This is a genomic window from Coriobacteriaceae bacterium (assembly GCA_025993015.1).
Classification (GTDB): domain Bacteria; phylum Actinomycetota; class Coriobacteriia; order Coriobacteriales; family Coriobacteriaceae; genus Collinsella.
The window spans coordinates 634,385-692,055 of the sequence record DAJPFV010000001.1; the positions used below are offsets into that span (position 1 = coordinate 634,385).

General features: G+C 60.2%; 47 protein-coding genes (2 of these 47 running past the window's edge). 11 read left to right on the plus strand and 36 right to left on the minus strand.

Features of this window, described 5'->3' with window-relative positions; all coding sequences use genetic code 11:
* A protein-coding gene (locus OIL77_02770; protein ID HJI44345.1) for an ABC transporter ATP-binding protein/permease crosses the window boundary here: on the minus strand, positions 1–988 show its 5' portion. Its footprint begins 776 nt before the window's first position; the window shows 988 of its 1,764 coding nt (coding positions 1–988); its start codon is at positions 986–988; its stop codon lies beyond the left edge, outside the window.
* Between the two features lie 324 nt (positions 989–1,312).
* On the opposite strand from OIL77_02770, the gene OIL77_02775 reads away from it, so the two are divergent.
* Complete coding sequence (locus OIL77_02775; protein HJI44346.1) at positions 1,313–2,659, plus strand: MATE family efflux transporter; 1,347 nt, start codon at positions 1,313–1,315, stop codon at positions 2,657–2,659.
* Between the two features lie 63 nt (positions 2,660–2,722).
* On the plus strand, positions 2,723–3,559 hold the full coding sequence (locus OIL77_02780; GenBank protein HJI44347.1) for a MerR family transcriptional regulator: 837 nt from the start codon (positions 2,723–2,725) through the stop codon (positions 3,557–3,559).
* Here the strand turns inward: OIL77_02780 and OIL77_02785 are convergent.
* The 6 genes from OIL77_02785 to OIL77_02810 form a co-directional block, all read right to left on the minus strand.
* Positions 3,551–3,730, minus strand: a complete 180-nt coding sequence (locus OIL77_02785; protein ID HJI44348.1) for a hypothetical protein — start codon at positions 3,728–3,730, stop codon at positions 3,551–3,553. The genes OIL77_02780 and OIL77_02785 overlap by 9 nt on opposite strands.
* Positions 3,730–5,958, minus strand: coding sequence for an NAD-dependent DNA ligase LigA (gene ligA, locus OIL77_02790; GenBank protein ID HJI44349.1), 2,229 nt, complete (start codon positions 5,956–5,958; stop codon positions 3,730–3,732). Before ligA ends, OIL77_02785 begins: the two co-directional genes overlap by 1 nt.
* 246 nt (positions 5,959–6,204) lie before the next feature.
* Positions 6,205–7,665 (minus strand): trypsin-like peptidase domain-containing protein, encoded by a 1,461-nt coding sequence (locus tag OIL77_02795; protein HJI44350.1) that lies wholly within the window; start codon positions 7,663–7,665, stop codon positions 6,205–6,207.
* Positions 7,666–7,873: 208 nt separating this feature from the next.
* Positions 7,874–8,536, minus strand: a complete 663-nt coding sequence (locus tag OIL77_02800; protein HJI44351.1) for a response regulator transcription factor — start codon at positions 8,534–8,536, stop codon at positions 7,874–7,876.
* 50 nt (positions 8,537–8,586) lie between these two features.
* Positions 8,587–9,924, minus strand: a complete 1,338-nt coding sequence (locus tag OIL77_02805; protein ID HJI44352.1) for a glutamine synthetase family protein — start codon at positions 9,922–9,924, stop codon at positions 8,587–8,589.
* A gap of 135 nt (positions 9,925–10,059) precedes the next feature.
* Positions 10,060–11,082: a LacI family DNA-binding transcriptional regulator gene (locus OIL77_02810; protein HJI44353.1), complete on the minus strand. Its 1,023-nt coding sequence runs from the start codon at positions 11,080–11,082 to the stop codon at positions 10,060–10,062.
* A 232-nt stretch (positions 11,083–11,314) separates the two neighbouring features.
* Here OIL77_02810 and OIL77_02815 point away from each other — a divergent pair, with 232 nt between their 5' ends.
* Both OIL77_02815 and eda read left to right on the plus strand, forming a co-directional pair.
* Complete coding sequence (locus OIL77_02815; protein HJI44354.1) at positions 11,315–12,349, plus strand: sugar kinase; 1,035 nt, start codon at positions 11,315–11,317, stop codon at positions 12,347–12,349.
* A gap of 256 nt (positions 12,350–12,605) precedes the next feature.
* Complete coding sequence (gene eda / locus OIL77_02820; GenBank protein HJI44355.1) at positions 12,606–13,247, plus strand: bifunctional 4-hydroxy-2-oxoglutarate aldolase/2-dehydro-3-deoxy-phosphogluconate aldolase; 642 nt, start codon at positions 12,606–12,608, stop codon at positions 13,245–13,247.
* Positions 13,248–13,618: 371 nt separating this feature from the next.
* On the opposite strand, the gene OIL77_02825 is transcribed toward eda, so the two are convergent.
* Entirely contained in the window at positions 13,619–14,311 is a 693-nt protein-coding gene (locus OIL77_02825; GenBank protein HJI44356.1) for a GntR family transcriptional regulator, read from the minus strand.
* 153 nt (positions 14,312–14,464) lie between these two features.
* Positions 14,465–14,899, minus strand: coding sequence for an HIT family protein (locus tag OIL77_02830; GenBank protein HJI44357.1), 435 nt, complete (start codon positions 14,897–14,899; stop codon positions 14,465–14,467).
* A gap of 490 nt (positions 14,900–15,389) precedes the next feature.
* Here OIL77_02830 and OIL77_02835 point away from each other — a divergent pair, with 490 nt between their 5' ends.
* Both OIL77_02835 and OIL77_02840 read left to right on the plus strand, forming a co-directional pair.
* Entirely contained in the window at positions 15,390–16,070 is a 681-nt protein-coding gene (locus OIL77_02835) for a DUF6198 family protein (GenBank protein HJI44358.1), read from the plus strand.
* 113 nt (positions 16,071–16,183) lie between these two features.
* Positions 16,184–17,275, plus strand: a complete 1,092-nt coding sequence (locus OIL77_02840) for an ATP-binding protein (GenBank protein ID HJI44359.1) — start codon at positions 16,184–16,186, stop codon at positions 17,273–17,275.
* 79 nt (positions 17,276–17,354) lie between these two features.
* Here the strand turns inward: OIL77_02840 and OIL77_02845 are convergent, their stop codons facing one another.
* A complete protein-coding gene (locus OIL77_02845) occupies positions 17,355–18,608 on the minus strand; it encodes a putative DNA binding domain-containing protein (GenBank protein HJI44360.1) in 1,254 nt (417 codons plus the stop codon).
* A 243-nt stretch (positions 18,609–18,851) separates the two neighbouring features.
* Between OIL77_02845 and OIL77_02850 the strand changes: the two genes are divergently transcribed.
* The 3 genes from OIL77_02850 to OIL77_02860 all read left to right on the plus strand — a co-directional run bounded on the left by OIL77_02850 (position 18,852) and on the right by OIL77_02860 (position 20,948).
* Complete coding sequence (locus OIL77_02850) at positions 18,852–19,133, plus strand: FCD domain-containing protein (protein HJI44361.1); 282 nt, start codon at positions 18,852–18,854, stop codon at positions 19,131–19,133.
* 158 nt (positions 19,134–19,291) lie between these two features.
* Positions 19,292–20,101 (plus strand): gluconate 5-dehydrogenase, encoded by an 810-nt coding sequence (locus OIL77_02855; GenBank protein HJI44362.1) that lies wholly within the window; start codon positions 19,292–19,294, stop codon positions 20,099–20,101.
* A 205-nt stretch (positions 20,102–20,306) separates the two neighbouring features.
* The gene (locus OIL77_02860; protein ID HJI44363.1) at positions 20,307–20,948 is read left to right on the plus strand and encodes an RpiB/LacA/LacB family sugar-phosphate isomerase; all 642 of its coding nucleotides are present in this window, start codon (positions 20,307–20,309) and stop codon (positions 20,946–20,948) included.
* A 127-nt stretch (positions 20,949–21,075) separates the two neighbouring features.
* Here the strand turns inward: OIL77_02860 and OIL77_02865 are convergent, their stop codons facing one another.
* The 6 genes from OIL77_02865 to kdpA form a co-directional block, all read right to left on the minus strand.
* Complete coding sequence (locus OIL77_02865; GenBank protein HJI44364.1) at positions 21,076–21,441, minus strand: DUF86 domain-containing protein; 366 nt, start codon at positions 21,439–21,441, stop codon at positions 21,076–21,078.
* Positions 21,428–21,916, minus strand: coding sequence for a type II toxin-antitoxin system RelB/DinJ family antitoxin (locus OIL77_02870; protein HJI44365.1), 489 nt, complete (start codon positions 21,914–21,916; stop codon positions 21,428–21,430). The genes OIL77_02865 and OIL77_02870 overlap by 14 nt, the downstream gene beginning before the upstream one ends.
* A 129-nt stretch (positions 21,917–22,045) precedes the next feature.
* Positions 22,046–23,995 (minus strand): NAD(P)/FAD-dependent oxidoreductase, encoded by a 1,950-nt coding sequence (locus OIL77_02875; GenBank protein HJI44366.1) that lies wholly within the window; start codon positions 23,993–23,995, stop codon positions 22,046–22,048.
* 248 nt (positions 23,996–24,243) lie between these two features.
* Entirely contained in the window at positions 24,244–24,834 is a 591-nt protein-coding gene (gene kdpC, locus OIL77_02880; GenBank protein HJI44367.1) for a potassium-transporting ATPase subunit KdpC, read from the minus strand.
* Between the two features lie 12 nt (positions 24,835–24,846).
* A complete protein-coding gene (gene kdpB, locus OIL77_02885) occupies positions 24,847–26,901 on the minus strand; it encodes a potassium-transporting ATPase subunit KdpB (protein HJI44368.1) in 2,055 nt (684 codons plus the stop codon).
* A 16-nt stretch (positions 26,902–26,917) separates the two neighbouring features.
* The gene (gene kdpA / locus OIL77_02890) at positions 26,918–28,741 is read right to left on the minus strand and encodes a potassium-transporting ATPase subunit KdpA (GenBank protein HJI44369.1); all 1,824 of its coding nucleotides are present in this window, start codon (positions 28,739–28,741) and stop codon (positions 26,918–26,920) included.
* 334 nt (positions 28,742–29,075) lie between these two features.
* On the opposite strand from kdpA, the gene OIL77_02895 reads away from it, so the two are divergent.
* Positions 29,076–31,811: a sensor histidine kinase KdpD gene (locus OIL77_02895; protein HJI44370.1), complete on the plus strand. Its 2,736-nt coding sequence runs from the start codon at positions 29,076–29,078 to the stop codon at positions 31,809–31,811.
* Positions 31,804–32,508, plus strand: coding sequence for a response regulator transcription factor (locus OIL77_02900; protein HJI44371.1), 705 nt, complete (start codon positions 31,804–31,806; stop codon positions 32,506–32,508). The genes OIL77_02895 and OIL77_02900 overlap by 8 nt, the downstream gene beginning before the upstream one ends.
* 98 nt (positions 32,509–32,606) lie before the next feature.
* Here OIL77_02900 and OIL77_02905 read toward each other — a convergent pair whose 3' ends face one another.
* The 20 genes from OIL77_02905 to OIL77_03000 form a co-directional block, all read right to left on the minus strand.
* Entirely contained in the window at positions 32,607–33,824 is a 1,218-nt protein-coding gene (locus tag OIL77_02905; protein ID HJI44372.1) for an FAD-dependent oxidoreductase, read from the minus strand.
* Positions 33,825–33,928: 104 nt separating this feature from the next.
* Positions 33,929–34,834, minus strand: a complete 906-nt coding sequence (locus OIL77_02910) for a sugar phosphate isomerase/epimerase (protein ID HJI44373.1) — start codon at positions 34,832–34,834, stop codon at positions 33,929–33,931.
* 1 nt (position 34,835) lies between these two features.
* Positions 34,836–36,074, minus strand: a complete 1,239-nt coding sequence (locus tag OIL77_02915; protein ID HJI44374.1) for a glycoside hydrolase family 88 protein — start codon at positions 36,072–36,074, stop codon at positions 34,836–34,838.
* Positions 36,075–36,181: 107 nt separating this feature from the next.
* On the minus strand, positions 36,182–36,850 hold the full coding sequence (locus tag OIL77_02920; GenBank protein ID HJI44375.1) for an SGNH/GDSL hydrolase family protein: 669 nt from the start codon (positions 36,848–36,850) through the stop codon (positions 36,182–36,184).
* A 69-nt stretch (positions 36,851–36,919) separates the two neighbouring features.
* Complete coding sequence (locus OIL77_02925) at positions 36,920–39,085, minus strand: pectinesterase family protein (GenBank protein HJI44376.1); 2,166 nt, start codon at positions 39,083–39,085, stop codon at positions 36,920–36,922.
* Positions 39,082–39,942, minus strand: a complete 861-nt coding sequence (locus tag OIL77_02930) for an alpha/beta hydrolase (protein HJI44377.1) — start codon at positions 39,940–39,942, stop codon at positions 39,082–39,084. The genes OIL77_02925 and OIL77_02930 overlap by 4 nt, the downstream gene beginning before the upstream one ends.
* A gap of 53 nt (positions 39,943–39,995) precedes the next feature.
* Positions 39,996–41,591 carry a glycoside hydrolase family 28 protein gene (locus tag OIL77_02935; protein ID HJI44378.1) on the minus strand — a complete coding sequence of 532 codons (1,596 nt, stop codon included), beginning with the start codon at positions 41,589–41,591 and terminating at the stop codon, positions 39,996–39,998.
* A gap of 117 nt (positions 41,592–41,708) precedes the next feature.
* Positions 41,709–43,268, minus strand: a complete 1,560-nt coding sequence (locus tag OIL77_02940) for an MFS transporter (GenBank protein ID HJI44379.1) — start codon at positions 43,266–43,268, stop codon at positions 41,709–41,711.
* A gap of 355 nt (positions 43,269–43,623) precedes the next feature.
* Positions 43,624–45,108 carry an altronate dehydratase family protein gene (locus tag OIL77_02945; protein ID HJI44380.1) on the minus strand — a complete coding sequence of 495 codons (1,485 nt, stop codon included), beginning with the start codon at positions 45,106–45,108 and terminating at the stop codon, positions 43,624–43,626.
* Between the two features lie 81 nt (positions 45,109–45,189).
* Positions 45,190–46,704, minus strand: coding sequence for a tagaturonate reductase (locus OIL77_02950; protein ID HJI44381.1), 1,515 nt, complete (start codon positions 46,702–46,704; stop codon positions 45,190–45,192).
* Positions 46,705–46,800: 96 nt separating this feature from the next.
* Positions 46,801–48,228: a glucuronate isomerase gene (uxaC, locus tag OIL77_02955; GenBank protein HJI44382.1), complete on the minus strand. Its 1,428-nt coding sequence runs from the start codon at positions 48,226–48,228 to the stop codon at positions 46,801–46,803.
* A gap of 459 nt (positions 48,229–48,687) precedes the next feature.
* Positions 48,688–49,767 (minus strand): substrate-binding domain-containing protein, encoded by a 1,080-nt coding sequence (locus OIL77_02960; GenBank protein ID HJI44383.1) that lies wholly within the window; start codon positions 49,765–49,767, stop codon positions 48,688–48,690.
* 143 nt (positions 49,768–49,910) lie between these two features.
* Positions 49,911–50,111, minus strand: coding sequence for a hypothetical protein (locus tag OIL77_02965; GenBank protein HJI44384.1), 201 nt, complete (start codon positions 50,109–50,111; stop codon positions 49,911–49,913).
* 175 nt (positions 50,112–50,286) lie between these two features.
* Positions 50,287–52,614 (minus strand): ferrous iron transporter B, encoded by a 2,328-nt coding sequence (locus OIL77_02970; GenBank protein ID HJI44385.1) that lies wholly within the window; start codon positions 52,612–52,614, stop codon positions 50,287–50,289.
* Positions 52,615–52,737: 123 nt separating this feature from the next.
* Positions 52,738–52,959 (minus strand): ferrous iron transport protein A, encoded by a 222-nt coding sequence (locus tag OIL77_02975; GenBank protein ID HJI44386.1) that lies wholly within the window; start codon positions 52,957–52,959, stop codon positions 52,738–52,740.
* Between the two features lie 39 nt (positions 52,960–52,998).
* Positions 52,999–53,241: a ferrous iron transport protein A gene (locus OIL77_02980; protein ID HJI44387.1), complete on the minus strand. Its 243-nt coding sequence runs from the start codon at positions 53,239–53,241 to the stop codon at positions 52,999–53,001.
* 188 nt (positions 53,242–53,429) lie between these two features.
* A complete protein-coding gene (locus OIL77_02985; protein ID HJI44388.1) occupies positions 53,430–53,678 on the minus strand; it encodes an HPr family phosphocarrier protein in 249 nt (82 codons plus the stop codon).
* 420 nt (positions 53,679–54,098) lie between these two features.
* Positions 54,099–55,562 (minus strand): amino acid permease, encoded by a 1,464-nt coding sequence (locus tag OIL77_02990; protein ID HJI44389.1) that lies wholly within the window; start codon positions 55,560–55,562, stop codon positions 54,099–54,101.
* A 153-nt stretch (positions 55,563–55,715) separates the two neighbouring features.
* Positions 55,716–56,171, minus strand: coding sequence for a hypothetical protein (locus OIL77_02995; GenBank protein HJI44390.1), 456 nt, complete (start codon positions 56,169–56,171; stop codon positions 55,716–55,718).
* 3 nt (positions 56,172–56,174) lie between these two features.
* A protein-coding gene (locus OIL77_03000; GenBank protein HJI44391.1) for a DUF4981 domain-containing protein crosses the window boundary here: on the minus strand, positions 56,175–57,671 show its final stretch. It continues 1,512 nt past the right edge of the window; only the last 1,497 of its 3,009 coding nucleotides appear in the window; its start codon lies off the right edge, out of view — the gene reads right to left on this strand; the stop codon is at positions 56,175–56,177.

Below are 57,671 nucleotides of genomic sequence, written 5' to 3' on the forward strand. Positions count from 1 at the left end.
CCTCGGCAGCATCCGCGCGGTACTTAAACGACACGTCGCGGAACTCGACGCTTCCGTCGGCCACTTCGCGCACGGCCGCGTCTGCCGCGGGCGCTTGGATGAGCGATTGTTCGTCGATCACGCGCGAAATGCGCTCCACGCTGGCGAGCGCGCGCGTGAGCAGCAAAAACACGTTGGAGATCATCATAAGCGAGTTCATGATCAGCAGCACATAGCTCATAAAGCCCGTAAGCGAGCCCACGCCCAGCTCACCGGCGATAATCATGCGCCCGCCGATCCACAGGATGGAGATGGCGGCCACGTACATCGACAACTGAAACACCGGCAGGTTGAGCACGGCGTTGCCGAAAGTCTTCGTCGCCGTGTGCGCGAGCTCGGTATTGACGGTATCGAACTTGGCTTCCTCGTGCTCGGCGCGTACATACGCCTTGACGGCGCGCACGGCAGTGAGGTCCTCCTGCACCACGCCGTTGAGGTGGTCCATCGAGGTCTGCAGCTGACGGTAGAGCGGGCTCACGCAGTAGGTGATGACGCCCAGCACGATCGCCAGCACGGGCAGAATAATTGCGAAGACCGTGGCAAGCGGACGCGACAGCACCAAGGCGTAGACCAGGCCGACGATGAGCGTCACCGGTCCGCGCACCATGGGGCGAAAGCCGTTACCGATGGCGTTTTGGATGACGGTGATGTCGGTGGTCATGCGGGTGACGAGCGAGCTGGCGTCGTAGTTGTCCAGGTTGCCAAAGGCGAGCGTCTGGATCTTGCGATACTCGGCCTCGCGCAGGTTAGCACCCAGGCCCGATGCGACACGGGCGGACGTGCGCGCGTAGCCCAAGCCCAGTACCAGCGAAAACGCGGCGCACACGAGCATGAACGCGCCCTGCAGCAGCATGTAATTGACGTCGCCCGTGGGCACGCCCACGTCGATGATGTTGGCCATGATGACCGGGATAAACAGCTCAAGCGCGGTCTCGACCGAGACGAACATCACGCCGAGAATGGCATCGCGACGGTATGCCCCCAAATAGGAAAACAAGATTTTGAGATTGCGCACGCAGGTTCATCCCCCATCAAACGTTGTTCGCAAACGCACGTATTATTGCGCGCCGAGCGATGGTGTCAAGTGTTCCGAAATCGATTTCTATAAGGCCGGCGCAGGCGCTAAGCCCGCGCGGCGCGCGACCGTATTCAAATGGAAATGATTGTGGGCGAGAAATTTTCTCCCTACTGGCACATGAACCTTGACTCTACAATCGTTGTAGGGTTTTCACTACACTGGTACGTATAGAAACCCAGCCAGAAAGCCCCGCCCATGGAACACGACCTCACACGCGGCAATGTCCTCAAGACCATCGCGGTCTTTGCCCTGCCCTATATGCTCTCGTACTTTTTGCAGATGCTCTACGGCATGGCCGATCTGTACATGATGGGGCAGTTTAGCGGCGCCGCCGGCATCACCGCCGTGGGCAATGGTGCGCAGACGCTCTATATCATTACCGTGACGCTCGTGGGCCTGGCCATGGGCACGACGGTCATCGTCGGCCACGCCGTGGGCTCGCGCCGGTTTGACCGCGCCGAGACCGCCATCGGCAACACCATCACGCTCTTTATGGGTGTCTCGGTGGTGCTGGCCGCTATCCTGCTCGCACTGTGCCCGCAGATCGTGGCACTCATTGGCACGCCGCCCGAGGCAGTCGAAGGCACCGCCGCCTACCTGCGTATATGCTTTATGGGCATTCCCTTTATCGCCGCATACAACATTCTTTCGGCCATCTTTCGCGGGCTGGGCGATTCGCGCTCGCCTATGTACGTGATTGGCGTGGCGTGCATCATCAACATCGCACTCGACTTTCTATTTATCGGCCACATGGGGCTCGGCCCCGTGGGTGCGGCGCTCGGCACGGTAACCGCCCAGACGGCCAGCGTTGCCCTCGCGCTCGTGTGGCTCAAGAGCCGCCGTACGAACATCCACGTTAAGCGCAGCGACCTGCGCCCCCAGCCCGAGGTGCTCGGCAGCATTCTTAAGATCGGCGTGCCCGTGGCCGTGCAGGACGGCTGCATCCAGGTGGCGTTTATGTTTATCACCGTCATCGCCAACCATCGAGGGCTCGTCGACGCCGCCGCCGTGGGCCTGGTCGAGAAGATGATCAGCTTTTTGTTCATCGTCCCGAGCTCCATGGGTGCCACCGTCAGCGCACTCACGGCGCAAAATGCCGGCGCGGGCAAGGGCGATCGCGCGCGTCAGGTGCTCAAGGACGCCATGACGATCTCGGTGGTGTACGGCTGCCTGATCACGATACTGATGTGGCTGGTGGCACCGGCGTTTATCGGCTTTTTTGCCAAGGACGCCGCGGTGGTCGCGGCCGGTACCGGCTATATGCGCAGCTATATTTTCGACGCGATTTTTGCCGGCATCCACATTTGCTTTAGCGGCTTTTTCGCTGCATACGGCAAGAGCTACATCGGCTTTGCGCACAACGTGCTGGCCGTGGCGCTCATTCGCGTGCCGGGCGCGTGGCTACTGTCGAACGCCTATTCCGATACGTTGTTTCCCATGGGCATCGCTTCGCCGTGCGGATCGATTTTGTCGGCAGTCATCTGCGTGATTGCATTTACTGTGCTCAACCGGCGCGGAACTTTTGACAAGCTGGTGGCGTAGCGAGGCGACGCAGGCCTAGCGCCTCTCCCCTGTTTTACCGAAAGGAGCGGTCCTGTGACCGACATGCCAAGCGAACACACCGAGGGCCTGCTCCGCATTGGCGAGGTGGCGCGCCTGCTCAATTTGAGCGTGGGCACACTGCGCCATTACGAACAGATGGGGCTATTGGAGCCGGCATATGTCGATCCGGCGAGTGGGTACCGCTACTACGGATCGCGGCAGCTCTCCACGCTCAATACCATCGGCAACCTGCGCGTTCTCGACTTGCCGTTGGCGCAAATTCGCGAGTTTGTCACTACGCGCGATATGGATTTGATGCAACGGCAACTGACCAAGCAACAGGAGTTAATTGAGCACAAGCGGCGTGAGTTGGAGCGCATGTCGCGCAAGATTGACCAGCGGCTTGCCTTGCTTCGTGGCGCTTTGAATGCTGATCTCGACACCATTAGCGAAATCGAGGAACCCGAACTTCGCTGCGCCACGCTGCACGAGCGCGTCAATCCCACCGACGCCTATTCGCTGGGATGGCATATCCGCCAGCTTCAGCAGGGGCAGCACGAAACCTTTGCCTATCTGGGCAATCTGGGTGTGGGCATCGCGCCCGAACGCCTGGCAGCCGGCGACTTTGATGGCTACGACGAGGTCTTTCTGCTGCTCGATGACACCGATAATTACTTGGGCGACGTTGAGACGCGACCCGCCGCGCGCTGCCTGACCATAAGTTTCCGCGGCACGCACGGGCAAGCAGCCCCACGCTATGAGCAGCTGCTCAGCTATATGCGCGAACACAACCTGACGCCCGCCGGTCCATCGCGCGAGATCGCCCTGATCGACGACATCATCAGCGATGATCCGGCAACCTACGTGACGCAGATCACGGTGCCGGTCTCTCTAGGCTAGACCGAGCCTCGCCTCTAACTCGGTCAACGCCTCAAAGGCATCGCGAGATGCACCCGCCGCGCGCTCGCGCTCGGCAACGCAAATTCGCATCATTAAGCGCTCTTTTACCTGCACTTGGGAATGCCTCGCGCGCCCTTCCACCTGCGAGCAATTGCGATTCTCGATATCCATTACGCCTCCGGCACCTCACCAGTAGCTAAGATCTGCTCGAGCGCGTCCTCGTCCAGCACGGGCACACCCAGCTGCTCGGCCTTGGTGAGCTTGGAGCCCGCTTTGGGGCCGGCGACCAGATAGTTCGTCTTCTTCGACACGCTGCCCGAAACCTTGGCGCCGAGCACCTTGAGCGCCGCGCCCGCCTCGTCGCGCGTGCGGTTGACGAGCGTGCCGGTGAGCACGAAGGTCAGACCCGCAAGCGGCTGTGCGTCGGCGAGCTCGCCCGCCACGCCAGCTTCGGCCGCGGCTTGCGCATGAGCGGCGCCCAAGTCGACCTCGAGCGAAAGGCCCGCTTGGCGCAGACGTTCCAGCACGGCAAGGTTCTCGGGCACGGCCAGGAACTGCTTGACGCTCGCCGCAATCTTGGGACCGATGCCCTCGCACTCGGCGATATCCTCTTCGCTCGCCAAGATGAGCTTGTCAATCGACAGGAATCGCTCGGCGATAACCTCGCCCACACTCTTGCCCACATGGCGGATGCCCAGGGCAAACAGCACGCGACCGAGCGGCTGGCTCTTGGACTTGTTGAGCTCGGCGATGATTTTCTCGGCCGTCTTGAGGCCCACCGGAATGGGGTCGCCCTTCTTGACGCCCTTTTTGCTGTTGGAGCTGGCGTACACGCGGCCCGTGTCCAGGCCGGCGATGTCGTCGACCGTGAGCTGGTAGAAGTCCGCGACATCATGGATCAGACCGGCGGCGATCATCTTGTCGACGATCTCGTCGCCCAGGCCGTCGACGTCCATGCAGCCGCGACTCACCCAGTGGAGCAAGCGCTCCTTGAGCTGCGCGGGGCAGTCGATGGACACGCAGCGGTAGGCCACCTCGCCATCCTCGTGAACCACGGGGCTGCCGCACACGGGGCAGACCTCGGGCATGTGCCAGTCGACCGAATCGGCCGGGCGCTTGTCGAGCACCGGGCCCACAACCTCGGGAATCACGTCGCCCGCCTTGTGCACGATGATGGTGTCGCCCTCGCGCACGTTTTTGCGGCGGATCTCGTCGATGTTGTGCAGCGTGGCGCGCGCGATAGTGGAGCCGGCAACCGTCACCGGGTCGAACTCGGCGACCGGCGTGAGCACACCGGTGCGGCCCACCTGGATGCGAATCTCGCGCAGGACGGTCTGCTTTTCCTCGGGCGGGAACTTAAAGGCAATAGCCCAGCGCGGTGCGCGAGCGGTAAAGCCCAGGTCGAGCTGCTGCTGGAAGCTGTCGACCTTTACGACCACACCGTCGATGTCGTAATCCAGGTCACCGCGGTGCTCGAGCGCCTGGGCACAGAACTCGTGGACCTCGGCCGGCGTGGCGCAGCGTGCCACGTTGGGGTTGACGCTAAAGCCGGCGCTACGCAGCCAGTCCAGGAACTCGCGCTGGCTGTGGACGTGCAGCGGATCGGTATCGGCGATGGCGTAGATAAAGGTGGCCAGATCGCGGCGCGCCGTGACCTTGGGGTCCTTTTGGCGCAGGGATCCTGCAGCGGCGTTGCGCGGGTTGGCGAAGGGGTCGCGGCCCTCGGCATCGGCCTCGTCGTTCAGGCGCACAAAGCTGCCCTTGGGCATGTAGACCTCACCGCGCACTTCGATGGTACGCTCGCGGTCGGCGCCCATGTGGGCGAGCGCCGGCTCGGACAGATGCATGGGCACATCCTTGATGGTGCGCACGTTAAGCGACACGTCCTCGCCCGTGGTGCCGTCGCCGCGCGTCGCCGCGCGCACGAAGGTTCCGTTTTGGTAGGTAAGTGCGACGCCCAGGCCGTCGATCTTAAGCTCGCAGGTATAGGTGACGCTACCGGCACCGAGCGCATCCTCGGTACGCTGGAGCCACGCGTCGAGTTCGTCCAGATCCATGGCATCGTCCATGGAATACATGCGTGCCATATGCGTGACCGGCGTAAACTGCTCGCTCACGTAGCCGCCCACGCGCTGGGTATAGCTGTCGGGCGTCACCAGGTCGGGGTAGGTCGCCTCGATTTTCTGCAGCTCAACGAGCATTTTGTCAAAGACAGCGTCCGTAATCTCGGGTGCGTCGAGCATGTAGTAGCGGTACGCGTGGTAATCGAGCTCGTGGCGCAGCTCGGCCGCGCGCGCTGCCGCCTGGGCACGAACGTCGGTCGGTGCGGCGGCATCCGCGCTCGCGGGCGTTTCGGTATCGATGTCCACACCGTCACCAAACAGGCTCGATTGCTCCATAGCGGTACTCCTTCGCTCGATTTCAAACGGATACAAGAGTACCACCGGTCACGATGGGGCCGAATAGCGGTCTCAAACCGCACCGAATCGGCAGCCGTCAAACTGGAGTGGATCGCGCGTTCAAACCATGCCCTTGCCGTTTCTAAATGATCCGTTTCCCCGTCCCCAACGGATCAATAAGAAAAGAGGGACTGTCCCGCGTTGGCGGGACAGCCCCTCTGGCTTCGATATGTGCGATACAGCTCGTTAGAAACCCTGGCCGTAGCCCTGGCCCTGGCCCTGCTGGCCGAGCAGCTCCTCCAGGTACTGGCGCAGCTGCTCATCGGTAATACCGCCGTTGCCAGTGTCGGTTGCGCTGTCGTTCTGCTGCTGGTTCTGCAGTTCCTCGTCGGAGCCCAGCTCGACCGTGACCTTCTTCTCTTCCCTGCCGCGCATGAGCGTGATCTCGACCTTCTCGCCCACCTCGTGGCTGCGTAGTGCGATGATCAGGCCATCGGCGCTCGAAATCTCATCGTCGCCCAACTTGGTGATGACGTCGCCCTCCTGAATGCCGGCCTTGGCGGCAGGACCATCCTCAACAACGCTCGCCACATACGCGCCGCTATCGGTGCTCAACTTGTTGGTGCGGGCGTTAAGCGCATTGACGCTCGAAAGCGTAGCGCCCATGTACGGATGCACCGGCGTCTTGCCGTCGATGATCTGGTCGGCAATGTTCTTGGCGTAGTTAACGGGAATAGCAAAGCCCACGCCCGAGCTGGAGCCCGAGTAGCTCTCGATGAGCGAGTTGATACCCACGAGCTCGCCGTTGTCGTTAACGAGCGCGCCGCCGGAGTTGCCCGGGTTGATGGCGGCATCGGTCTGGATCATGTTGGCATAGATGGTGTTACCGTTGGTAGAGCTCATGGCCGTGGAGCGATACAGCGCCGAGACGATACCGGTGGAGACAGACTGCTCGTTGCCGAACGGCGAGCCAATCGCCATGACCCACTCGCCCACGTTGAGCTTGGAGGAATCACCGATCTCAATCGGCGTGAGCTTGGAGGCGTCGGCGTCCTTGAGCTTGATAACGGCCAGGTCACTCGAGGCATCGTTGCCCACGAACTCGGCCTCGTAGGTGGTGCCGTCGTCCATGGTCACCACGTACTGGTCGTAACCATCGACCACGTGGTTGTTGGTGAGGATGTGGCCCTCGGTATCGAGCACCACGCCCGAGCCGACGCTGCCCGAGTTGTCCGACTCGTCGGCAGACTGCGAAAGCGAGCCATTCTGGCCGCCGCTCGAAGTGGCGGTAATGGAAACCACGGAGGGCAGGGCCTTGGCAGAAACGGCCTCGGCCAGCGTGGTGTCCTCGGAATCAATCGTAATCTTTTGCGTCGACGAACCCGAAGCGCCCGCCGTCACGGCATTCTTGCCGCCGCCAATGTTGAGTGTGCCACTCATAATGAGCGCGATGACCAGTAGGGCGCCGCAGGCGCAGCCGGCAAGCGCTGTAATAAAGATCGGCAGCTTTTTGGTCTTGGTCTTGACCACCGTGTGCTTGTTTACGACCTGCTGGCTGCCAAGCGGCTTTCCGGTCTGCGTGTCGTAGGCCTGCACGTAAGGAATGTTGCTGTCGGCAGGCGTCGATTCCACCTGCACACGCGGCTGCTGTTGGGTCTCGCCGGCGTTGCCCGCATCCTGGGGACGCTGGGAATCGTACTCGCTCATAGCTGCGATCCTTTCGTCAAATAACCAAAGGCCCGCCAAACATGTGGCGGGCCGTCATTGTTCACGTTGAGTTGTACCCCAATATGCGGGCGTACGTGTATGAGAACGCAATCTTTTAGGAAGGCTTAAGTTCTGTTGCAGATTCGAGAGGAACCCGCACCTGCGGCAAAACCACTACAAAGGTGCCTGTCCCCTTTGTGGTGGAAATCTAGTCCTTAAACAGATAGCCCACGCCGCGGACGGTGGTGATGTGTGCCGCGATCTGCGGGCCCACCTTGGAGCGGATGCGTCGAATGTGTACGTCGACGGTGCGCGTGCCGCCGCAGTACTCAAAGCCCCACACGCGGTGCAGCAGCACCTCGCGGCTGTAGGCGCGGTTGGAGTGCGTGGCCAAAAAGCTCAGCAGCGAGTACTCCATCAGCGTCAGGTCGATGGGCTCGTTATCGAGCGTCACCTGGTAGGTAGCCAGGTTGATCTCGAGGTTATCGATGTTGAGCACATCGTCGGCGGTGACAGTCTCCTCCTCGCCCATGAGGCGCTGCGCACGAGCCTTGAGCTCGTTGGGCGTCGCCGTGGGACATACGAAGTCGGCATGCGCGTGATTCGGCAGGCGCAGGGTGCCGAGTGCCTCGTCGTCGACGATCACCAACATGGGAACGCCGCCACGATCGTCGAGCCACTTGGCAATCTGATCGATACGGTCGCTGCGGATGCCGTCGGAATCGAGAATCAGCAGGTCAAAGTCGTGCGCCGCAGTCGGCGAATCGGGGGTGGCAAGGCTCACCTCGACACCCAGGGTGGTCGTCAGGCTGCGGGCAAACTCGTGGAAGCGCGTCGTGCGCGCCATGAACAGGGCACTCTTTTCGGACATATCGGCCTCCAAAGAAATGAGCTCAATCGTACTGGGACAAGCCAGCGCGATTAGGAGTTCGCCAGATAGTGCTTGATCTCCCACTCGGTGATCGTAGACTCGAACTTATGCCACTCGTCGCGCTTCTTTTTGAGGAAGAAGCTGTGGATGTGCTCGCCGAGGGCATCCTTCATAAACTGCGAGTCCTCGAACACGTCGAGCGCCTCTTTGAGCGAGCGCGGCAGCGGCGCGTAGCCGGCCTCGACCATCTGACGGTCGGTAAGCTTGAGCGTCTCGGCCGTGGCCTCGGGCGGGAGCTCCAGCTTGCGCTCGATGCCATCCAGACCAGCCGCCAGCGTAACGGCGTTGACCAGGTACGGATTGGCCATGGGATCGGGACTGCGCAGCTCGATGCGCGTGGACAGCTGCTTGCCGGGCTTGTAGACCGGAATGCGGACCATGCTCGCGCGGTTGCGCAGGCCCCACGTGGCGTACTGCGGCACGGAGTCGCCACCCGTGGTGATGCGCTTGTACGAGTTGACCGTGGGGTTGGTGATGGCGCTGATCTCGCGCGCGTGCGCCAAGATGCCGGCCATGTAGTGCTTGGCGATATCGGAGAGGTGGTACTTCTCGTCGTCCTCGCCCCAAAAGACGTTGTTGCCGTCATGGTCGAACAGCGACTGGCACAGGAACATGGCACTGCCGTCCTCGCCCGCCAACGGCTTGGGCATAAAGGAGGCGTGGCAACCGCTCTCGTAGGCCTGTTGCTTAATGATGAGTTTGGCCGTGGTGATGGCGTCGGACATGCTCAGGGCCTCGGCGTGACGCAGGCTCATGCCATGCTGTGAGCGGCCGGCGGCGTGGAAGGTGTACTCCACGGGCACGGACATCTTCTCGAGCGTGAGAACCGTGTTGCGACGCAGGTCGCGGGCGGCATCGCTCACCGAAAGAACGAAGTAGCCCACGTTGTCGAGCGGCTCGGGGGTGTGCTCGTCGGGGAAGTAGTAATACTCCAGCTCGGCACCCACGTTGAGCAGATAGCCAGCCTTCTCGGCCTTGCGGAACATGCGGCGCAGGGCATCGCGCGGGTCGCCGGCAAATGGCTTGCGATCGGGAGTGCACACGTCGCAGAACACGCGTGCGACGCCGTTGTGGCTCGGGCGCCACGGCAGGATCTGGAAGGTCGAAGCGTCTGGGAACGCCAGCATGTCGGCTTCCTCGGGCGTGGCAAAACCCTCGATGGCGGAGCCGTCAAAGCCAATACCCTCCTCAAAAGCGACCTCGAGGTCCTCGGGGCTAATGGCAAAGTTCTTGAGGCGACCGAGAATGTCGACAAACCACAGACGCACAAAGCGGATGTCACGCTGCTCTACAGAGCGGAGTACGTAATCGATGTTCTGCTGGTTCATGTCGCTCCCCTTTCTTTCGGGCGGGTTTCGACTGTTCTATATCGCAGATACTATCGCAGAAAAATGTTTCCGCAGGGTTAAAGCGTGTCCGGCGCTCAAAAAACGTGCGCGAGCAGGCGAGTGCTGGTCGGTGGCCTAGCGCGAAGTGGAGGCTCGGGACTCGATGTGGCCGGGGATCTCGATGTGCTTGGGCGCGAGCCTTGCGGCCTCGCCCACCGTGGTGGCGACGATGTCGATGCGCTCGGACAGGCGCTCGACCACGCGCTCGGCAATCGCCAGGGTGTCCTGCGCGGCCGTGGTCACGCCGCCAAAGAGCACGTGGTTCCAGGGATAGTCGTCGAACGTCGCGATCTTAAGACCCACCGGCAGCGAGGGGCCAAGCTGGGCCAGCGCCTCGGTCAGGCGCAAGAAGACCAAGCCGTTTACGGCGATAAGGCCGAGCTTTTTACCCGCATAATCGCGAATGGCCTCGTCCAGACGGCTGATGCCCTCAGCGCCGCCGTCGGCCAGCGTGACGACCTCGCCGGCAAGACCGCGACGCGAGAGCTCATCGGTAAAGGCCTCGGCACGCTCGCGACGGACGGGGCTGTCGTCGCTTGCCTCGGTGAGCAGGCACAGGCGCTCACTGCCAGCCGCGGTGAGCTCGTCCACCAGCCCGGCGACCAGCTCGCGGTTGTTAGACGTCACCAGATCGATGCCGCCGTCCTCGATGTCGCGGTCGAGGAGGACAACCGGCAGGCGTCCCGCAGCCGCGGCGATCGCCCCGTCGTTGCCGCCGCAGGTGTTGACGACCAGGCCGTCCACACCCGCATCGATAAGTCTGGTAAGCGATTCGGCCTCCTTGGCGGGGTCGTTGCCGCTAATGGCCGTCATGAGCGAGCAGCCGCGTGCGGCGGCGCTGGCGGAAAGGCCCTCGAGCATGGCGCTCGAGAACGGGTTGGCGATGTCGGCCAGAATCACGCCGATGAGGTTGGTGCGCGAGCTGCGCAGGTTGCGCGCGGCGGCACGGGGACGATAGCCCGTGCGCTCGATGACCTCGGCGATGCGGGCGCGAGTCTCCTCGGTCATCTGCCCAGGGCGGTTGTTGAGGTAGCGCGAAACGGTGGCCGGGCTCACGCCCGCCTCGGCGGCAATGTCCTTGATTCTCATATGCGCCATAGCGCCCCTCGTTTCCTATTTGTCGGCAATCTTAGCCATTTAAGCATTTTTTAAAAATCTCGCTTGCAAAACGCTGTAGGTGAGTATACTACAACTCGAAACGAAACCGATTTCGTAAACCGATTTCGGTAAGCGTTGGCGCGGAGGTGCAAAGACGCACCCTACCGTCTTGGCACCTCCGTGCCAACGCCATATCAAAGGTGTACGCACAGACAAAAGGAGCTACGCGACCATGGGTAAAACGGTTCTTACCTTCGGCGAGATCATGATGAGGCTCTCGCCCAAAGATCACCTGCGTATTGAGCAGGCCACCGAGTTCGACGTCCGCTACGGCGGCGCCGAGGCAAACACCGCGCTTTCCCTGGCCTATCAGGGCGACAAGGCCGCTTACGTTTCCGTCGTTCCGGCCAACCGCCTGGGCGAGTGCGCTCTTCGCTCGCTGAAGGTCTACGACGTCGACACCACGCGCGTCGTGCGTCAGGGCGACCGTCTTGGCTCCTATGTGTTTGAGGTCGGTGCCTCGCAGCGCGGCAACGGCTGCGTCTACGACCGCAAGTACTCCGCCATCAACATGGCCAAGCGTGACGTCTTTGACTGGGACGAGATCCTCAAGGGCATCGACGTCTTCTACTTCTCTGGCGTGACGCCCGCCGTCTCCGACGAGATGGCTGCCGCCTGCAAGGACGCTCTCACCGCCTGCCGTGCCAAGGGCATCACCACCGTGTGCGACGTTAACTACCGCGGCAAGATGTGGTCTCCCGAGAAGTCGCAGGCAACCATGAAGGAGCTTCTGCCGCTCGTTGACATCTGCATCGCCAACGACGAGGACGCACCTGCCGGCCTCGGCATGACCTGCGTCTCCGGCTCCCTTGCCCACGGCATCGAGGAGCGCGACACCTACGTCGAGATGGCCCGTCAGATCTGCGCCGAGTACGGCTGCAAGAAGGTCGCCTCGGTCGTCCGCAACATCTCCTGCGTCGAGCGCTCCATCTGGATGGGCATGCTCTATGACGCCGAGAGCGGCGAGCACTGGTTCTCCCCTGCTCACGATGTGCACGTACTCGAGGGCGTTGCTGCCGGCGACGCTTTTAACGCCGGCCTCGTCCATGCCCTCATCAACGACTTCGACCCGCAGGACGCCGTCAACTACGCCATCGCGGCCTCGATCCTCAAGCTCACCATCAAGGGCGATTCCAACCTGGTGACCTCCGACGAGATCGCCGCCGTGGCCAACGCCGCCGACGGTGGCACCCGCGTCGCCCGTTAATTCGTTCCCCATTCCGCGGGTTGCAGTTTCCCATACCCATACCCCTGCAGCCCGCTCCCCGCTTTCCCCGGCCAGGTAGAACCACTTAGTCCCATTCCGGCTCCGCCTGGCATTTCCTTCACGACTGGCCTCGTAGCCGGTTCCGAAATTGCTTGTGACCCAAGCAGTGCCTCCGATAACCAATCCGGAACCGGCCCATGGCCAATCTTCTTTAGCAATTACGCGCACTCGCGCACCGCACATCGAAAGGAACATCATGTTCGATCAGTTCTACACCACGCTTGAGTCCCTGGGCATCGTGCCGGTCGTCGTGCTCGACAAGGTCGAGGACGCCGCTCCGCTCGCCCACGCCCTGATGGCCGCCGGCATGAAGTCCGCCGAGGTCACCTTCCGCACCGCTTGCGCTGCCGAGTGCATCGCCGCTATGGCCGAGGACGAGCCCGAGATGTGCGTGGGCGCCGGCACCGTCCTGACTGTCGAGCAGGTTGAGCAGGCCCGTGCCGCCGGTGCCAAGTTCATCGTCTCCCCGGGTTACAACGAGGACGTCGTCAAGCACTGCATCGATATCGACCTGCCTGTGCTGCCCGGTACCGTGACCCCCTCCGAGGTCACCGCTGCCGTCAACCTGGGCCTCAAGGTCACCAAGTTCTTCCCCGCTGCCCAGTACGGCGGCCTCAACACCATCAAGGCCCTCGCCGCGCCGTTTGTCGGTCACCGCTTTATGCCCACCGGCGGCGTGAGCACCGCAAACGTCGAGGAGTACCTGAGCTCCTCCGCCATCATCGCCTGCGGCGGCACCTGGATGGTCAAGCCGGCCCTGTTCGCCGACGGCGACTTCTCCAAGGTCGAGCAAATCGCTCGCGAGGCCATGGATGTCGTCAAGAAGGTCCGCGCCTAATCCAGCTCTCTATCGTGGAGGGCGCGACCTAGACCGCGCCCTCTTTTTTTGAAGCGGCTCGGAAGCGTGCCGTTTCCGTCACGGACAAGAACCGAAACCGTCTTGTATGCTGATAGAACGTGACGGAAGCGACACGCCCCCGAGCCGCTTTTTCCTCTGCTGAATCTTTGTCACAACATAATCCAGAGCACCAAAACAAATGCGGTGCCGTCTGGAGGAATCGACCCCTTGCTTCCGGTCTGTTCCTCCAAACGGCACCGCATTTATATGCCTCGGTCACGCCCCAACGTAGTTGCGATGAAATAGGGACTGTTTGCGCCGCCTGGGCCGCGAGACAATCCCTATTTCACCGCAACGTATGAGGGGATAGATTAGATGGACGAGTCTTTGGGCAGCTCAAAGTAATCGGGATGCAAGGCGATAACTGGGCCCTGCTCTTCGGGCATCAGATGCAGGTGAGTCTCTGCCAGATAGCTCGCTGTATCAGTGTCGCCCTCCTTAATGGCCTCAAGAATTCGACGATGCTGCCGACGAATCGGCTCCCAATCCAGATCCTGCGACACCGCGCGCAGCCAGTTATATCGCTCAAAATGCGTGTTGATGCTCTTCATCCAATCCCACAGCATGTGGCGACCGGCAATCTCAAAGCACGTCTCGTGGAACAGGTTGTCCAGGTCAAAGAAGCGACGCGTCTCGCTGTGGTCGAGCGACTCGGACTCGGCGAGAATCTGCTCAAGCTGGCGCTTTTGATCAGGCGTGGCGGCCGAGCAGCATTTGATCAGCACGCTTCTCTCGAGCTTCTCGCGCAAAAAGCAGGCGTTCTCGGCACGCTCCATGCTGATCTTTGAGACATAGGTGCCGCTCTTGGGGCGCGTTTCCACCAGCTCTTGCTCGCGCAGGCGCACAAAGGACTCGCGGATGGGTGTACGCCCGATCCCCGTCTCCTTTTCCAGACCAATCGCCGAAAGGCGTGTACCGGGCTTGAGCTCGGCATAGATGATCTTGGAGCGCAATGCGTTGTACGCCTGATCTTGCAGACTCTGATAATGCTGGTGCTGTTCCATAAAGCCCTCGGATAAGTCCTCGGTTAGTCGAATACCAACACGTAATACTATCGCAACGCCGCGCCCCATAAGTTGCGGTGAAATACGGACTATTGGAGCCAGCTAAGCCGCTAAACAGTCCGTATTTCACCGCAACTTATGGGGGACGAAGTTTTACAGGTTGTCGATGATTGCCTGGGCGATTTCGTCGTACTGAGCCGGCTCGAGCGTGACGCGACCGGGGTTCATGGCAAACACGTCGCCAAACTCAAACGGGTCGCTCTTGTACTTGGGGACGATATGCACATGCAGGTGATGCATGGTGTCGCCGTAGGCACCAAAGTTGATCTTGTCGGGGTTGAACGCCTTGTGCAGCGCGGCGGCGACGTGGCGGACATCGGCCATAAAGGCGGCAGCGTCCTCCTCGGACATGCAGGAAATGTCATCGACGTGCTGCTTGGAGGCCACGATCACGCGGCCCTTGTGGCTCTGCTCCTTAAACAAGATGAGCTTGCTGGCGGGCAGGCCGAGCATGGGGATGCCAAAGGCATCGACGAGCGTGTTATCGGTCCCGCACATGCAGTACGAGCAATCGGTGTGCTGTTCCATGGTGATCCTTTCGATCCGGGTGAAGGCGTTCGCCGCAATGCGACCGGCGGGCGCGACCAAGCTGCCCGGCAATCTACGACGAACGTACAATGCACTCTCTAACCGTTGCGAAATCGGTTTCGAGTATGTCCTTGTCATAATACAGCCAACGAGTTGTTGCGATTAGGTGAACGTTCACCTTTTTATTATTTTTCTCTTTGCAAATAGAATCCCGTGCGTATACTAAGGCTCAAACGAAACCGATTTCGTTAAGCGTGGGCAATAGGATGCTAAGACGCACCCTACCATCTTGGCATCCTATTGCCCACGCTATGTCATTTGCTTTCCTCCCGTCTCGTTGGCCCTTCAGTCCCATTCCGGCACAGCGAGACATTTCCTAGACGACTGACCGTGGGGCCGGCTTTTCTGCTTTTACAGCAGTGCCTCCGATAACCCTCTTTTGCCGGCCCAGGTCAGCCTTTTCTTCACAACCGAAAGGACGGGTAGCAGCATGCGACCGCTCATCATTATGAATGGCGAGAAGATCGATTGGTGCCATACCGTCATCAGGATGTTGATGTATTTAGCAGGCGTCGCGACGCTCGCCCTCGGCATGAGCATCCAGACTGCGTCGGGCCTAGGCGTGGCAGCGCTTACCTGTTTTGCCACGACGCTGTCCATGCTCACCGGCAAGACGCTCGGCTTTTGGATTACCGCGACCTATGTCGCCTACATTGCCGCACAGGCAGCCATCTTGCGCCGCGAGTTTCAGCCGCGCATTTTGCTCGAGCTCTTTTTCTCAACGCTGATCGGCGGCTTTACCGATTTCTTTATGAACGTTAACCCTCTGCACCCCACCGCGCTGCCGGCACAGGTCGTAACCATGCTGCTCTCGCTTGCCATCACCGCGTTTGGCGTAAGCCTCGTCGTCAATATGGGCGTCGTTCCCAACGCACCCGACGGCTTGGTACAGGTCATTGCCGAAAAGCTCAAATGCCGCTTTGGCGATGTGAAGGTCGTATTCGATTGCTCGCACGTCGCCGCCTCGCTCGCGCTGTCGCTGGTCTTTATGCACAACCTGGGCGGCTTTGGCGTCACGACCGCCATCTCGGCACTGTTCCTGGGCCATGTCATCAACGTCGCCAATAAGCTCTTCGCCCAGCGCTTTATCCGCGCGGCCTTTGGAAAATAGCGCCACCGCAAGAACCCGCGAGCAGCGCTATACGTTGCTATATCTCACTATACTTTGCTATATCTTGCTATACTTTGCTATATCTTGCTATATTTTGAGCAAAGGTGGCTCGCATGCAAACAAACCCTTTTAAGCCCACGGCAGGCAAAACACCTCCCACAATTATCGGCCGCGAAGATGTCCTCGAGGAATTCAATGAAGGCCTCGTCAACGGTCCTGGCGCCCCGGGGCGCCTTATGCGCATAGCCGGCGTCCGCGGAACGGGCAAGACGGTCCTCCTTGACGAGTGCTCACGTTTGGCGCAAAGCCGTGGCTGGACGGTCATAAAAGAAGTCGCAACCGAAGGACTTTGTCAGCGCATTCTCGAGCAGCTGCAGCCCAAATTCCAGGCCAAACACGCCAGATTTGAGCCCACCGTAGCTGGCATATCCATCGGCAGCATAGACATTGAGCGAATCGGTCCATCGCTGCGCGACGCCATGAGGCAGGCTATATCCAAGAATGGAAATGGCCTGCTCATCACCCTCGACGAGGTTCAAGACGCAGAGCTCGATGAGGTCCGAACGCTCTCCATTGCGATTCAACAGGTTATCGGCGAAGACCTTGATATCGCCTTTGTTTTTGCGGGGCTGCCTTCGATGATAGAAAGTGTCATCAACGGAAAGACACTTACGTTTTTGCGCCGCGCCCTCCCCTTTGATCTGAAGGCTGTGGCAGTAACCGAAGTGTCGTACTCCCTCGAAGAAACCATTGAAGCGTCTGGCATGGAGCTGCAACCAGGTATTGCCGGCCAACTTGCCGAGGCAACGCAAGGCTACCCCTTTATGATTCAGCTCGTTGGATATTACGCATGGCAACTGGCACGACGCGCCCATACAACTGTAATTGGAGAGGAAGAGGCAAAGCGAGGCATCGCAACAGCACGCGAACGCTTCTGCGCAATGGTGATTGAGCCCGCGCTGCAGCGCATTCCGCCCACGTGCATCGCTTATCTGCTGAGCATGGCGTCCTTAGGGCAGACGAGCTCGACCAGCATGGTTGCCGATGACTTAAACAAGACACCTCAACAGGTAAGTTCCATCCGCAGTCGTCTGCTGAGAGAGTCGATCATTGAGGCGCCCTCGTACGGCAAGGTCTCATTTGCCATCCCCTACATGCGCGACTACCTCAACGAACACAAAGCCGAACTGGAAGCTGAACTGTAGAGGCGCCAATATCCCAGAGGACAGCAGGCCCCAAGCCGGTGTAGGCTTGGGGCCTGTTTTGTAGCTTTGCTCTTTTGAGCTATGCGCGCTCGTATTTCGTGGCGCGTCCTGTCCCCCGCCTTACGATCGAGTTTCGGTTGAGCAAAGATTCAAGCGCCGTCAACGTGCGCGTGCGGCTCAATCCTGTCTGTTGCTCAATCTCGCCCCGCGACAGTATTCGTCCGCCTGACAAAGCCTTGAGAACCTGGACCTCTTCCTCAGACCCTTCAAAGGCATCGATAACGGGCAATGTGACGGCCACCATGCCGCCGCGAACATCAAATACCGGCTGGCTCAAAGAATCTCGATACGCACGCCTGATTCGCGCGATTCCCGTACCAAATTTCTCGATGTAATCCAGCTTTAGAAAGACCTCAGCGACAATTGGGTTTCTGAGCACGGATATCTGCCCATACAGGTATTGTTCCGTCGTCAAACCGGCGGGCAGCGGTCCGGGTGAAGTCACAACGACGCGATCGTCGTACAGGGCAATTTGAACGTTCGCCCGAACGTCCCATGTCCGATGCACCAAAGCGTTTGCGACAGCTTCGCGGAACGCCTCAAGAGGAATTCGATCGGTTTGGACGCGTTCCATCCCCTCGATACGTTCATAACGGTAGTAGCGTGCAAACATAGCAACCGCCCTGTCCACCTGCTCAATTGCGGATAGACCTGTCGCCGTCTCGCGATCCAAGATCACATCCTCGGTATCGCCAAAACGGACGCAGTCAATGCCCGGAAAATCATTCTTATCCGCCAAAATCGCCGCGGCATTGGTATAGCCATCCTTGCCGAGCAAGCGGAGCGTACGCATGATATCCGGCGTTAGCTCGGAAATGCCGAGGTGTTCAACACACTTATGCTCAAGCGTGTGAAAACTCAAGTCCTGGCGAGCCGACGCGAGCGCGTCGAACGTTACGTTGCTGCCTTCGAGCGTCAGCCTGCCATACTCAAACCGGTCGACCTCCACCGTCGCCGAATCGTTTCGTCTGTAGGCCTTTCCCTTGCTTCGATAGGGTTTGTCCTGGCCCTCATAAACCGTAAGGATTACGGTCCCGTGTTTCTCATCGGGCTCAAGCGAGTAACGGGGCGCGGGATCCAAGCTGTCATTAATCATATTTTCGATGCGCAGACATTCAGCAACCGGATCTGCAAGACCGACGGCAATACCCTCGTCATTAACGCCAAACTCAATCTTGCCCGTCCCGTAGTTTGCATAGGCGCTCACCGTTTTAAGAAACGTCGGCGTAACGCTTTCCTTGTATTCGACTGTAGGGCCCTCTCTAACAACCATATGCATAACCCCTTCGTTTCGTACTTTTCACGACCGTATTATAAGACGAAAACCGTTTGCGTACGGATTTAAGCCAGACGTAAACGGTTTTCGTCTTGATTTGCGTCCTGATTTAAGACGCAAATTGCGCTTTCGTACGGCTAAATGCCAGACGCAAATCGTTTTCGTCCGTCAATACGTCCGCAATCCAGACGAAAAAGCCCCGAGCTCGTATGAACTCGGGGCTTTTTGTGCCGCGCATCTATGAGAGGAGAAATTCGATGCGTACGGGCGCTACTCCATGTAGTCACCCTGAATGGCGGCAACCTCGTCGTTCCCCGCCTGATGGGCGTGCTCAAGGCATCCGTTCCCCTCTTTATCGACGTTACGGGCAAAAAGCTCGTCGAGGAGACCATCCGCACGCACCGCGGCGTGGCCGACGCCATCGAGGCGCGCAACCCCACCGCCGCGCACGACGCCATGTATCTGCACCTGGTCTACAACCGCAACATGATCGCGGAAGGCGCGATGGCGAAAAGCGAGTAAGGGCATCGCGACAACCGATTTCAACCGTTCACCTTTTAAAAGTGAACGTTCACCTATTTTTAGGAGAATAGGGGCGTCAATTCCTCCGCTTCTCCTATACTGAGCTTGTATTAAAAGCAAGACTTATATAGATGAACGTTTCTTTTGAAAGGATCGCTATGTCTGATCTTATGGACAGCTTCCGCCTGGATGGCAAGGTCGCACTCGTGACCGGCGCCACCTACGGCATTGGCATGGCCATTGCCGAGGCGCTCGGCGAGGCCGGCGCCAAGATCGCCTTTAACGCCCGCCACGCCGACAAGGTCGCCGAGGCCGAGAAGCACTACCGCGAGCTGGGCTTTGAGGCTCACGGCTACGTGGCCGATGTCACTGACGAGGCCGTCGTCGCCGAGCTCGTCGCCAAGATCGAGGCCGATTTTGGCACCACGCCCGACATCCTGGTCAACAATGCAGGTGTTATCCAGCGCACCCCCATGCTCGACATGAGCGCCGAGGACTTCCGCCGTGTCGTCGACATCGACCTCAATGCGCCGTTTATCGTGTCCAAGGCCTGCCTGCCCGGTATGATCGCCAAAGGCCACGGCAAGATCATCAACATCTGCTCCATGATGAGCGAGCTCGGCCGCGAGACCATCGCCGGCTATGCCGCCGCCAAGGGCGGACTCAAGATGCTCACCAAGAACATCTGCTCTGAGTTTGGCGAGGCCAATATCCAGTGCAACGGCATTGGGCCCGGCTACATCGCCACCCCGCAGACCGCACCGCTGCGCGAGACGCAGCCCGATGGCAGCCGTCACCCGTTTGACCAGTTCATCATTGCCAAGACGCCGGCCGCCCGTTGGGGCACGCCCGAGGATCTGAAGGGCCCCGCCGTGTTCTTGGCTTCCGATGCATCGAACTTCGTCAACGGCCACATCCTCTACGTCGACGGCGGCATCCTCGCCTACATCGGCAAGCAGCCGCAATAAGGAAACTGGGCGAGGCGGTCGGCAGTTAAGTCTGCTGCTCGGACAGTCCTGCGCAAGACGGAAAGCACATTAAGTGCTTTCCTTTGCGTGCGGAACTCGCGACAGACTTAACTGCCGACCGCCCGCACAGCTCATCGCGGGTCGGTTTTGCCGCCGCCCGCATGCAGAAACAAAAAAGAAACATTTGGTTGAAAGGTTAACTCCCATGAAAATCGCTCTCATCAACGAGAACTCCCAGAACTCCAAGAACCCCATGATCGAGGCTGCCCTTAAGAAGGTCGTCGAGCCCATGGGCCACACCGTCTTTAACTACGGTATGTATGCCGATGCCGACTCCAAGCCGCTCACCTACGTTCAGAACGGCATCCTTGCCGCCGTGCTGCTCAACTCCGGCGCTGCCGACTATGTCGTGACCGGCTGCGGCACCGGCGAGGGCGCCATGCTCGCCTGCAACTCCTTCCCCGGTGTGCTCTGCGGCCATGTCGCCGACCCGCTGGATGCCTACACCTTCGCCCAGGTCAACGACGGTAACGCCGTCGCCATGCCCTTCGCCCTCAAGAACGGCTGGGGCCAGGAGCTCAACCTCGAGTACACCTTCGAGAAGCTCTTTGGCTTCGGTTCCGGCAACGGCTATCCTGCCGAGCGTGTTGAGCCCGAGCAGCGCAACAAGAAGATCCTCGACGGCGTCCGCGCTGTGACCATGCGTCCGCTCGTCGACGTCCTGGGCGAGATCGACCAGGATCTGGTCAAGGGCGCCCTGGCTGGCGAGCACTTCCAGGAGTACTTCTTCGCCAACGCCACCGACGAGGCAATCATCGCCAAGGTCAAGGAGCTCCTGGGGCTCTAATCGCACGACCCATCGCAGCGAACGCAAGCGGCGGCCGCCCCAACACGGGACGGCCGCCGCTTTTTGCTATCAAATGGTGCAATGGGGTCAGGTTATCTCACACCATGTTGGCTCAAAGAGAGCAAGATTAGGATTCCTCGATAATCTGTCGGCATGCCGCTGCAAGAGCGGGAAACTCTGATGTCACCGCGTCCCAAACCACGGCGCGATCGACGTTGCCGTAATCATGGGCAAGATAGTTACGCATCCCCACTATACCGCGCCACTCAATCTCGGGATGTAGTCGCTGCGCCTTCTCGGACAGCTTACCCGCCTCCTCCGTCACCCTGAGGGCACACATAAGGAGAGAATCGGCGAGTGTCCTGGCCTTGATGTCATCCGCATGGAGGAACTCGTCTTCCGTCACACCGAACGCTTTGATTCTCTCGGTCGTCTCATCAATCGCCTCGAGAATCTCCTGGGCGCGCAACGCATCTGATTTACGGGCGAACATACAGCACCACACCCTCCCTCTCGATGGCATGCGCAATGTCTTCTCGCAAGTGTTCGCTCGAAACGACGTCGACCTGCTTGCCTGTTGCCTCTTTGATCTCCTCCGCGAACGAGGAAAGAGCGAATAACCCAAATGTCGCATCGGAATCGACCTCTATACGCAGGTCGATATCGCTATCGGTATTTGCGTCACGTCGAGCATACGAGCCGAACAACGTGACCGACCGAATCGCCTTTCGAGTACCCGCCGCGCGAGCAACGGCATCCCTGATTTCAGCAACGGTCAAAACGTCGGTCTTCGCCTCGTCCCGTTTGACTGAAAGAGAAGGGGTAAATGGAAGCGACCGCTCCCGCAGCATCTGACGCATGAACATGTTGACCGCCACGGAAGACGTCATGCCGAGCTCCTCGCAGAGCTCGGCAAACGATTCCTTAATTGATGCATCAACACGGACGCTCAAAACTGAAGCACTCATCTTAGCCTCCTGTATGACAGTAGCTATACAATATCATACAGAGAAGCAAGATGACTGGTGCAATGGGATCAGGTTTGTATGCACCAGATTGGTGCAAAGTAACCTGACCCCCATGCACCAAGGGGTTGACTAGAGTTCGCAGGCAACCTTGTAGCCATCGCCGATGGCATCGCGGATGTTGCCGCACTTGTTGGCATCGCCCAGCACGTGGGTGGCAACGCCGGCAGCGGCAAGGTCGTCGGCCAGCTTGGTATTGGGACGATAACCCATGGCAAGCACCAGCGTATCGGCATCGGCGATGGTGTGGATCTCGCCATCCTTCTCATAGCTGATGGCATCCTCGGTAATCTCGGTCACCTTGGCCTCGGTCAGCACGTGGACGCCCTTGGAGAGCATGCGCGTGATGAGCACCGCGCGACCGGCGCCACCTTCGTTGGCGGCGAGCGTCTTGGTCATCTCGATGACGGTGACGTCGCGGTTTGCCGGCGACAGGTCGTTGACCAGCGGAGCCAGATAGTCGGCCGTCTCGCAGCCGACGGTGCCGCCGCCCACGATGACGATCTTCTTGCCCGGGAAGGCATTGCCGCCCAGCAGGTCGTCAGCCGTCATGACCTGCTTAAAGCCCTGCATAAAGGCCGGAGCGATAGGCTCGGCGCCATAGGCCAGGACAACCTCATACCCGGCGTAGTCGCGCTGAATGTCCTCGGCAGTAAGCTCGGTGCCAAATACGCACTTCACGCCGGCCTCGGCCAGGCGACGATACTGATACTTGATCACGCGGGTGAGTTCCTGCTTTGCCGGCGGAACGGCTGCGATACGCATCTCGCCGCCCGGCTCGTCCTGCTTATCCACGAGCACCACGTTGTGACCGCGCTTGGCGGCAATGAACGCCGCCTCCATGCCCGCGGGACCGGCGCCCACAACCAGTACGTTCTTGGCCTCGGCGGCAGGCTCGTAGCCGGCCTCGTCGCGCTCCACGTCCGGGTTGACGGTGCAGGAGATGCGCTTGCCGAACATAATGCCGTTCAGGCAGCGCAGGCAGCCAATGCAGGGACGGATATCATCGGCGTTACCGGCAGCGGCCTTATTGCAGAACTCGGCATCGCACAGATTGGCGCGGCCCATCATGCAGATGTCGGCAGCGCCGTCCTCGATCAGCTCCTCGGCAATCCATGCCTCGTTAATGCGGCCGACGGTAGCGACGGGAATGTTCACGTGCTTCTTAATCTCACGCGAGCAAGCGGCGTGCGAGGCCTGCTGCGTGCCAGCGGCGGGAATCGCAGAGCCGCGCTTGATGGTGGTGCCGCCCGATACATGAATCATGTCGACGCCGACCTTCTCCAGGCGACGCGAGACGTAGATCATGTCGTTGAGGGTCAGGCCGCCATCGGTGTACTCATCGCCCGAGATGCGGACGTCGATGATAAAGTCCTTGCCGCAGCGCTCGCGAATCTCGGCGATAACCTCGAGCAGGAAGCGCATGCGAGCATCGAGCGAGCCGCCGTACTCGTCGGTACGCTTGTTGTAGAGCGGGGTCAAGAAACCGCCGAGCATGCCGTGGGCGTGCGCCGCATGGACTTCGACGCCGTCGACGCCAGCCTTCTGCATACGCACGGCAGCGTCGCCAAACTGATGCGTGAGCTCGTGGATTTCATCGACCGTGATAGGACGCGGCGCCTCGCGGGCATAGGACGGGCCCACAAAGGACGGAGCGATCAGGCGCGGCGTGCCCGGAATGTTAAAGGCCATGTAGGCGGGGTGGAAGAGCTGCGGCATGATCTTGCAGCCGTACTCGTGGACGGCTGCGGCGAGCTTTTCCCAGCCGGGGATAAACGTGTCGTCGTAGCAGCACATGTCACCCGGCAGATAGGTATAGGTGGGCTCGACCGTCACGACCTCGGTGATGATGAGGCCCACACCACCCTTGGCGCGGGCGCGGTAGTGGTCGACCAAGTCGTCGGTCACATAGCCATGATCGGCCAGGTTCGTGGATACCGGCGGCATAAAGACGCGGTTCTTGACCTCGGTCGTACCGACCTTGATCGGGCTAAAGAGCATCGGGTAGGCGGATGACTCCATACAGGCTTCCTTTCGTTTGAGCCGCTCGGCGGCAGTTGCTAACGTACCTATCGTATCAGTATCCGCCGCATTCGCACTCGCTCGCACTCCCCACCTTCAATCCCGACCCTCACAAAAAAGTTGCGGTGGAATACGGAGTAGATGAGGCTTTTGACAGGCAAAACAGTCCGTATTTCACCGCAACTGATGGGCGGAGTGGAATTGAGGGCTCAGGTAGTCAGTCATGCCCTCATCCGCCACTCCCTCACCTACAGCGCGCCGTCCAGCATAAGGTTCACCTTGAGCACGTTGACCGTGGGCTCGCCGAAGACGCCCAGGAATCGGCCCTTGGTGCACCGGGCGATGATCTCGCGCACCTCGCCTTCGCTCTTGCCCGTGGCCTTGGCAAGGCGCGGGACCTGGTACTCGGCGGCATCCGGAGAGATCTCCGGGTCGAGGCCGGACCCCGAACACGTCACCAGGTCGACGGGCACAGCGTCCATATCGGCATCGGGGTTGGCGGCGCGGATCTTCTTCACGCGCGCATCCACAAGCTGCCGATACTCATCACTCGCCGGGGACAAATTGGACGGGGCACCATACGCCATGAGCCCGCCATCTTCGCCTTCGACAATTGACACGTTCTGGATACGACCCCACATGTGGGCTTCGTCATCGAAGTTCTGGCCGATGAGCTCGGAACCCACAACCTTGCCGTCGACCGTAATGAGCGAACCGTTCGCCTGATACGGGAACGCAACCTGGGAGATGCCGGTCACGACGAGCGTATAGCCCAGGCCGCAGACAACGGTAAACAGCGCGAACACGCCCAGTGCGCGCGATGCAACACCTTTGAACATACAAACCTCCACTTACATAATGCCGCAGAACGCGAGCAGCATGTCGATGAGCTTGATGAATACGAACGGGGCAACGATGCCGCCCAGACCCCACACGAGCAGGTTGTGGGTCAGCAGCTGTCCGGACGGGACCTCGCGGTACTTAACGCCCTTCAGCGCGGCCGGGATCAGCGCGACGATAACGAGCGCGTTATAGATGATGGCCGAAAGAACCGCGGACAGCGGGCTTGCCAGACCAAGGATGTTGAGCGCGCCAAGGCCCGGGTAGATCGGCGAAAACAGGGCCGGGATGATAGCGAAGTACTTCGCCATGTCGTTGGCCACCGAGAAGGTCGTGAGCGAACCGCGGGTCATGAGCAGCTGCTTGCCGATACGCACGACCTCGATGAGCTTGGTAGGGCTGGAGTCGAGGTCGACCATGTTGCCGGCCTCCTTGGCAGCCTGGGTGCCCGTGTTCATGGCCACGGCGACGTCGGCCTGGGCCAGAGCGGGCGCGTCGTTGGTGCCGTCACCGGTCATGGCGACCAGGTGCCCCTCACGCTGGAACTCGCGGATCTTCTCGAGCTTGCCTTCAGGGGTGGCCTCGGCCAGGAAGTCGTCAACGCCGGCCTCGGCGGCGATTGCCGCGGCGGTGAGCGGGTTGTCGCCCGTCACCATTATGGTCTTGATACCCATGCGGCGCAGGTCGGCGAACTTCTCCTTAACGCCGGACTTGATGATGTCCTTAAGGTACACAACGCCCAGCACACGGCAGTTCTTGGTCACGACCAGCGGGGTGCCGCCGGCCTTGGCGATGCGCTCGACGGCCTCGTCGCACTCCTGGGAGAACACGCCGCCGGCTGCCTCCACATAAGTGCGCACGGAATCGGCAGCGCCCTTGCGGATCTCATTGCCCTCGTAGTTCACGCCGGACATACGCGTTGCCGCGGTGAACGGGATGAACTCCATACCCTTATCCTCGAGCGTGCGACCGCGCAGACCGAACTGCTCCTTGGCGAGCACGACGATGGAACGACCCTCGGGGGTCTCGTCGGCCAGCGAGGAAAGCTGGGCGGCATCGGCCAGCTCCGCGGGATCGACGCCATCGACCGGGATGAACTCGGCGGCTTGGCGGTTACCCAGGGTGATGGTGCCGGTCTTGTCGAGCATGAGGATGTCGACGTCGCCGGCGGCCTCGATGGCGCGGCCGGACATGGCCAGCACGTTGGCCTCGTTCAGACGGCTCATGCCGGCGATGCCGATGGCGGAAAGAAGGGCGCCGATGGTAGTAGGAGCCAGGCACACGAGCAGCGCCACGAGCGTGGTCACGGCCGTGGGGTTGTCCATGTCGTTAAGACCGACCGAGAAGCAGGAGTAACAATACAGGGCCAGCGTGACCAGGATAAAGACGATGGAGAGGGCCACCAGGAAGATCTCCAGAGCGATCTCGTTAGGGGTCTTCTTGCGCGCGGCACCCTCGACCATCGCGATCATCTTGTCCAGGAAGCTCTGGCCGGGCTCACTGGAGATCTTGACGATGATCCAGTCGGACAGCACCGTGGTACCGCCGGTAACGGCAGAGCGGTCGCCGCCGGCCTCGCGGACCACGGGGGCGGACTCGCCGGTGATGGCGGACTCGTCAACGGAGGCAGCGCCCTCGATGACGTCGCCGTCGCCGGGAATCTGCTCGCCGGCGCGTACGATCACCAGGTCGCCGCGCGTGAGCTCGGTGCCGGGAACGACGGTGAAGTGCTCCTTGTCCTCAACGGACTCGATGCGATGGGCCTCGACATCCTTCTTGGCCGCACGCAGGGAATCGGCCTGGGCCTTACCGCGGCCCTCGGCAAGCGCCTCGGCGAAGTTCGAGAACAGGTCGGTAAGCCACAGGATGACCGCGATGGCGACCACATAGTAGGTGGGCACACCCGCGTCCTGCACACCGAAAATGGAAGCGACGGCCAGGACGGAGGTCATGACGGCGGAAAGCCACACCAGGAACATGACCGGGTTTTGAATCTGGACGCGAGGATCCAGCTTGGCAAACGAGTCGCGGACCGCGCGGCCCATCATGTCTTTTTGCATAGTCATAAATCTGCGCCCTCCTTTACGCAATCATCTGGAAGAACTCGGCAACGGGGCCAAGCGCCAGGGCCGGGAAGAAGCTCAGGGCACCGATCAGCAGAACGATGAACACGAGCAGGAATACGAACATGCCGTTGGTGGTAGACAGGGTACCGGCGCTCTCGGCGACCTTGCCCTTCTTGGCCAGCGAGCCGGCGATAGCCAGCGTACCGATGATGGGCATGAAGCGGGCGAACAGCATCTCGAGGCCGAGCATGACGTTGATCCAGGGAATGTTGCAGTTCATGCCTGCAAACGCCGAGCCGTTGTTGCCGCCGCATGAGGTGAAGGCATACAGCACCTCGGAGAAGCCGTGCGCGCCACCATTGTTGAGCTGGTCGGCAAGACCGGGCACCATGCAGGCGATGGCCGAACACACCAGAATGGCAAACGGAGTTGCCAGGCACAGGACAACTGCCCAGCGCATCTCGCCCGGCTCGATCTTCTTGCCCAGGAACTCAGGCGTGCGTCCGACCATGAGGCCGGCGATGAACACTGTGAGGATGGCGAAGCCGATCATGCCGTACAGGCCGCAGCCCACGCCGCCGAAGACGACCTCGCCCAGAGCCATCTGGAGCATCTGGACAAAACCGCCCAGCGGGGTGTAGGAGTCGTGCATGGAGTTAACCGAGCCGTTGGAAGCAGCCGTCGTGAAAGCGGACCAGGTGGAAGAGGAGGCGATACCGAAGCGGCTCTCCTTGCCCTCCATGTTGCCGCCAGCCTGGCCATCGGTCATCTCGATGTTGACCGCGCCGCCATCTGCCAGCTGCGGGGTGCCCGCATGCTCGTTGAGGGCGATGATGCCGGCGAAGATCACCAGCAGGATGAACATGGCGGCAAAGATGGCCTTGCCCTGCTTGGTGTTTTTGACGCCGATACCGAAGGTGAAGCAACAGGCGGCCGGGATCAGCAGCAGGCTGGTCATCTCGATGATGTTGGTGAAGGCACTGGGGTTCTCATACGGATGAGCGGAGTTCACTCCGAAGAAGCCTCCGCCGTTGGTGCCGGACTGCTTGATGGCGACCTGAGGAGCCGCGGGACCCTGGGGCAGGAACTGCTCGGTGACCACGCGCGCGCCCTCGACAACCTTGCCGTCGACCTTGACCGTGTCGCCCTCGATCTCGGCGCCGTCGATGACGCTCCAGCCGCCGTCTGCATTAGGCTGGACAGCGACGGGCTCTACGAGCTCAGCCTTCTGAGCCGGCTGGAAGTTGGAGATGACGCCACCGGCAGCCAGGCAGATGCCGAACACGAGGTTCAGCGGGATGAGCACATACAGGACGGTGCGGGTGAGGTCGACCCAGAAGGAACCCAGACCCTGCTCCTTGACCTGACGGAAGCCGCGGATCAGCGCGAACATGACCGCGATACCGGTGCCGGCGGAAACGAAGTTCTGCACGGTGAGACCCATGAACTGCACAAGGTAGGACAGGGTGGTCTCACCGGAGTAGGACTGCCAGTTGGTGTTGGTTATGAAGGAAGCAGCCGTATTGAACGACAGGTCCCATGACACACCCGGCAGGTGCTGGGGATTGCCTGGCAAGAAGGACTGAAACGCCTGGAGTGCCACAAGAGCCACGAGGCCGATCCCCGAAAAGACCAGCACGCTCGCCAGATAGCGCCTACACCCCATCTGCCCTGCCGCGTCGATGCGAAGCAGACGATAGACGCCACGCTCCACAGGAGCAATCACAGGCGACAGGAACGTATGCTCACCATCCATGATATGGACCATGAACCGACCGAGCGGAACGGCCAGGACGACGAGCACGGCAAAGTACAAGATGTACTGAATCGCAGCGTCCATAGTTTACGAATCACTCCTCATCAGAATGTAGATGTAATAGATAAGGAGTCCAATGCAGACGACTCCGATGATGGGAATGAGGATGTCCATTTACCGCCCCTTTCACGCGCGGTCCGATGTCTCGGACGCCTGCTCTCGCAAGCGTCTGGGGACAGTAAACGCTTCTAGGGATTAAAGAGGCGTGAGGGCCGGGGCTCACGTCCTTAAGATGCCGTAAAGATGCAGGTAGAAAGCACTATTGCGGCTGCAGTGCGCCTATACTCGACCTCGCGAGCATACAGTGGCGTCCTCACCGCGTATGCACGCATGGACAACGTTTCAGAAAGGCTACGCTATGCAGCGCGACGCATCGGACACTCGCGTCAACCCAGACCTCATCCTCAAGGCAATTGAGAAAGACGAGGCCGCCGATGACGCTCGAACCAGCCGGGGACACCTCAAGATTTTCTTTGGCTACGCTGCTGGCGCAGGCAAAACCTATGCGATGCTTCAAGCCGCCCACGCCGCCAAGCGGCGAGGTGTCGACGTCGTCGCGGGATACATCGAGCCGCACGAACGTCCGGCAACTGCCCATCTTGCACAAGGGCTTGAGAACGTGCCCTGTAAACTCATCGAGCACAACGGCATTGCGCTCAGCGAGTTCGATCTAGATACGGCTATCGAACGCGCCCCTCAGCTCATCCTTGTCGACGAGCTTGCCCATACGAATGCGCCGGGGTCTCGCCACGACAAACGCTATCAAGACGTCGAGGAACTTCTACATGCGGGAATCGACGTCTATACGACCGTGAACGTTCAGCACATCGAGAGCCTAAACGACATGGTTGCATCCATCACCGGCGTTGTCGTGAGCGAACGAATCCCCGACCGTATCTTCGATGATGCCGACCAGGTCGAGCTCGTCGACATAGAGCCCGAAGACCTACTTGAGCGCCTTCGCGCCGGCCTCGTCTACCGTCCCGCACAAGCCGACCGAGCGCAACAGCATTTTTTTACCGTCGAGAACCTCACCGCACTCCGAGAAATCGCGCTGCGCCGCTGCGCCGATCGCACCGGCCACCTCACAGACGCCGCACGCGTGCTGGGAAACCGTGACTACTACACCAGGGAGCGTATCTTAGTCTGTGTCTCCCCGGCGCCGACCAATCCCCGCATCGTCCGTGCCGCCGCGCGCATGGCGAAAGCGTTTCGCAGCGAGCTCGTCGCCCTGTTCGTAGAGAGCCCGCGCACGCAAGCCATGAGCGATGATGAGCGCGCCAAGCTTGCAGCCAATATCGCCCTAGCCGAGCAGCTCGGAGCACATATGGAAACCGTCTATGGCGACGACATCGCGTTTCAGATCTCCGAGTTCGCGCGCCTGTCGGGTATTTCGAAGATCGTCATGGGGCGCACGGGCGAGCGCAGCAGCGTCCGTCAGGCCCTCTTCGGCCGCAAATCTCTCGTAGAACAGCTCATAACATTCGCCCCGAACCTCGACATTTACATCATTCCAGACCAGTCGACTCCGCCCTCCCGGCCCAAAGGACGCCGCCGCGCGGTCGCCCTGCAGCCGCCCAACAGCCGAAACGTGCTTCGCACGCTGGCCCTCTCTCTTGTCGCCACGGCGATCGGCACGGCTTTCCGCCATCTGGGATTTGCCGATTCCAGCATCATATCCCTCTATATCCTCACGGCCCTGCTGACCGCCGTCACCACGACGGGGCGTATCTGCACGATCGTATCGAGCGTGCTCTCTGTAGTGCTTTACAACTTCTGCTTCGTCACGCCTCTGTTTTCGCTCGCCAGCTACGACCGAAGCTATCTGGTCACGTTCGGCATCATGTTCGCTACCGCTATGGTCGCCGGCGAGTTAACTGCGCGCATCGCCGACAACGCCCGTACCTCCGCCGAGAACGCATTCAAAACGCGCGTACTCCTCGAAACGAACCAGCTCTTGCAGCAAGCCCATAGCGCGAAGGAGTGTGCCCGCGTCGCCATGAACCAACTCGTCAAACTGCTAAAACTCGACGTGGTCTTCTACACCGCCGAGCACGGCACGCTCGGCAAGACCCTCTATGAGTCCGCTGGCACCGAAAACCGATCCGCGTCGCTGTTCACCGACTACGAGCGCGCCGTTGCAACCTGGACCTACACCAACAACAAGCGCGCGGGCGCAAGCACGCGGACCCTGCCTGAGGCGCGCTGTCTCTACCTCGCGGTTCGTACCGGCGACAAGGTATTCGGTGTCATCGGCATCGACCTGGAGGGGCGCGAAATCGAAGCCTTCGAGCATTCGATCGTCCTATCTATCGTAGGTGAATGCGCCTTGGCGCTCGAAAGCGACCGGGCGGCGCAAGAGCGCGAAGAGGCTGCGGTCTTGGCGAAAAACGAGCAGCTGCGCGCCAACCTTTTGCGCTCCATCGGCCACGATTTGAGGACACCCCTCACGGCTATATCCGGATCTGCGGCAATCCTTCGGAAGAGCGACGAGAAGCTCAGCCTCGAACAACGCTGCGATCTTGCCGATGCCATCTACGACGACTCCCTCTGGCTTATCGATACCGTGGAGAACCTCCTCGCCATCACACGCGTCGAGGACGGCACCATTCGCCTCAACTTAACATCCGAGCTCATCGACGAAGTCATCGAGGCCGCCCTCAGCCATGTCGCCCAAGCATCGCATGGACGTGCCGTCACCATCGAGCACACTGACGACATCCTGCTGGTACGCATCGACGTCCATCTCATCATGCAGGTGCTTACGAATCTCATCATGAACGCCTTCAAGTACACGCCCGAGGACTCGACTGTCACCATCAGCGCGCGTCGCGAGGGTGCGTTCGTCGTGGTGGACGTCGCAGACGATGGGCCGGGTGTGGCAGACTGCGACAAGTCTCATATCTTTGAGCGCTTCTTTACCTCAGGCAATACGCGGCCCGTGGATTCGCGTCGAAGCATCGGCCTTGGGCTGTCGCTCTGCCGCTCCATCGTGGAGGCGCATGGCGGCGTCATCGAAGTTCGCAACAACCACCCCCATGGGGCCGTCTTCCGTTTTACCCTGCCCGCTGAGGAGATCGAGATTCATGAATAATGCCGCTAAGCCACGCATCCTCCTGGTCGAAGATGACCTGACCGTTCAAAGCCTCGTTTCGACCGCGCTTGACCTCCACGGCTATGTCGTGAGCAAGGTTTGCAACGGCCAGGCCGCCATCATGGATGCGGTGTCGCACGGCCCCAGCCTCATCATGCTCGACCTCGGCCTTCCCGACATTGACGGTATCGAGGTCATCACGAAGATCCGAAGCTGGTCGGCAGTCCCCATTATCGTCATTTCGGCGCGCACCGAAGATTCCGACAAGATTGCAGCACTTGACGCAGGGGCAGACGACTACCTCACCAAGCCCTTTTCTGTGGATGAGTTGCTTGCGCGCGTCCGCGCGAATTTGAGGCGCTCCTCGATGGCGTCGAGCGAGTCGACAGAAGCGAGCACGTTCGACAACGGTCCGCTGCATATCGACTACGCCGCGGGATACGCGACGAAAGACGGACGCGAGCTCTCGCTCACCCCAACCGAGTACAAATTGCTCGTCCTTCTGGCGAAAAACGTCGACAAGGTGCTCACCCACACCTTCATCACCCGCGAGATATGGGGCACGAGCTGGGACAGCGATCTGGCGAGCCTGCGCGTGTTCATGCGCACCCTGCGCAAGAAGATCGAGGCAGACCCCTCTCATCCCAAGATGATTCAGACGCACATGGGTGTCGGGTACCGCATGCAGCGTCTCTAGCCCACCCCACAAAAAGTTGCGGTGGAATACGGATTAGATAAGGCCTTTGACAGCCAAAACAGTCCGTATTTCACCGCAACTGATAAGGGTGGGATGGATTAGAGGCCCAGGTAGGATGTCATGCCTTCGACGGCGAGCTTGGCGCCTGCCACGGCATGAACCACGGTGAGCGGGCCGTTAACCACGTCGCCGGCGGCAAAGACGCCAGGCACGGTGGTCATACCGCATTCATCGACCGAAAGAAGGCCGCGATGGTCGGTCTCCAGACCGCCCGTCGTAAGCACAAGCTTGTCCTTGGGCACCTGCGAAGCCGCAATCACAACTGTGTCGGCAGACGCATGGTCGAGCTCTTCCTCGTAGCCCACCACATTGTTGTCCTCGTCAAAGATAGCCGTCTCGAACACCGGACCGCTATCGTCGATGGCACAGATCGCCTTGCCGCACACAATCTCGGCACCGTCAAGCTCGGTCAGCTCCACCTCGTCATCGATGGCCGAGATATGGCGCGATCGAGCATACACGGTGACCTTACGAGCACCCGAGCGCAGCGCCGTGCGGGCCACATCCATGGCCACGTTACCGGCACCGATGACCGCCACATTCTGTCCGATCGCCACGCTCGAAGGATCGACCAGGTAATCGATACCAAACAGCACGTTGCCGCGCGACTCGCCGGGAATACCCAGTTTGCGAGCTCGCCAGGTACCGGTGCCAACAAAAACCGCATCGTAGCCGTCGCGCAGCAGGTCGTCGATATGCAGCGCGCCACCGATGGTGGTCGAGGGGCGCACGCGCACGCCGAGCGAGCACATCACGTGGCGATACTTTTGCACGAGCGCACGGGGCAGGCGGAACTCGGGGATACCGTACTCCAGCACACCGCCGATCTCGGGGCGCTGCTCAAATACCGTGACGGCACAGCCCAGCTGGGCCATCTTAATGGCCACGGTAATACCAGCGGGACCGGAACCGACCACAGCAATCTGTTTACCGCACGACGGTGCGGGCTTCCACTCCTTACGATCCAAATATGCCGTGGAGATATAGTTCTCGATGCTCGAGAAATGCACCGGCGCGCCCTTGCGGCCCTGGATGCAAGCGCCCTCGCACTGGCCCGAATGATTGCACACCACGGAGCAGACCGCGCTCATGGGATTGTTCTGGAACAGCAGCTCGCCCGCCTCTTCTAGACGACGCTGTTTGAACAGGTCGATGACCTGCGGAATAGGCGTCTGAACCGGGCAGCCCTTAATCTGACAGAACGCCCTTTTACAACCTAGGCAACGATTCGCCTCTTCGACAATGTGGATAGCCACGCAACTCCCCTTTTTAATGCAATCCAATGGGGGCGACGATAAAGACCCTTCACCGCCGCCCCCATACAGGTAATCTCAATCTGCCGACACAGCAAAAGCCAATGCTATAACTCGCGATGCGAAGCCCCGCAGCGAGCGGACATGTGCTCGAGTGTCACCAGGCAGTCAGCCGCCGTCGCCGGCACACTGTTCTCGACCACGCAGGGAATCCCAGGGCAGGCGGCAGCCGCCCAGGCCACTACGGGCTCAAAGTCATAGAGGCCCGTCTCGCCCACGCCATGACACACCAGACGTGAACCCGTACCGTCGCACCAACCGGCTTCGTCCTCGTTATCAACGACCTCAAAATCCTTGGCGTGCAGCACGCGGATCTTGCTGCCGCATAAATAGAGCATGCGCGCGGTGATTTCCTGCGCTTCGTCAACGACGCTGGGGTGCAGCAGCGACACTGGGTCATAGATCACGCCGAGCGACGGGCTCGAGACGCGCTCCAGCACCTCACGGCAGCGATCTGGCGTGTTGACCGTCTCGTTCCAACCGGGCTCGATCAGTATTTGCCCACCCACGGCCTCGGCCCGATCGCAGACGTGTGCGAGTCCGTCCATAAAAGCCTCGAGCGCCTCATCAGTCGTGCGGTCGTCAGCAACGCGGTTCTGCGCATTGGGGCGACCGGTCTCGGTACCCACCGGGCAGCCGCCGAGCATCTGGGCAAAGTTCAGGCATGCCTCGTACTCGGCAAAGTTATCCATGAGCTGTTGGCGATCGGGCGTCGCCAAATTCTTATAGCAGCCGAGCACGGCGACCGAAACGCCCGACTCATCGAGCACGGCACGCAAATGGTCGGCAAGCTCGCGGGTCAGGCCGCCTCGATCGATCCCCATCGATGCGTAGAGCACCTTGCTCGGCAGCTGAATGCACGAAAAGCCCAGCTCTCCCGCCATGCGAATGCGTTCCTCGACGGTCCCCTGCGGAAGGTCGTGCAAACGTACGCCCGGAGTAATAGCCCCCACGTTATTCACATCCCTTATGAGCGTTGATGCCCGGGGTGTATCCGCCAAACGGGTCCTCGATGGAGCACACGCCCGAGGGGGCGAGCGGATCGCGCTTACCGGCCAGCTTGTCGTGATGCATGGTCTCGATATAGGCAAGCACCAGCGGCGCCACACCCTTTGCATCATTTTTGACCACGGGCTCGCTCATGTAGTAATCAAACGTGCCCTCGCGGTGCGCGGTGTTGCCCAGGCCCGCAACCAGGCAGATGTTGTCGAGCGCCAGCTGCCCGTCATACTCGGACAGGCAGGTCTCGCAGATGCCGTCGAAGGCGCGACGGCCGTACTGGTAGTAACGCTCGCCCAGCACGCCCAGACGCACACCCTTCATGATGGCATTGGCAAAGATGGCGCTACCCGACTCCTCCAGGTAGTTGGGGGCGATATTGGGCAGGTTGATGACCTGGTGCCACATGCCGGTCTTCTCGTCCTGATACGGCAGCATGGCGTCGATCAAATCGTGGAACATCTTGCGGATCTCGTCCTTCTCGGCTGACATCGAAGGCGGCATAAGCTCCCAGGTGTCGATGAGCGCCATGGCAAACCAGCCCTCGGCGCGCAGCCAGAAGTTAGCCGAAAGACCGGTGACCGGGTCGCACCAGAACTGTTTGCGGCTCGCGTCGTAAGCGTGATAGTACAGACCGTTGAGGGGGTTGCGCATCAGGTCATGCACGACCTGGAACATATGGAAGCTGTCCGAGCAGGCACGACGGTTGTGGAAGCTCAGCTCGTACTGCATGTAGAACGGCTGCGCCATATACATGCCGTCGAGCCAGATCTGGTTGGGATAGACTGCCTTGTGCCAAAACACGCCCTCTTTGGTGCGCGGCTGGGTCTCGAGCTGGCGGTAAATGGTGTCCATGGCGGCGCGGTATTTGGGCTTGCCCACCAGGTCATACAGCTTGTAGAGGGTCTTGCCCGCATTGACGTTATCGAGGTTGTACTCCTGCGGGTTGTAATGCTTGATGGTACCGTCGTCCTGGACAAAGAAATCGATGTAGTCATCGGCGAACGTCAAGTAGCGCTGCTCACCCGTGATCTCGTACAGCTCGATGAGCGCCTTGATCATGCAGCCGTCGATATAGTTCCAGGTGTTCTCCTTGCCGGCGCGAATCTTTTCGATGTTCCAAGCCGGCGCCTGCGGCGTAGAGGTTTCGATCAACTGCTCGATATAACGGTCCAGGATTTGATTGCAACCCATTGCTGTCCCCTCTGACATAAACGATAGGTGAACGTTACCCCTAGTGTAACGCGAACGGGGAATATAGGGTGAACGTTAACCCTATATTCCCCGCAAACGGCAGACTTTTAGCGGCAAACGGCGGTGAGACCCGCGGCGATGCGATGCGCCAGGCGCTCATAGCCAGCCGGGCTGTAGTGCAGACCGTCCGGCATATAGAGCTCGCGGTGCTCCGGCAAAAACGGGCTGATACCGCTTTGCGCATACAGGTCAATCACCGGAACGGAGTAGCGGTCACAGACCTCGAGCATCGCTCGCACGTAGACGACCTGCGTCAGGCCCAAATGGTTCGCCTCATCGCTTGCCGGGATATCCTTCTCGTGCTTACCGCTCGTCTTGCACGGCGTCATAAACACGAGCTTTGCCCGAGGCGAGCGTGCCGTGATGGTTCGGATCAGGTAATCGAGCGCACCGTAGAACTCATGCACATCGGTACTGCCCAACTCGCCAAGCGGCACGTTGCGGCTAAAGTCGTTGACGCCGCCAAAGACAATGTAGATATCGGCCGCATCGTCGATACCGTCCAGGCGCTCGACAAACGAATCGGTACGGTCGGCCTTGATGGCGATACGCGAACCCTTGATGCCAAAGTTCTCGACGACCGCGCCTCCCAGCAGCGTGCCCAGATGCGAGGTCCACGAGATGTCGTTGCCTCCCCCACCGCAGCCGTTGTCGCCCCAGGTCGTTGAGTCGCCAAAGCAGCAAATGGTCGATTCACTCAAACTCTTCGTTTCCATAATCTTCTCCTCATCCGCCCATCGGCGGTCATACAGGAACGTACCGTTTCTTCGCAGCATGCCGAGGGGCTATGCACGGGCGCATTCCGCAACGTGCGAATCGAGCCATTCGATATCCTCGGCAAGATGTGCCACGCCCAGATGGTGTTCACCCGGGCAAACCTCGTGCGACAGGCCGTCGGCATGCCCCACGAGCTCATAGGCATCGCGGACGATATCGAGTTGCTCGTCCACGTTCGCAAGCCCACGGGCGCCGTTAAGATGATCGCCCTCGCAGCTCTGCACCAACAGCGGGCGCGGAGCGATAAGCGAGGCGATGTCACCCATATCGAGCAGGCGCCACAGCCCTGGCACATAGTTGCAGCTGCAGTTGCCGTTGAGGTGCAGCAGCGAATCGTCGACACCGTACAGATAGCCCGAGACAAACGCCTTGCGCACGCGCGGGTCGAGCGCCGCCAGATACAGCGTCATGTATCCGCCGCCCGAAAAGCCAAAGCAGCCCAGGTCGTCCATGGCAATGTCGCCGCGTGACTCCAGGTAATCGATCAGACGCATGTTGTCCCAGGCGTTGAGGCCCGCAACGGTAAGGCCCAGCGGCTCGGCCATGCGTGCCTGGTTCAGGCACGTGCCGCGCAGGAAGCTGCTCTCGTCATCGCCCTGGCCCTTCCAGTCGCGACGGTATCCCCAGCCGCGTGCGTCGGGGCAGACGGTCACATAGCCCATGCGTGCCAGGCGCAGACCGTAGTCGTAGTTGAACTTACGAACGGCATCGTCGACCGCCGGCACGCCCGTCACGCCCGCAACACTTGCGGCGCCGGCACCTTGGTGGCCATGCGGGCAGATATAGCAGCGCTTGCAGCCGTGCGCATCGAGCTTAGGGGTCTGCGGCTCGAGCAAATAGAACGGCATCCAAACGTTGTGCTCCACCTGCAGCATCGCATGGGTACGCACGATACCGCCGGCAATCTGTGCCCGATCGAGCTCGCGTACCTCAATCGGCATGCGATCCATAAGCGTTAAGCCCATCAGGTCAAACAGCCGAGCCCTCGTCGCAATCTGCCATGCCTCAAAGTCACCAGGCGTCGTGCCCTTAAATGCGGCAGAGCGGCCCTCACGCTTCAGGCGGTCGCGAAGCGCCGGTTCGTCTTCGTAATAGATGTCGATATGCACTGTGCGGCCGCTATCGGAAAGACTGGCGGTCTCCACCGCATCACCATCGCCGCCCTCGGGGTCCCAGCCGTCCGCACCGGCAAGCACCTGCTCGCGAGCGTACCGGGCAGCGGCCGTCGCATCGAGCTCGCGCGCCCACGGCGCCCAGCCGGCAGCATCACCCGCCGGGCCATGTAGACTTGCGCCAACGTAGCGCGCCCTCTCGTGCGCCGCCGGCTTATTCCAGTCCCACCAACCTTCGCGCTTGATGTGTTGCCCCAGCCAGCAATCGATCAGCACGGTTTGCGCCCATTCGCGCCAAGGACGGCCCAGGTAGACCGAATCCGGTGCCACGTCATCCGGAGCTGTAAACGAACAGCCGTGGAACACGAAGCCGTACGGCTCTCCCTCGGGCGTCGATGCCGCCGTCACGTAACCGTTCACGTCCATATCGCGGTTGAGTGAGCGAATCTCGCACCCCTCAAAATAGGTACGCGCGCCGCCAAAGATAAAGTCGACATCGCCCTCAATCCGACAGCGTCGGAAATACTGACGGCCCACCCGGCGCGGCGCAAACTGCTTGGGCCCCATAAACCCGCCCGGTTTAACTTCGCGCGGGGGCAACGGGCCCAAAAACAGCGTGTCCTGGCGCCCCGTAATACAACAGGCGTCGACCACCAAACGGTCGCCGTCGGCGTACAGGGCAATCGCCTGTCCCACCTCGCGACCATCCCCGGCGTCGTTGACAATCGTGAGGTTCTCGAGCCGCACGTCGTCGGCATCGACTAAAACGGTATAGGTCCTAAACGTGCCGAGCGTACCGTCGACACCCGAGCCGTCCTCCGAGGGCATCTTGGCACCCAGGCTGCCCACGATGCGCACGCTGTCAGCCGTCTCGCCCGCCAATGTCACATGCGGCCGATGGATCTCGACCCGCTCGCGGTACTCACCTGGATCAATATGGATCGTCACCGCCTGCTCGGCGTCCGGATAGAGTTGATCGGTTGCCGCCAAGGCATCAGAAATCGTTGGATACGCTCCTGACGCAGCCCTCGAAACACGCAGCTCATTGATACTTTCGTTCATCGTCCATCACGCTCCCAAGCGGCGAACTGCTCAGGCCAGCCCTGAGCCTGCGGCTGAATATGCTCGGCGCAGCCCTTAAAAGCCGTTTGGACCGTGGCGAGCGACGCCCCGTGTTTTCCGTGCGGAAAGACATGCAGGCTAAAGCCAATCCCGTGGTCGGCAAGCGCCTGCGCAAGCAAAAGACTGTTTTGGACCGGCACCGATTTGTCCTCGGCGGTATGCCACAAGAACGTACGGGGAAAGCCCTCGCCCACCATGTTCTCGACCGACAACTTTTGAGCCAAAGCGTCGTCGGCACCCGTTAGGTGTTCAAACGAACCACGATGGGCATAGGACCCCGAACTCACGACCGGATAACCCAGGCAAAGTGCATCGGGTCGAATCGACTCAGGCGATGCCGCGATCGACTCCGCAAGCCAAGGCTGGTTCCAAAGCGCCCCAAGCAAGCCAACCAGGTGCCCGCCGGCCGAAAAACCCATGACCGTAATCCGGTCGGGATCAACACAGAACTCCGCCGCATGGCTTCGGACGGTATCGACCGCCCGCGCAAGTTCTTGCAATGCCAGCGGATAGACAGCCGGAGCAACCGAGTAGTTCAGCACAAACGCCTGGTAGCCCATCGCCAACAAACGGAGCGCCACCGGCTCGCCCTCGCGAGGCGAAACGTGATCGTAGCCGCCTCCTGGCACGATCACAACTGCAGGCAGCGGTTTTAAAGCATAAGCATCTTCGGTCGGGACAAAAACATAAGACGTAATCGTGGCAGACGAGCCATCGACCCCGACAGGAATCGTTTTATTGAGCATGTATTCCCTTTCGCCATGATGCGTAGCGCAGCGCACACGGCTGTATCGCATAAGGGCTGCATTGCCGGTCTATCCGACAATGCAGCCCTGGTCATCAATCCGGGTTAGGAACGGACGATCTTGTCAACGTTTTGGAGTTGCAGCTCCTCGCCGTCCTGGCCCTCCACAACCACGTTTTGCAGGTCGAGTACCTTGACGTTTTGAGCGATGATGCCCTGGCGCACCATGGGCTCCACGCCGCAGGCCATGGCCGGCACAAAGGGCTCGGCATCCTCCGCGAAGGTCACATGGACATCCTGGAACGTCAGGCGCGTCACCTTGCTCTCGGGAAGGCCCGTGATATAGGCTGCGGCCGCATGGCAGTTGGTGGCCTCGATATCGCAAAACGTCGTGGCGCCAAAGCCGGGCGTACGGTCGTCGACGGGCAGCGCCTCGCGAGACTGCACGTAGTCGGTCTTGCCGTCCTTGTCGCAGAAGTAGAACGAGTTGACCACGAAGGGCGTGAGCACCTTATCCATGCGAATGTGCTCGAAGGTGATGCCCTCGTTGGCTGCGTCCTTGCCGCGCCCACGGCGGGTCTTGACGCGCAGGCCGCGGTCGGTGCGCTCAAAGAGGCACTTGCTCACGGTGAGGTCCTTGATGCCGCCGGCGGCCTCGGATCCCAGCACCACGGCGCCGTGGCCGTCGTGCATGTAGCAGTGTGAGATCAGCACGTCGTGCGTGGCGGGACGGAGCTCGGGCTCAATGCCCAGTTTGCCGCTCTTGATGGCGATACAGTCGTCGCCCACCGAAAACTGACAGCCAAGGATGCGGACAAAACCGCAGCTCTCGGGATCGAAACCGTCGGTGTTGTGGGAGTTCTTGGGACCCTCGATGGACAGGCACAGGGCATCGACGTGCTCACACAGAATGGGATGGATATTCCACGCCGGGCTGTTGCGCACGGTAAAGCCGACAAGGCTCACGTTTTCACACTCGGACAGGAAAATCATGCGCGGGCGGGCGATCTCGCGGCCCTCCTCGGGACGGAAGATGTTCTTAAAGTCCTTGTTCCACCAGTTGTCCTCGGCAAAATCGGTCTGGCCGTCGATGGCGCCACGGCCATAGATGCACACGTCGTGCACGCTCAGGCCCGTAAAGGTCGAACAGTAGGTCGAGAAGCTCTCGCCTTCCCAGCGGCCCAGGGGCAGCATGTCGGTGCCGGCATACCCGGCGCCCTCGTCGCCCGTGACCGTGCCCGGAATGTAGGCAAGCGCCGCGCGGTCGTGACGGGCCAGCAGCACCGCGCCCTCGGCGAGCTCGATGTTGATATTGCTCTTAAGGAAGAGGGACTTGATGCGGTAGTTGCCGGCGGGAATCAGCACGCGCCCGCCCTTGGGGCAGGCCATGATGGCAGCTTGGATATTGGTGGTGTCGTCGTGCTCGGCATCGCCCTTGGCGCCACAGTCGCGAACGTTGATGGTAAAGGGATCAGCCGGCGTGGTGACACCTACGCTCAGCTCACGCTCGCCACAAACAAAACGAACCAGGTTGCGCTTGCCGGGGGTCAGGCCGTCGACATAGGTCTCGACCGTATTCGTGGTACCGGCGGGCTCGTCGTTGACAAAGATCTCCCACGTATCGGCACAGGTAAAGTAGCCGCCGTCGTCAAGCTCAATCACGGCCGCGCGGGCGTTGCGCCAGATTACGTTCGTCTCCATGGATTTCTCCCTCAAAAAGATGCTCTAAAAGTTAATTGTACGCTGTTGTAAAAAAGGGCCGTACCTGCCGGCGGATATCCGGTGGCACGGCCCTGTGATGTGGACGATGCGCTTGCCTTACTCGGCGGGGGTTACGCTACCGTCCTGGAAGCCAACGTTGTTGTGGGCAAAGCAGTCCTCGTACTTAAAGCCGGAGAGCTCCTCGCAAAGCGCCTTGACCTCGGGCTTGACGTCGGCCATCTTGCCGCCCTCCTTGATGCGGCGGATCTCGTCGCAAAGGACGTCGCACTGCTCCTTGTCGATCTTGATGCCGCGGGCAAGGACAGCCGCGAGCAGGAAGAAGCCGGCGCAGCCGATGAGCATGTAGCCGCAGATGTACAGAGGCACGGTGGCGGGCTGGGTCACGGCGTCGCTGTTGCCGGCGGTCTGAATGAAGCCGGAGGCAGCAAGGACGATGGCCCATGCGTTAACGGCGATAGCCTGGGCGATCTGCTGACAGAGCTGCTGAGCGGAGCTGTAGATGCCCTCGCGACGACGCAGGGTGATGAGCTCATCGACATCGGGGATGTAGTTGAGCAGAACATCGGGCAGGTACTGGAAGCCGACGTAGAAGAACTTCCAGATGGCGAAGATGATGGGGTAGGCGATCATGGCGATGGCGACCGTGGAGGTGCCGTTGATCTGACCAAAGGCGAAGTAGTTGTAGGCGATGATGCACGCAGCGCAACCGACATTTGCGAGGTACCAAGACTTGTGGAAGCCCTTCTTGGCCATGAGGGCGACCCAGATGGCGGTGCAGACGATAGCGACGACCTTGCCAGGCATCTCCATCACGGACTCGTAGGACTTAGGAATCTGCAGGCAGTAAACGATGAAGAAGGACAGGCAGGCAGACCAGCAGGCAGCAGCGAGCTTCGTGGAGACCTGTGCGTACAGGACCTTGCGGAAGGACTTGTTGCGGAAGGTGGAGATAACGTCGATGAAGAACTTCTTGATACCCTCGCCGACGCTCTCGATCTTCTCCTGAGCGACCTCCTCGGGGGTGTGCTCCCACGTGGACAGGTACACGCAGAGCAGCGAGATTGCCATGACCGAAGCGTTGACCGTAGCGATGATGAAGTAGCTGAACGGGTTGGTCTCGCCGAAGGTGCCAAAGCCGAAGCCCACAAGTGCAGCCATCAGGAAGCCGGCGGCGTTACCAAAGAGATGCTTGTAGCCGGTGAGGTACGTACGCTCCTTAAAGTCGTCGGTCATCTCGATGGTAAGCGGCGACAGGTTGGCGGTGCAGAACGTGTACGCGACGTTGTAGATCAGGTACAGCACAAAGTAGTACGGGAAGCCAAACGGCGTAGCCACGAAGATGAGCGGCTCGGCGATCATCATCGGGATGGCCAGCAAGATCCAGAAACGACGACGACCAAAGATGCGGCCGATCTTGGTGGCATAGAAGTTATCGGCCACAAAGCCCATCAGCGGGCAAAGAATGGCGTTGACATAGATGGCAAACGAGCTAATCAGCGCAGCCTCACCTGCAGACAGGCCGCACTCCGTGGACAGGAACAGCACCATGTAGCTGTGCGTAAAGGTCAGGGCACCGGAATTGAGCATACCGCCCATACCAAAGCCCAAGCGCGTCCAGAATGTGATCTTACGCTTTTTTCCGATCTTATTAGTCATCGAGCTCCCTCTCTTTTCTCGATTGTCTTGTAACAAGACATTTGAGTCCACACTGACATCTGTCTGCCCAGCGTTCAGGGTGAACGTTTAGCTAGATTATGCGCGATTCCTTACGAGAGGTGAACGTTCACTTGCATATTATCCCCGAACGGTCGATTTTTACCGCCGAACGGACACAATTGAGATCCTCACACCTATTTTCTGCTGGTAAGGGTGCCATGCTGGACAGCCATAAGATAGGTGAACGTTTATCAGATTTTCCAACATATTCACTTAACCACGAAACGAAAAAGCCCCGCCGGGAACACTCCCGACGGGGCCGATGACATCGCGCTATGCTTGGGCGCACTTGCCGCTACAAGCAGACGCCGTCCTTCCAGATACTGATCTCGTGACAGCCGCGACGCTCGGCGCTGGTAAGCTTGCCGCTCGCCGTGTCCAGCACCAGCTGATACAGATCGCCGGCAGCCTCATCGAGCGTACGCTCGCCGGTGGCGACCACGCCGGCGTTAAAGTCCATCCAGTTGGCTTTGTGGTCACACAGGCGCTGGTTGGTGAATACCTTGAGGGTGGGCGCCGGTGCGCCAAACGGCGTACCGCGACCGGTGGAGAACAGGATCACATGGCAACCGGCAGCAGTGAGTGCCGTGGTTGACACCATGTCGTTGCCGGGGCCGCAGAGCATGTTCAGGCCATGCTTGGTGACCTGGCCGGCGTACGGCAGCACGTCGACGATGGGCGCGGAGCCGCCCTTTTGCACACAGCCGCAGCTCTTGTCCTCGAGCGTGGTAATGCCACCGTCCTTGTTGCCGGGACTCGGGTTTTCGTAGACGACCTCGCCGTGGCTGATAAAGTAGTCCTTAAAGCCATTGAGCATGTCGGAAGCGGCGTTAAAGACCTGCTCGTTCTCACAGCGATCGAGCAGGATACTCTCGGCGCCAAACATCTCGGGCACCTCGGTAAGCACCGACGTGCCGCCGCGGGCGACAACCATATCGCTCACGCGACCGATCGTGGGGTTGGCGGTAATACCCGAAAGACCGTCAGAGCCGCCGCACTTAAGTCCAATAACCAGCTCGGAGGCCGGAATGGGCTCGCGCTTGGCCTGCTTGGCGAGGTCTGCCAGCTCGGCCAGAATCTTGTGGCCCTCGATCTGCTCGTCGGATACATCCTGGCAGGTGAGGAAGCGGACGCGCTCGTGGTCGAAGTCACCGAGCTCATCGAGTACCTGCTGGTGCGTACAGTTCTCGCAACCGAGCGACAGGAACAACACGCCGGCCGCATTAGGATGACGCGAGAGCGCCACCAGCAGACGACGCGTCTGGGCATGGTCGGCGCCGGTCTGCGAGCAGCCAAAGGGATGCGGGAAGTAGTAGGCGCCCTCCAGCGAGCCATCGACCAGATCCTGGGCCTGCTCACACATGGCACGGGCGACTTCGTTGACACAGCCGACCGTGGGGATGATCCACAGCTCATTACGCGTCGCGGCACGACCGTCGGCGCGGCGGAACCCCATAAAGGTCTCGGGCTCAACGGGATCCACGACCGGATGTGTGGGGTTGTAGGTGTACTCGACCTCGCCCGAAAGGTTGGTCTTGACATTATGTGTATGAAGCCACTGACCGGGCTGGACATCGCCCGTCACATGGCCGATAGGAAGGCCGTACTTGATGACGTCCTCCCCCGCGGCAATCGAGCGCACGGCCATCTTATGACCCTGCGGAATATCCTCCGCGGCCACGACCTCGCCCACCCCGGGAACCGCGACGGCGGTGCCCTTGGCAAGCGGCAACAGCGCGACGATCACGTTGTCGGCCGGATTGATCTGGATAGTGTTCATTACAAATGGTCCTAACCCTACAGGTTGAGCAGAAGTCGAAGCGCGGGCATGCCGTCCCGCGCCCGCGTCTGCGCCGGAAATTTACGACTGAGCGTTGGCGAAGGCCTGCTTGGCGCCCTCGGCACGCACGACGGCGAGCGCGCTGACGACAAACTCCTCAAGACCTGCGATCTGCGTAAGGTCCTCGCCCCACATCTGCTCGTTGGTGAGCACGTCGTGCACCAGTTGGGCATCGTCGGCGCCGGCATGGGCAGCGTAGAAATCGAGTACGAAGGCATCGTCCTGAGCGGTGTACTCGGTGCCGTCGGAGCGACGCAGGTGCAGGCCGTCGCCCTCGCGGGACACGAGCTCCTGCGTGTAGAAGGAGATGAGCGTAGCGAGGCTCGTCGCCAGGCACTTGGGCAGGTTGCCGGTCTCGGCAACGTAGTCCTTGAGCGTGGGCAGGTCGCGAGCGCGCCACTTAGCCGTGGAGTTGAGGCAGATGGAGAGCAGCGCATGATCAATAAACGGGTTGTCGAAGCGGTTTTCGACGGCGGCGGCAAAGGCCTTGCAGTCCTCGACATCCAAGTCGGCGGCAAGCGTCGGAATGACCTCGTCGTAGAGCATGGTGTTCATAAAGCCGCGAATGGTCTCGTCATGCATGCAGTCGCGCACGATATCAAAGCCGGCAACCCAAGAGCCCGGAACAAAGGCGGTATGGGCACCGTTGAGGATGCGGACTTTGCGCTTCTTGTACGGGGTGACGTCGGGAGTCACAAAGACACCCGGCAGACCGGCCTTCACGAAGGGCAGACGCTCCTTGAGCGATTCGTCACCCTGGATGCCCCACATCTGGAAGGGCTCACGCACGGCCAAGAATGGATCCTCATAGCCCAAGCGCTCGGCCACGGCAGCGGCCTCCTTGGGGTCCCGGATGCGGCCGGGGACGATAGTGTCGACGAGCGTGGTGCAGACGGTGCAGTCGTTGGCCATCCACTGCGCAAACTCGTCCTCCCAGCCCCAGTCGCTCACGTACTGGTTCATGATGCGCAGCAGCTCCTCACCGTTGTGATCGATGAGCTCGCAGGCGAGCACGATGACGCCCGGCTTGCCGGCGGCCCAGCGGGCGTGAAGGACCTGGGCAAGCTTGGCAGGGAAGCTCGCGGGCGGCATGTCGTCGGCCTTGCAGGACGGGTCGTAGGCGATACCGGCCTCGGTGGTGTTGGAGACGATGATCTCCAGGCTGTCGGAGACGGCGACCTCCATCATGGCGCGATAGTCGTCCTCGCGATACGGGTTGAGGCAGCGGCTGCAGGCGCTGATCACGCGGGACTCGTCAACCGTATTGCCGTTCTCCTTGCCGCGCACCAGCACGGTGTACAGGTCGTCCTGAGCATTGATGCCATCGGCAAAGCCAAAGGCGCCGCTGATGGGCTGCACCATGACAACCTTGCCGTTCCAGCCGGTGGCCTCGTTGCCCATGTCAAAGAAACGGTCGACGAAGGCGCGCAGGAAATTGCCCTCGCCAAACTGTAGAACCTTCTCGGGAGCGTCCTTGGGCAGCAGATAGCCCTTGTAACCGATCTTCTCGAGCGCATCGTAGCTGATGTTCTCCATCTGTGTCTCTCCTTAGATAGCTGTTAGCGTGCAGGCAAAACGGGGGCGCCGTGTGTGGCAACGGCGCTCCCGTGTTCGATGTGATTCGATGCAGGCTTATGCCTCGACGGTATCCAGATCAAAGCCAAAGTAGCGGACCGCGTTGTTGTAGCTGATGTCGCGCACGATGGTGCCCAGCAGCTCCATGTCGGCCGGATACTTGCCCTGCTCAACCCACTCGCCGATCACGCTGCACAGCACGCGACGGAAGTACTCGTGACGCGGGTAGGACAGGAAGGAGCGGGAGTCGGTAAGCATGCCCACAAAGTTGCCCAGCACGCCCTCGTTTGCCAGGGCCGTGAGCTGCTCGCGCATACCGACCTCGTTGTCGTTGAACCACCAGGCAGAACCGTTCTGGATCTTACCGGCGGTCGGAGCCTCCTGGAAGCAGCCCATCACGGTATCGATCATGGTGTTATCGATGGGGTTCAGGCTGTACAGGATGGTCTTGGGCAAGCCGCAGGTCTCCTGAATGGAGTTGAGGAAATCGGCAAGCTGGTCGGACGGCGTGTAGTTGGAGATGCAATCGTAGCCGGTATCGGGGCCGAGCTTGGCAAACATGGCGCGGTTGTTGTCGCGCTTGCAGCCAAAGTGCAGCTGCATGGCCCAGCCCAGACGGACATACTCGCCGGCAACGAACTGCATAAAGGCAGTCTTGTACTTGAGGATCTCTTCCTCGGTAAGCGGCTCAGCAGCCAGACCCTTGGCAAAGATGGCCTCGATCTCATCGGCGGTAGCCGGGACGTACATAACGTAGTCAAGTGCGTGGTCGGAGGCGCGGCAGCCCAGCTCGTGAGCAACGTCGTAGCGCTTGGAGATGGCAGACTTCATGCCCTCGAAGTCGCTGACCTCAACGCCGGCAACCTCGGAGAGGTGCTTGCAGTAGTCGGCAAACTCCTGACCGCGCTCGATACGCAGAGCGGCGTCGGGACGCATGGCGGGAACGACCTGAACGTCAAAACTGTCATCGGCAGCAATCTTCTTGTGCCACTCAAAGCTGTCGGCAGGGTCGTCGGTAGTGCAGATCATGCGGACGTTGGACTGCTTGATTAGGTTGCGGCAGGTAAAGCTGGCCTCGGCGAGCTTGGCGTTGGCAAGGTCCCAGACCTCCTGGGCGGTCTTGCCGTTGAGGACGCCCTCGTAGCCAAAGTAGCGCTTAAGCTCCAGGTGGCTCCACTCAAAGACGGGGTTGCCAACGCAGCGACCCAGGGTCTCGGCCCACTTTTGGAACTTCTCGCGAGCAGGGGCATCGCCAGTGATAAAACGCTCGTCGACGCCGTTGGCGCGCATCAGGCGCCACTTGTAGTGGTCGCCGCCCAGCCAAACCTCGGTGATGTTCTCGAAACGCTTGTCCTCCCAGATCTCCTTGGGGGAAATGTGGCAGTGGTAGTCGACGATGGGCATGCCCTTGGCAAAGTTGTGGAACAGCTCCTCGCCGGTCTTGGTGCTCAGCAGGAAATCCTGATCGTCCATAAAGTTTTTCATCAAACAGCCCCTTTGCTGGCAAGGCGGGCGCACGGCGCGCTCGTTATCCTTTAGGTGAACGTTCACTATACTAATCCATTGCAACTCAAAAGGTGAACGTTCACCTAACCACCATGGGGTGAACGGTAGGTTTTGCCCGTTCAACGGTTGCCGGAGCTGTGACTTGCATGTATTGCGGACCGGTTGGCGTCCCCGAACACCGAACTTGAGCGCTTTTGCTCAGGTGGGTCATGTTCCGACGTGCATTTTTGGGAGTATTCAGCATCGAAGCGCGCCGCGCGCCGTCCTCGGCGCCCCGTTTGGTGCGCATATTGCGTCCGATCGGCATAAAAAGTGCCGCCGACGGCGAAATACGCCACCGGCGGCACTTAAAACAGTCGTTCTGCGCCTCATTCAGGGCATGCCAATGCTGAATACTCCCAAAATGCACGTCGCAAGAGGGGGTACCTGCCCGATCGACTAAATTCCCGCAAGTTCGCAGTAGCGATCGACATTGCTGGCAAATACCATCTCGACGGCGCCCTTCTGGACGGGCACCGTCGGGGTCCTTCCCCACAGCAGATAATCGCCCAGCGTCTTAGCGCCGCGATACGCCAGGCTCGTCGGGTCCTTATAGACAATATTGGTAAAGATACCGCGGCGCAAGGCCAGGGCGCTTTCGGGAAACAGGTCGTTGCCGATCACCATAACCTGACCGGCCTTGCCGCTCGAGACAAGCGCATCGGCAACCACTTCGGAACCAACGGCAAAAACGCTACAAATGAGCTCAGGGGCGTCCGGCGCACTCAAGCGCTTTTCGAGCTCATGCTTGAGCTGTTTGACTTGCGCATGGGCACCGGCAAGGTCCTCGACCTGCCATGGAATATCTCGTTCGCGCAGGTAATTGTGGAAGGCACGGGCGGTTAGATAGTGTGAATCGGTATAGGGGTCGCCCGCTAGCAGGAGCACGCGGGCATCGACACCAGCGGCGTGAACCAAGTTGACCGCCTGCTCGGCCATCAGGCTGCCCGCCGTTGAATAATCAGCCAGACTGGCGCCCAGACGGTCGAGGTGCGGACGGTCGCCGTCGACGAGCTCGATCGTCACGCCCGCCTCGGCAATCTGCCCCAAAAGCTCAGTTGCACGATCGTCGCCCGGCGCATAGGCGAGCAAGCCATCGATCTTCTCGCCCACCTGCAAACGCTCGTCGATTTGCTCGAGCGCATCAGCGTAGCCGCCCACGCCAAATTCAACACGCTCAACCGTAATGCCCTGGTCGATGACCTCCTGTTCAAAGCGATTGCAGCCTTCCCACAGGTAACGGAAAAAGTACGCTCCCTCGCGCGATGCGCGGGGCAGGCAAAACACCAGATTGATGTCCTTGCGGCGCAGGCTTGAGGCACTTGTGTTGCGGTGATAGCCCATGGCCTCGGCCTTGGCGTTCACCTTGGCGCGCACGGATTCGCTCACGCCGGCCTTTCCCGTCAGGGCCTTGTGCACGGTATTGATGGAAACGCCAAGCTCGGCGGCTATGTCCTTCATGGTTACACGAGCGCTCATGGGATTACTCCGTTATAGATAAGTTGCCAATTTACAGTTCAGTTAACGATACCCAAAAATACTCTTCAACTCGCCGCGCTCGCGCCCAAATGCGCAAAGCGCCCCGCGAACGGATGCTCGCGAGGCGCTTGGATGTCTAGACCTTATTTGATACCGCGGCCCAAGTCTTCGGCGATTTTGTCCACGCCCTTAAGTGCGGCGCACGTCTTTTTGTTGGAGCAATGCCCCGTGCAAACGCCACCCTGAGCGCAGTCGGCGCAGGTGCCCTTGCGGTAGATGCGCACGCATACCGCGACAAACGCAATACCAATAACAGCCAGTACAACAATATCGATAGGTGCCATAGCAAGCCTCCTCTAGTTAACCACCACTTACTTTACCCCATTCTCCACCTACCAAAAAGGGACAGGTTTGTTTTGGTCGGTTTTATCTGCGGAAACGCCACATCTCTCCCACCAAAAAGCCCGAGTGTCGCTGGGACACCCGGGCTCGTGGAAAGGGGTTAATCCTTATTCGGACTTAAGCGGAAACTGCGGCGGAAGCAGTGTTGGTCTCGTCCTCATCGGTCCATGCATGCTTGGGCATGGGTCGGAAAATCTGGAAGAGCATCGCAACCAGCAGCACAATGGCCACAACCGTCCAGATACCAAACTGCCCAAGGACAAGCAGGTTGTAGAACTGGTTGATGAACAGGCCAATCACCCAAGCGAAGGCGCACTCGTAGCCGATGGCAATCGCGGTCCACTTGCCAGAGTCCATCTGGTTGCGGATGGTGCCAATGGCGGCAAAGCACGGAGCGCACAGCAGGTTGAAAGCGCCAAAGGCAACGCAAGCGCCCATGGTCGGGAACATGCCGGCAAACGCGGTCCACAGGCTCGGATCGGTCTCGGCGGCATCGGCAACGGACAGCAGCGAGCCGGCGGTGGCGACGACGTTCTCCTTGGCGACAAGACCCGAGACGGACAGTGCTGTTGCCTGCCAGGTGCTAAAGCCGAGCGGGGCGAAGATCCAAGCGACCAGGTTGCCGAGCATGGCAAGCACGGAGTAGTCCATGAACTCCTCGGGGATGCCGTCCATCGCAGGCAGGAAGCCAAAGGAACCGTTGTAGCTACCAAAGTTGGACAGGAACCAAACCACGACGGTGGACGCGAAGATGACCGTGCCGGCCTTCTTGATAAAGGCCCAGCAGCGCTCCCACACGTGCAGCGCCCAAGAGCGGATCGCCGGGAAGTGGTAGGCAGGAAGCTCCATAACAAACGGCGTCGGGCGGCCGGCGAAGAGCTTGGTCTTCTTGAGCATGAGGCCCGAGGCGATGACGGCAAAGACGCCCAGGAAGTAGAAAAGCGGGCTGATCCACGCGGCGGTGGTAGAAGAATCGCCGATGATGGAACCCATGAGCAGGGCGATGATCGGCAGCTTGGCGCCACAGGGAATAAACGTGGTGGTCATGACCGTCATGCGGCGGTCCTTCTCGTTCTCGATGGTCTTGGTGGCCATGACGCCGGGGACGCCGCAGCCCGAGGACACGAGCATGGGGATGAACGACTTACCGGACAGGCCAAAGCGGCGGAACACGCGGTCCATGATGAAGGCGACGCGGGCCATATAGCCGCAGTCCTCCAGGAAGGACAGCATCACAAAGAGCAGGAACATCTGCGGCACAAAGCCGAAGATGGCGCCCAGGCCGCCAACGATACCGTCGCAGACCAGCGAATCGACCAGGCCGCCGTCCTCGGTGCCACCCGCCACGAGGGCATCGTGCACCATGGTGGTGATACCCGGGACATAGGGACCGTACTGTGCCGGGTCGACCGAGTCGGCGTCGTCACCCGCGGCCTCGACAGCCGCGTCGTAAGCGTCGCGGCCCTGACCGAGCACGTACCAGCCGTCGGTGCCGAAGAGCTGGTCGTTGGTGAAGTCCGTCACCGTGCCACCCAAGGTGGAAACGGCGATGTAGTACACGCAGAACATGATGACGACAAAAATCGGCAGGCCCAGGATACGGTTGGTAACCACGCGGTCGATCTTCTCGGAGGTGCTCATCTTTGCCGGAGCCTTGGTGAGGCACTCGTCAATGATGTGGGCAATCACGCCGTAACGCTCGCCGGTGATGATGGACTCGGCGTCGTCGTCGCAGTCCTGCTCGCACTGGGCGACCAGCTGCTCCACGCGAGCGGCCTTCTCCTTGGTGAGGTTGATGAGCTTGCAGGCGTCCGCGTCGCGCTCAAACAGCTTGACAGCGTAGTAGCGGCGCTTGTTGGCGGGAACGCTCGCCGGCAGGTTGTTCTCGATGTGGTCCAGAACGTCCTCGATGGAAGAGTCGAACTTGTGCTCCGGCACCTGGCCCTTAGAAGCAGCGGACTTCTTAACCTGCTCGAAGAGCTCCGTGATGCCCTTGTTCTTAAGAGCGGAGATCATCATAACCGGGCAGCCGAGCTTCTTGGAAAGCTTGTCGGTGTCGATCTTGTCGCCGTTCTTCTCGACCAAGTCGGCCATGTTGAGGGCAACGACCACGGGCAGGCCGGTCTCGATGACCTGAAGCGCCAGATACAGGTTGCGCTCGAGGTTGGTGGCGTCGACAACCTGGACGACAACATCGGGCTCGCCGCTCATGAGGTAATCGCGCGAGCATTGCTCCTCGGGGCTGTAGGGGGAAAGCGAGTAGATGCCAGGGAGGTCCGTGATGGTAACGTTCTTGTCGCTTAGGAGCTTGGCCTCCTTTTTCTCAACCGTGACGCCGGGCCAGTTGCCAACGTAGCCGTTGGCGCCGGTGATCAGGTTGAAAAGCGTGGTCTTGCCGCAGTTGGGGTTACCCGCCAGCGCGACATGGATCTGAGAATCCGCCATTCAATCCTTCTTCCTTGTTTGCCCGCGCTGCTTTCTCCGCGCAGGCTGGATAATGTGCTTTAAAGTTGCTGCATTAAGTTAGAAAAACCTAACTTTATCTGCAGAAATATACGTCGCAAGCCCTTACTGGACCTCGACGACGGCCGCCTCCTCCTTGCGGATGGAAAGCTCGTAGCCGCGTACGTTGATCTCGACCGGATCACCGAGCGGCGCGACCTTCACGACCTTGAACGAAGTGCCCTTGATGAGCCCCAAGTCCATAAGGTGGCGGCGAAGCGCACCCTCACCGTGAAGCTTGACGATGGTGGAGCTCTCGCCCACCTTAACGTCACCCAACGTCTTCATCCTCTTGTCCCCCTTTCGGTTTTTATGAAATGCTGCAGACTAACCGACGGTCATGATGTGCATGGCAACCTTGGAATCGATGCCAAAGCGTGCGCCCAGCACCGTGACGATGATATTGGCACCACTCGAGCTCACCACGTGGATTTCGTTGCCCTCGACAAAGCCGAGGTCCTTGAGGTGGTGCTTCATGTCCTCATTGCCCTTTACACGAGACACGCGCACGGTTTCGCCCGCTTTTACCATCGAAAGCGGCATGGCCGGCATCTGCGGTCCGCAAGACATGAGTTGCTCCTAACGTCAGTTCGTCCTCAACATCGACGCGTAAAAAGTTAACCACGTCTATGTTCGCTATAGTAAACTAGCACGTGGTTAACTTTTTGGAAAGGGTCCCCATTCAGATTTCGAAAAAGTTTCCTATACGAAACAAAAAGGCGCGGCAAAGGACCATCCTTTACCGCGCCCTATCATGCTTAGAGCGAGAGATTTCTGATCGATGTGACACAGGAGGCCTCATCCACGCCCGAAACGCGGAACACGACGTCTTCGCCACATTCACCGCAGAGTGCCATGAGCCCTATAACGTCGCGGCCATCCGTGTGGCGATCGCCGATACTGACTGACACGTCGCTACGATGCTTGGCAATGATGTCATAGAGCAGCGCAACCGGGCGGGCATGCAATCCCAACGGATCTTTAATCGTCTTCGTAAATTCGACCATGTCCCCTCCCACGACATCGCACATTCGGCCGGCGACCCAGCCACGTGGTAGCTATTGTAGCGTTAGATGCTTGTCGAGAGCTCCTCTGAACACCTCGTGGGCAAAAAGTGGCAAATATGAGTACTGCCACCAATTTAGTAGCAGCAAAATCGAGAGCAAATTGCTTGCTTTAAGCGATTCGAAGAGGTTGAAAGCCGTCAAACGCCCTTTAAAGGGGGTTAGATAAATTGATTGTGAGCCCATTTTTGCTCAGAACAGGCCGAAAAATATGACACCTCTTTTGCAACAGTACTCATATTTGGCATTTTTTGCCCAAAGGGTCCAAAACCATGCCCCAAAACACAAAAGGAGGGGCCTCGTAAGGCCCCTCCTTAGGAAGGGGAATCGTTTTATTCCACAGCCGCAGATTAATCCTAGCCGCTACTCCATCATGTCGAGGACGGAGGGGCGCAGCTCGCTCTCGGCGGCCTCGGGATCGGTCTCGCGCAGACGGTTGATATAGCGGTTGTACCACATCACGGCAAGGCCCAGGAAGACAACCACGCCGCCAACGTTGTAGACCAGCGTCAGCCACAGCGGCTGATCGAGCGGAATGGTGCCGCAGATAAGCACGAAGCAGAAGACCACAAGCAGGAATACGGCAACGACCAGGCCAAAGCTGCGCGAGCCCATGCGGAAGCCACGGGGAGCAGCATCGAAGTTCTTGCGCAGCATAAAGTAGGCAAGCAGAATCAGCAGCGGCGGGAGCAGAGCGGTGGCAGCCGTCATGTTGGTGACGATCATGAGCAGGTCGTCGAGGTTACCAGAGCCCAGGGCCGGGATGATCAGGATGGGGACGACGATGGCGAACTGCAGCCAGGCAGCGCGGGCAGGAATGCCGTGCTCGTTGAGCTCGACGATCTTGCTACCAAAGACGCCCTTGGGGATCTCGGTGAAGAAGACCTTGATGGGAGCGGAGGTCCACATCATGAGGGAACCCAGCGTAGCGGCGAGAAGGATCAAGCCGATGACGCGCGTGGACACTTCCATAGGAATGCCAAAGTGGGCAAAGACAGCGCCGAACACGTCGAAGATGCCGGTGGAGATGGCAACGCCGCCCTCGGGAATGAACAGGTTGACCAGCAGCGAAGCGCCTGCATACAGAAGGCCGATGGTCAGGCCGGCGATAACGACGGTGCGCACGAAGGCCTTGACGCCACCCTTAAGGTCGTTAAGGAACACGCCGACAGACTCAGCGCCGCCAACGCCCTGGATGATCCAGGCAAGCGTACCGAAGAAGCCCCACATAGTGGCGAAGTTGCTCATGTCGGGAGCCATGTTGGCGGGCGTGGGAGCCGTAGCGAACTCAACGCCGCCAAAGGCAGCAGCCAGGGACAGCAGGATGAACACGGCAGTCAGGCCGAGAGCCGCGGTCGAACCGAAGGAGGAAATAGAGCCGATCCACTTAGCGCCCTTGGTCGAAACCCACGTGGCGATAGCAAAGACGACGATCTCGATAATGGTGATCCACAGCTGCGAAAGCTCGGCATTGGCACCAAAGAACACGTAGCTCGCGTAGATGATGACGTTGGGCAGGACGGACGCAAAGTAGAACAGGTTGACGAACCAGTAGCTAAACGCCGTCAGGAACGCCCAGCGGCCGCCCATCGAGGTCTTGACCCAGGCGTACACGCCCGACTCGGAGTCCTTGTTGAGGCCGACAAACTCGGCGGTAACCAGGGTATAGGGGACAAAGTACAAAAGCGTGGCGAAGAAGAACGACGGCGCGGCTGCCAAGCCGATAGCCGCGTTGTTGTTGATGATGTTCTTGATACCGAACACGGCGGCGACCGTCATGCCCAGCAGAGCGAACGAACCAATCGTTCCTCGTTTTTCAGAGCTCATAAGCCCTCCCAATCATCTATTAAATGTCATCTAAACCCGTCCGAGCTGCAAGTGCAAACACGGACGGCGCACCTGCTAAGGGGAATGGGGAAAAGGGAGTCAACAAAGCCATCCCCCTTAACGGCGCGAAGCAAACGTCCAGGCGGACGAATACTACTTGTTGGGGAAGGAATATCCTTCAACCGTCACGTGCAGTACCACGACGCGGGGATCCGCGGCATCAGCCACGACACGGTAGGCCTCGTCGATCTCGACGACAGCAACGCCGCCGGCGGGAATCGTCACAGTCTCCCCCGCACCCTCAAAGCGCTCGCGATCATCGATATCGCTGTAGGCGCGGGTGCAGGTGAGGCCTGCCTTGGGAGCAACCTCGACAGTCAGGTCGCCGTCGAGCGGGGCGAGCACGGCATGATAGCGACGGTGACCGACCAGATCGGCGGTAGCGGCCTCGTGGGCGTTCACCCACCAATACACCAACGAGTCGCCGATGGAGTACGCCACATCGTGCTGCAGTTCAGAAACGCCGTCGAGCGCCTGGCCGGTACGCATCCACTTCTTGACGGACTTCATCTGAGCATCGAAGTCGGCACGCGAGTTAAAGACATGCATGGCTTATGCCTCCTTAATGGGTGCCAGCGCCTGAGCCAGATCGGCAGACGTCAGCGGTCGCAGGGACACCTCAAAGCTGAAGCTCTCAAAACGGGTGCGGTAGGAATCGAGCACCTCGGAACCCCAAGAGTTCGAACCAAGGCCGAGCAGCTGGTCGTTGATGTTGACCGTAACCGTGTCGCCCGGGACAAGATCGTAGACGTGCTTAGCGTTATCGATAGCCTCGCAGCTATAGGGCCATGCGGAGAACGAGAACGGATTGGAAGCGGCGTCGCTCGGACGCGTCACGACCAGACCGTCACCGTGGCTGGAGCGCAGGGCGACCCAGCGGGTACCCTCGCGGTTGGCGCAGTCCTGGGGCATAACGTAGGGCGTGAACATGTCGTCGACCGTAGTGCGGTAATGACCGACCGGGTTGGCGCGCAGCGAGTCCGGATAGTTCTCGCCCGGGCCGTGGCCATACCACTCGACGGCACGATCACAACCGGGGACCTCGAAGGAGATGCCGATGCGCGGGATAATGTCCGAATAGTCGCCGTAGGGCTCGCCGGAAACCTTGAGGTCGACGCGGCCACTCGGAAGCACGGTATAGACGAGCTCGACGCGCATGCCGAACGCGCGGACGGGAGGAGCGATACGCTGGCTCACGGTAACGACAACCGCATTGTCGTCCTGCTTCCAAGAAACATTGCGGGTAGACGTCTGCATCACATCGATGAAGTTATCCTTCCACAGGGAGTCGTACTCCTGGGCGTGGTTATCGACGAGCGGATGCCAAAAACCAACCTGGGGACCGGAGGTCATGACGTCGCGACCGGATGCCTTCCACTCGCTCACGGTACCGTTGACCTTGCTGAAGGTCAGCTCGCCGTTGAGGGAGCGAATACGAATCTCCTGCTCGGTCTCCTCGACCGTAAGCTCAGGACGAGTGGGGGCGGCAATTGCCGGCGCCGGATGGTTTGCGATGGCAAACTGGCTTGCACCCAGTTGGAACATCGGCTCGCACCAGGCGTGAGCCGCCATGGTGTAGGCGTGCACGGTCAGCAGGGTCTCGCCCACTGCGGCCTCGCGAATCACCAGCGGAAGCTGGACGGACTCGCCGGGGGCAACCGCACCGGGCATGAGCGTCTTGCGGCAGACCACGTCGCCGTCCACCAGGGTCTCCGCCGACAGGCAGACATCCTCGAGGGTGGTAAACCAACGCTTGTTGGTGACGGTCAGCTCGCCCGCCTCGGCATCGTAGGCCATGCGAACCGGGCAGATGACCTGGCCGTACTCGGTAAGGCCCGGGCTCGGCTGCTGCCAGGGGAACACCATGCCGTCGATGCAGAAGTTGCTGTTGTTGGGGTAATCGCCGTTGTCGCCGCCATACATGTCGTAGGCAACGCCGTCCTCGGTCACAGCAGCCAAACCGTGGTCGCACCATTCCCAAATAAACTGGCCTTGGATGCAATCCCAGCGATCGAAGACCTCCTGGTACTCGGACAGGCCTCCGGGACC

Excerpts from the sequence above, each read along its gene's own strand:
- OIL77_02775 (HJI44346.1), top strand. The coding sequence starts at position 1,313 with ATGGAACACGACCTCACACGCGGCAATGTCCTCAAGACCATCGCGGTC.
- OIL77_02780 (HJI44347.1), top strand. The coding sequence starts at position 2,723 with ATGCCAAGCGAACACACCGAGGGCCTGCTCCGCATTGGCGAGGTGGCG.
- OIL77_02785 (HJI44348.1), bottom strand. The coding sequence starts at position 3,730 with ATGGATATCGAGAATCGCAATTGCTCGCAGGTGGAAGGGCGCGCGAGG.
- ligA (HJI44349.1), bottom strand. The coding sequence starts at position 5,958 with ATGGAGCAATCGAGCCTGTTTGGTGACGGTGTGGACATCGATACCGAA.
- OIL77_02795 (HJI44350.1), bottom strand. The coding sequence starts at position 7,665 with ATGAGCGAGTACGATTCCCAGCGTCCCCAGGATGCGGGCAACGCCGGC.
- OIL77_02800 (HJI44351.1), bottom strand. The coding sequence starts at position 8,536 with ATGTCCGAAAAGAGTGCCCTGTTCATGGCGCGCACGACGCGCTTCCAC.
- OIL77_02805 (HJI44352.1), bottom strand. The coding sequence starts at position 9,924 with ATGAACCAGCAGAACATCGATTACGTACTCCGCTCTGTAGAGCAGCGT.
- OIL77_02810 (HJI44353.1), bottom strand. The coding sequence starts at position 11,082 with ATGGCGCATATGAGAATCAAGGACATTGCCGCCGAGGCGGGCGTGAGC.
- OIL77_02815 (HJI44354.1), top strand. The coding sequence starts at position 11,315 with ATGGGTAAAACGGTTCTTACCTTCGGCGAGATCATGATGAGGCTCTCG.
- eda (HJI44355.1), top strand. The coding sequence starts at position 12,606 with ATGTTCGATCAGTTCTACACCACGCTTGAGTCCCTGGGCATCGTGCCG.
- OIL77_02825 (HJI44356.1), bottom strand. The coding sequence starts at position 14,311 with ATGGAACAGCACCAGCATTATCAGAGTCTGCAAGATCAGGCGTACAAC.
- OIL77_02830 (HJI44357.1), bottom strand. The coding sequence starts at position 14,899 with ATGGAACAGCACACCGATTGCTCGTACTGCATGTGCGGGACCGATAAC.
- OIL77_02835 (HJI44358.1), top strand. The coding sequence starts at position 15,390 with ATGCGACCGCTCATCATTATGAATGGCGAGAAGATCGATTGGTGCCAT.
- OIL77_02840 (HJI44359.1), top strand. The coding sequence starts at position 16,184 with ATGCAAACAAACCCTTTTAAGCCCACGGCAGGCAAAACACCTCCCACA.
- OIL77_02845 (HJI44360.1), bottom strand. The coding sequence starts at position 18,608 with ATGGTTGTTAGAGAGGGCCCTACAGTCGAATACAAGGAAAGCGTTACG.
- OIL77_02850 (HJI44361.1), top strand. The coding sequence starts at position 18,852 with ATGAGAGGAGAAATTCGATGCGTACGGGCGCTACTCCATGTAGTCACC.
- OIL77_02855 (HJI44362.1), top strand. The coding sequence starts at position 19,292 with ATGTCTGATCTTATGGACAGCTTCCGCCTGGATGGCAAGGTCGCACTC.
- OIL77_02860 (HJI44363.1), top strand. The coding sequence starts at position 20,307 with ATGAAAATCGCTCTCATCAACGAGAACTCCCAGAACTCCAAGAACCCC.
- OIL77_02865 (HJI44364.1), bottom strand. The coding sequence starts at position 21,441 with ATGTTCGCCCGTAAATCAGATGCGTTGCGCGCCCAGGAGATTCTCGAG.
- OIL77_02870 (HJI44365.1), bottom strand. The coding sequence starts at position 21,916 with ATGAGTGCTTCAGTTTTGAGCGTCCGTGTTGATGCATCAATTAAGGAA.
- OIL77_02875 (HJI44366.1), bottom strand. The coding sequence starts at position 23,995 with ATGGAGTCATCCGCCTACCCGATGCTCTTTAGCCCGATCAAGGTCGGT.
- kdpC (HJI44367.1), bottom strand. The coding sequence starts at position 24,834 with ATGTTCAAAGGTGTTGCATCGCGCGCACTGGGCGTGTTCGCGCTGTTT.
- kdpB (HJI44368.1), bottom strand. The coding sequence starts at position 26,901 with ATGACTATGCAAAAAGACATGATGGGCCGCGCGGTCCGCGACTCGTTT.
- kdpA (HJI44369.1), bottom strand. The coding sequence starts at position 28,741 with ATGGACGCTGCGATTCAGTACATCTTGTACTTTGCCGTGCTCGTCGTC.
- OIL77_02895 (HJI44370.1), top strand. The coding sequence starts at position 29,076 with ATGCAGCGCGACGCATCGGACACTCGCGTCAACCCAGACCTCATCCTC.
- OIL77_02900 (HJI44371.1), top strand. The coding sequence starts at position 31,804 with ATGAATAATGCCGCTAAGCCACGCATCCTCCTGGTCGAAGATGACCTG.
- OIL77_02915 (HJI44374.1), bottom strand. The coding sequence starts at position 36,074 with ATGGGTTGCAATCAAATCCTGGACCGTTATATCGAGCAGTTGATCGAA.
- OIL77_02920 (HJI44375.1), bottom strand. The coding sequence starts at position 36,850 with ATGGAAACGAAGAGTTTGAGTGAATCGACCATTTGCTGCTTTGGCGAC.
- OIL77_02925 (HJI44376.1), bottom strand. The coding sequence starts at position 39,085 with ATGAACGAAAGTATCAATGAGCTGCGTGTTTCGAGGGCTGCGTCAGGA.
- OIL77_02930 (HJI44377.1), bottom strand. The coding sequence starts at position 39,942 with ATGCGATACAGCCGTGTGCGCTGCGCTACGCATCATGGCGAAAGGGAA.
- OIL77_02935 (HJI44378.1), bottom strand. The coding sequence starts at position 41,591 with ATGGAGACGAACGTAATCTGGCGCAACGCCCGCGCGGCCGTGATTGAG.
- OIL77_02940 (HJI44379.1), bottom strand. The coding sequence starts at position 43,268 with ATGACTAATAAGATCGGAAAAAAGCGTAAGATCACATTCTGGACGCGC.
- OIL77_02945 (HJI44380.1), bottom strand. The coding sequence starts at position 45,108 with ATGAACACTATCCAGATCAATCCGGCCGACAACGTGATCGTCGCGCTG.
- OIL77_02950 (HJI44381.1), bottom strand. The coding sequence starts at position 46,704 with ATGGAGAACATCAGCTACGATGCGCTCGAGAAGATCGGTTACAAGGGC.
- uxaC (HJI44382.1), bottom strand. The coding sequence starts at position 48,228 with ATGAAAAACTTTATGGACGATCAGGATTTCCTGCTGAGCACCAAGACC.
- OIL77_02960 (HJI44383.1), bottom strand. The coding sequence starts at position 49,767 with ATGAGCGCTCGTGTAACCATGAAGGACATAGCCGCCGAGCTTGGCGTT.
- OIL77_02965 (HJI44384.1), bottom strand. The coding sequence starts at position 50,111 with ATGGCACCTATCGATATTGTTGTACTGGCTGTTATTGGTATTGCGTTT.
- OIL77_02970 (HJI44385.1), bottom strand. The coding sequence starts at position 52,614 with ATGGCGGATTCTCAGATCCATGTCGCGCTGGCGGGTAACCCCAACTGC.
- OIL77_02975 (HJI44386.1), bottom strand. The coding sequence starts at position 52,959 with ATGAAGACGTTGGGTGACGTTAAGGTGGGCGAGAGCTCCACCATCGTC.
- OIL77_02980 (HJI44387.1), bottom strand. The coding sequence starts at position 53,241 with ATGTCTTGCGGACCGCAGATGCCGGCCATGCCGCTTTCGATGGTAAAA.
- OIL77_02985 (HJI44388.1), bottom strand. The coding sequence starts at position 53,678 with ATGGTCGAATTTACGAAGACGATTAAAGATCCGTTGGGATTGCATGCC.
- OIL77_02990 (HJI44389.1), bottom strand. The coding sequence starts at position 55,562 with ATGAGCTCTGAAAAACGAGGAACGATTGGTTCGTTCGCTCTGCTGGGC.
- OIL77_02995 (HJI44390.1), bottom strand. The coding sequence starts at position 56,171 with ATGCATGTCTTTAACTCGCGTGCCGACTTCGATGCTCAGATGAAGTCC.